The sequence below is a fragment of the Spirochaetales bacterium genome (assembly GCA_016930085.1).
Classification (GTDB): domain Bacteria; phylum Spirochaetota; class Spirochaetia; order SZUA-6; family JAFGRV01; genus JAFGHO01.
This window is the reverse complement of record JAFGHO010000066.1, coordinates 1-43,169: the sequence shown is the minus strand read 5'-3', so window position 1 is coordinate 43,169 and position 43,169 is coordinate 1. Positions and strand designations below refer to the sequence as shown.

Genomic DNA, 43,169 nt, shown 5'->3' with positions numbered 1-43,169 from the left:
CGTCGACAGCTAAGAAAAAGGCCGCCGGCAAGGCCGTCACCAAAAAAGAGTCGCTGAAAGCGGCAACGTCGACAGCTAAGAAAAAGGCCGCCGGCAAGGCCGTCACCAAAAAAGAGTCGCTGAAAGCCGCTGTTTCTACCGGCGAAAAAAAGGCCGTCAAGCGGAATGCCGCTATAAAAGAGTCTGCAAAAACCGCGACACCTTCCCGCGTCAAAAAGGCAGTCAAGCGGAATGCCACGGTCAAAAAGGTAAAAGCTGCCGAACCGGTTGTCAAAATAAAGAAACCGGTGACAAAGGTAAAAAAAGCGGACGCCGTAAAACGGTTGAAAAAGGAAGAGGTCGTAGAGGCCGAAGAATGATTGTATAATCGACATAATCAGGACCGTCCAACTGACGGTTATATATATCCCCCTATCAGGATAATGACAGAGACCCCGCAAGCCGGTTTCCGGCGGGCGGGGTTTTTTATATATTGACCGGTCGATTATTTGTTCAGCTGTTCCAGCAGGCATATTAAACTCGAAAACAACGCTTCCGGATATGCTTCTCCGTAGTATCCCGTAACATCTCCCAATATGATTCTCATCCCCGCCTTTTCGAAACGATGTACAAGCTCTTTACTCATAAGTTCCCTCATTTCAACAGCCTTTTCAAGGTGTGAAGATTCGAGAAATCCCGGTTCACAGAGGTTGAGTCAGATCATCTCCAGGGCCCTGAAAAGAGGCGGCCAGCAGATCCATTGAATACGTTCTTTTTTATTCTTGAGAAAAATTTCCAGCCATGGTTCTTTGTCTATATAATAGATCCTTCCTTTTTTGGCTGGGAAAAAACTCAATATGCCGGAATGCCCCATTTCGAAAAGCACATCCTGAATGGAACGCCATGCGTAATATGTCTGATCGGCGATTTCCTGAATGGCACCCTTCCCGTTTACCATCAGATAACAAAGTGTTTCACTTCGTGAAGATATTCCCATAAAAGAACGAAGCTGAAGCAGGAGGCTTGTCTTTTGTTTTACCGGGAAAACCCCGGACATCTCCCTGTTCTTAACCGGGTTTCGTATGAATCCGTATTTTCTGAAAACCGCATCATTTTCTCCGACAACAGGAACAGGATTCCCCGATTTCAGATAAAATAGATGGCCGGTTTTATCACCGCCTGTTTTCACACTACGGGCAAGCCCTTTCCATTTTATCTCCGGTTTGTTTTTCATAATAAGGGCGGCAATAGCGGCGAAAACTCCGGAAAAAACGAAACCTTCCAGTTTTAATATATTTCGAAGACGCTGGACGTTGATGAATCGTTCGTTTTTATCAAGCCAGTCGAGGATTTCATCGAAAAGACGTTGATCGTGACGGGTCGATGAGGTGTGAATCGGAACCCATCAGTGCGATTATATCAATGTCCTTTGTTGTTCTTGAAACGAGATTCGTCGCGATCAATGCCGAACCACCGCATACAACCAGGTTAATAGTAGAACTTTTTGCCGACTTAAACGTCGTTCGAGGAGAGTCAGTGCCTGTATTAGTATTTTATTGTCTAATTTTTCCATTATTACGCTATACCACTATTATATTACGTTACTAGGTAATAATAAAGCAGTTTCTTTACGTTCTTTTTCATAATTTTATTAAAACAAAAACACTCATACTCTTTCTCTTACAATCGCTTCGTGAGCATCGCGATCTTCGTGTTATAAAATTCTTATACGCGAAAAGGTTTCACTTTAAAAGGAGGCAGCCACGCACGCTGTCTCCTTTTTCTTTCGATCTCCCTACAGCGTCGAAAGCAGGCGTTCCACCTCGCTCTTTTTCGAATAATCCGGTTTTTTGGCCAGAAGGGTCTGAAGAAGGGTCTTCGCCCGCGGTTTGTCCCCTTCCTCGATGAGGATGAGGGCGTATTCGTAATACGCGTCCCAGTATGAGGGATCGATGCTGAGGCATTCGCTGAAGGCCTTCTTCGCTTCGGAAATTTTCCCCACACGCTTGTATGCCACGCCGAGATTGTAATGCGGCTCGATTTCGTTCGGTTCAAGCGAAACTGCTTTTTCCAGATACGGAATACTCTCCCTGAAGCTTTCCTTCGCGATATAGATACTTCCCAGATTGTTGTTCACCATGTAGCTGTCCGCATCGAGTTTGTAGGCGGCGCTAAACAGCGGGAGCGCCATGTCGTAAAGCCCCGAGGCTTTGTATATATTGCCGAGATTGACAAGGGGAAGGATATATCGCGGGTCGAGTTCGATCGCCAGTTTATAGTATTTCTGGGCGTTGTCCGTGTCTTTCAAGGCTTCATAGACTAAACCCAGCTGGTAGTTGTATTTCGGATTGTCCGGTAATGCCTTTACCGCCTCCTTTGCGTACGTGAGGGCTTCCTGCGGTTTGCCGATGTCGTATTTGACGACCGCCATTTTATAGTGCGCGTCGACGTAATCGGGTTCGAGGCGGAGCGCCTCTTTCAGAGCCTTTTCCGCACCCGTATAATCGCCCGTTTTTATCAGCGCATCGGCAAGATACCGCTGGTAGCGGGCGTCCGATGGTGAATAACGCACCGCGTTCCTGAAAGCCTCGGCCGCGGCCGCGTACTCCCCTTTCTCGTCGAGCAGCTGGCCGAGCTGTGAGTATGCCTTATCGTAATCCTTTTTATAGGAGATGGCCCGTTGAAAGGCCTTGATCGCCTCGTCACGGTCGCCGAGTTTTATATAACACAAACCCTTGTTAAAGTGGGCCTTTTCATGATTCGGTTTTATTTTGAGACACGATTCAAAGGATTTTCGCGCATCCGAATATTTCCTCATCCGGTACTGAACGACGCCGAGATTGTAATACGCTTCCCAATTTTCCTTGTCCAGAATAATGGCCTGTTTCCACTCGTTTTCAGCCTCATCGAGTTTTCCCCGTTGTTCATAGACTTCGGCGAGGACCTCGTGAGGGAGGGCCAGCGTCGGATCTTCCTGTACCGACTTTTTGGCGTTTTCCTCGGCAAGATCCTGGCTGTTTTCGTCCTCCGGATTTTCCCTGATATAACTCAGGCCGATGAGGGCGTGCGCCATGGCATTATCGTCGTCGAGTTCGAGTACGTCATCAAGGGTATCGCGGGCACCGTCGTAATCCCCGAGTTCTATCTGCTTTTCTCCCTTTTCAAGGAGATCCTTTACCGTCTCCTCTTTGCTTTTTTTCGGTGTCGGTGTGCCGCCTATCTTTTCTTCATAATATGTCGCTTGCGGCCCTTTTTGTTCAGTGTCCTTTATCGATTCGATGAGTTTATCCATCTGCCGCCGTTCCCTGTCGCGTTCCTTGTCGTCCGCAACATCCCTTTCCCGTTCGGCACGCTGTTTTTCATCCAGTATCCTGTCCTGAAGTTCGAGCACCTCCTCGTCATCGGGATTGTCGAGTAAAAGGTCTTCCAGAAGATTCAACGCGCGGTCATACTCCCCTTTCCCGGCATATCGCTCGATAAGTTTGATCGCGTTCTCTCTCTTGCCTTCTCCTCCTTCTCCCCCGCGAGGAAAAAAGAGGAAGAGGAGTACGATAATGATGATAAGGATAAGGGCAAATATAGCAAGTAAAATTTTTTTTCTGTCCACCGTATCCATTCCTTTCCGTTGATTATTGACATCCCCGTGCCGGATAACGTCCCGGGCAAAATGTATGGTATTTCACGATAAAAATATACCGACAAGAAGCCCCGGCTCGAACGAATCAGTCCTCGATATCTTCTTCTTCATAGTCCGATTCAAGGGTGTCGGTTCCCGCATGGATCACCTTGCTCGAATCTTCCGCCGAGTTGAGCAGTTTCAGGAGGTTCTCCAGATCCCGTTCCCTATCCTCCTTGTCCCGTATATAGTGGGAGAGGAGCGCTATCATTTTTTCGACTTCCGTCCGCTGGGGGGTCTTCGGGTATAACTCGAGATATTTTTCGTAATCCCTGATAATATCGCCGAAAGCCGCGATTTTCTCATCCCTGCTTTCGAGTCCAAGTGCAAGCTTGAGTTTCGTATTTGCCATATTGACATAGGTATCGGGTAATCCCGGATTCAAATCAAGCGCCTTCTTATACATTTCGAGAGCAATACTGTATTTTTTTAATGTATAATGGTTGTTTCCCAGATGGAAATAGAAAAGATATTTCGATTCATGGGCAATATTCAGCCCCCGTTTGAGAATTTCTATCGATTTATCGATATTTTTCATCATCTCATACACTAACGCAAGGTCTAAAAATATCCTCTCGTTTTCCGGATCCTCACTCAGGGCCATTTCGTAGAGGGGAAGCGCTTTTTCCGGTTTATTCTCCTGCAGCAGCTTGTCCGCTTCCTCCAGATAGGATGGAAAACAAAGCGTCTGAAATAGCAGCATAAAAACGATGCCTGAAACAAAGCTTTTCATCTCGCCGTCCTCCTTCATAAAAATATAGCACAATTCCTTATTTTTTTAAACGAGAATATTTGACAGAAGTAACGAAAAAAATTACCATTGTATCTGTAATACCAATACTTCCTTTATCGGGAAATATTGTTAATTGTCGGCCGTATTGAGGTAAAACGAGAGTTACAAGCGCACATTATCAATATGTAACGGCGAAAGCGAAGCGCGGTCATGGACGACACAATGTGAAAGGAATATGAAGGTATGATTCCTGCACTGATAGCCCTCATTATCATCATCGGCCTGGGATTGATTGTCTTTATCGTTATTATGATAAGGAGAATCCTTGGCCCAAGAAGGATCGAACAACTGGTCGAACTGCTGAACCAGAACAAGACCGGGTATGTCATCAGGTACGCAAAAAGGCTGATCGGCCGCGAACCCAGAAATACGGCAGCCCATTATATTCTCGGCAAGGCGTATTGTGCCGAGGAAAATTACGATATGGCACTCGTCGAGTTCCGGACGGTCAACAACATCGGCATATTCGATCATCAATATTGCCAGGAAATTCCTTTCAGGAAAGAAGTGGCCGAACTTTACAAGCAGTTCGAGCAGACGGAAGAAGCCCTGAAGGAATACCTCCTTCTCGCCCAACTCGAACCGTTCAATCCGGAGCATTATTATGAATGCGGCCTGCTTTTTGAAGAGCGCAACAACAACGAAGCCGCGGCCCAGTACTTTCAGAAAGCGATCGACGTCGATAAAAGCCATTCGAACGCGCACTACAAATTGGGGTATCTTAACTACCGCCAGAAAAAGACGATCGAGGCCAAAATCGAGCTCGAACTGGCATTGCGGCACAATCCGGAAAACAGATACGCCCACTTTTTCCTTGCCAAACTGCTCCAGGACGCGCACGATCTTTCGAACGCGATCGCGCATTTCGAGCAGGCGCAGAAAAGCCCCGAACTGAAAATGAAGGCGACGGTGGAGCGGGGTCATACCGCGATCATGATGGGCAAATACGAAAAGGCGATTCCCGAACTCCAGCGCGCGCTCACTTACTCGGCCGACGAAGGGGATAACGACACCCTCTACGGCCGCTACTACCTTGCCGAAGCGTATGAAAAAATCCGGGATATCGAACGGGCGGTCGAAAACTGGGAAAAAATATATGCGAAAAAACCGAACTTTCTGGACGTCTCGGGCAAGTTGAGCCAGTACCAGGAACTCAGAATCGACGACAGGGTGAAGGATTATCTGACATCGAAAAACGATGTCTTCATGTCGATGTGCAGGGAAGTCGTTGCCGCCATGAACCTCGAAATAAGGGAAACAACCGAACTCGCGAACGGCTGCCAGATCATTGCCGTCGAAGCGGAATCGAAATGGAGGAATGCACGAAAGCTTCCTCGGCTCATCCGCTTTTACCGTATTTCGGATGTGATCAAGGATGCGACGGTGCGCTCGATTCATGAAGAAATGAAGAAACTGAACGTCAACCGGGGGATTGTATTTACGACATCGGGATATTCGAAACCCGCCATGGATTTCGCGGAAACGCGGCCGATCGATCTTTTCGACAAAGACAAATTACAGGAATATCTCAACCAGACGACGAAATAAAAACGATCCGAATAGAGGCACGGGACGTCTTTACATCGACCGGGATTTATAATAAAAATATGTAACCGGTAACGGTTTTTTGGAAAGACACGGAAATACGGATATATGAACAAAGAAATCTCGCACCATAACACCGCACGACGAATCGCCGGGCGGAAAGCGGTGATGAAATGAAAATCCTCTGTATTGCCGATCACATCGATCCGAGGGTGTACAGCTGTAATATCAAAACCCGCTTTCCCGATATCGATTTTGTTCTGAGTGCGGGCGATCTCAGACTCAGCTACTATGATTTTATCACCACAAATTTGAACAAGCCGCTTTTTTTTGTATTTGGAAATCACCGGTTAAAAGGGATAGAATATTATAAAAAGGATTACGGTGTGGAATCATACATGCGGATGCATAAAAAAAGACAGGAACTCGCAGTAGGCGCCACCTACGTTGATTCAAAAATCGTCAAGGAAAAGGGCGTATTGATCGCGGGACTCGGGGGAAGCATCTGGTATAACGGCGGTAAAAACCAGTTTACCGAGTTTACCATGTTTCTTAAAATGCTTCACCTTCTGCCCCGGCTGCTGTGGAACAGGATATTTCATAACCGGTTTCTGGATATTCTCCTCACCCATTCACCCCCCTACGGTCTCCATGACAAAAAAGACAGATGTCACCGGGGTTTCAAGGTATTCCGGCTTTTTATGAAACTGTTCAAACCGGCGTATCTTGTTCACGGCCATGTGCATCTTTACAGCCTCGAAGACAAAAGAAAAGACGCCTTCTGTGACACGATGGTAGTGAACGCATACAACTACTGTATTATTGAATTATGAGGAAAAGAACAAATGATATATTCATACAACGAACAAGTACAGGTCGATTTTGACCGCGCTCGAACGCGTGAGGTTTTCGCGAAGATTTTCGCCCTGCTTAAAAATGAAAAGGATGAACTCCTCGCCTTCGATGACATAAAGTCCATTCTCAAACCGAAATCGACGACCTACAAGGGCACTTTTCCCGTCGAGATTTCACTGATCGTGGGAAGCGAAGGACGGTACAAGGATTTCAACAAGCGTTTCCTTCCGCGGTACCAGCACCTCCGGAGAAGATGGCAGCGAGTGGACATGGCCCATCATCAGAATAAAATACTTCCCGCCGTCAAACTCTATGAGATCGGCGGGGTCTATTTCGTGCGCGACGGAAATCACCGGGTTTCGGTGGCGAAGATGCAGGGCGCCGCGTTCATCGACGCCGAAGTGATCTCCCTCGATACCGAAATTACGATAACACCGGAGATGGGACGCAAAGACCTCAGCAATGCCGTCATCGCTTTTGAAAAGGAGCGGTTTTTCGAGGCCACCCACCTTGATGTATTGCGGCCCGAATGCTCCATCGAGTTTACCTCGATCGGACGGTACGACGACATCATAAAACATATCAACGGCCACAAGTATTTTATCAATATCGATCAGGAGGAAGAAATCCCGTTCGGAAAAGCGATGCTTTCCTGGTACGACAATGTGTTTATTCCGATAATCACCATTATCACCAAAGAAAATATATTGAACCGTTTCCCCGAACGGACACCGGCGGACCTCTATGTCTGGATCGTCCGGCACTGGCATGAACTGAAGGAACGATACGGGCACGATTTTTCCCTGAAACAGGCGGTACTGGATTTCTCGCAAAAATACGGAAAGAGTTTTTTTGACCAGATAAAAGAGATTCTGCGCCGCATCGGTTTTAAGATAATGAAGCGGAAACGATAACGGCATTTTTTTCATCACTGTTTCAACTGCGAAAAAGACCCGTATTCCCCGCCCCGGGAGGTAGCAATAAACTCCGGAATATATTACAATACGCACCGGACGCGACGGCGCATCGACAAGAAAGAAAGGCGATTGTATGATTCCATGCTGTTTCGACAATGAAAAATATCTCAAAGAACAGGAAGCAGCCATTCTCGATCGGGTACGCAGATTCAACAACAAACTCTACCTCGAGTTCGGCGGAAAGCTTTTGTTCGACTACCACGCATCCCGGGTTCTTCCGGGATTCGATCCGAATGTCAAAATGCGGCTTCTCAGAAAAATGAAGGACAATGTGGCGATTATCCTCTGTATCTATTCGGGCGACATCGAACGGAAAAAAGTAAGGGCCGATTTCGGGATCACCTATGATACCGACGCCCTCAAACTTATCGACGATCTACGGGAATGGGGTCTCGATATCGTCGGGGTCGTCATTACCAGATTCGAAGAACAGCCCGCGGCCATGGTTTTCAAGAACAAGCTGATGCGAAACGGCATCAAGGTCTACACGCACCGCTACACCAAGGGGTATCCCACCGATGTCGATCTCATCGTCAGTGATTCAGGCTACGGTGCGAACGAATATATCGAAACGAACCGGCCGCTCGTCGTCGTCACCGGTCCGGGTCCGGGAAGCGGCAAACTCGCCACATGCCTTTCACAGCTTTATCACGATTACAAACACGGCATTCATTCCGGATACGCGAAGTTCGAAACATTCCCCATCTGGAACCTCCCCATCAAGCATCCGGTCAATATCGCTTATGAAGCGGCAACCGCGGATCTCGCCGATGTCAACCTTATCGATCATTTTCATCTCGAGGCGTACGGGGAGAAGGTCGTCAATTACAACCGGGATCTCGAGATATTTCCGGTTCTAAAGCGTATCCTCGAAAAAATTACGGGCGGCGAGTCCGTTTACAAGTCCCCGACGGACATGGGGGTCAATCGCGCCGGCTATGGTATCACCGACGACGAGGCTGTCCGGGAGGCAGCAGGACAGGAAGTCATCAGACGGTATTTCCGTTACTCATGCGAATACAGAGCGGGACTTTCCGATTATCATACGGTCGAAAAGAACATCCTTCTCATGGAAGAACTCGGTCTGACTCCGGAATCGAGAAATACAGTCATTCCCGCGCGTAAGGCGGCGGAAGAGGCCCGACAAACGGGAAAGGGACACAATGGTATCTTCTGCGGCGCGGCAATCGAGCTTCCCGACGGAACGATCGTCACTGGGAAAAACTCGACGGTGATGCATTCGGCGTCCGCCATGGTATTGAACGCGATCAAATATCTCGCGCAGATTCCCGACACGATCCATCTCCTTCCCGAATCGATTATCGCCTCCGTGTGGAAACTGAAAAGCGACGTCTACGCTTCAAAACAATTGAGTCTCGATCTCGAGGAAACACTGATCGCCCTCAGTATCAGCGCGACGAGTAACCCGGTCGCCTCGATCGCCCTTGAAAAACTGAAAAGCTTCAAGGGGTGCGAGGTCCATATGACCCATATCCCTTCTCCCGGCGACGAGGCGGGCCTGAGAAAACTCGGTGTCAATCTGACCGGTGAACCGAATTTCGCGACCAAGGACCTTTTTCTGGGGTAACGTAGGGTACCCGTCTTCTTGACAATACCTTCCTGCCATGATAGTGTTATCCATATAATGTTTTCAGGAGAGCGGAATGCGGTGTGAATCCGCAGCGGTCCCGCCACTGTAACCGGGGACGAAAGCGGCATGAAAGCCATTGCCTGCCTCAAGATGTGACGAACATCATATGAGGGGGTGAGAAGGCGGCCGTGAATAGGATGAACCGGAAGCCAGGATACCCTCCGGAAAAAAAACCTCGAGGTAAGGGAAGATGAATAAAGCAGTATTCTGCCGTATCAGGTATTTCTCTCACAGAGATAAAAGCCGTATCAAAACGCACCGTCATTTCTCATCGACACCGTATTTCTTGAGTTTTTCTTCCGGAGTAAAGCGACCCGTAACGTAAAAAACAGGAGACCTTCATATGGCCAGATTGTTCATCATGATCCTCTGTATAATGACGGCGCCCGCTTTTTTTTCTGCGGCCGATAATCCGGATACCGGTACGGAAAAACAGGAGGAAGAAGAGGAATCGATCCGGATCGCCCTCGAAGAGGTCGTGGTCACCGCGACCCGCAGCGAAACATCATTAACCGGTGTTTCTCAACATGTGACCGTTTTGACCGAAACCGACATCGAAAACATAGGCGCAACCACCCTTTCACAGGTACTCGAAAAGCGGACGGGCGTCTCTATATCGGATTACGGACCGGAAGGGTCGGTTGAAGCCGTTACCATACGCGGTTCCACATCCACCCAGGTCCTCGTTCTGGTCAACGGCGTGCGGGTGATCGGTTCGCACGGCGGCGCCGATATCTCACTCATCCCCCTCGAAAATATCGAACGCATCGAAATAGTACGCGGGGGAACGAGCGCCCTCTACGGGGCGGACGCGATCGGCGGTGTGATCAATATCATCACCCGAAAAACGGGCAAAGCCTTTTTACGGGTGGGGCTCGAAAACGCAAGCTATCTCCCGCAAGGGGCGTTCAAAGGTTCGGGAAGCGACGAATACTTGGCGCCGCCCGATCTCATGAGTCTCGTCGATACGCAAAAACTCACCATCGGTTTCGGCATCCCGATCGGTCCGCTTTCATGTATCTGCGCGATTAATGGCATCAGGGCGGCAAACGAATACCCGTTCATCGATCTGACGGGTGAATCCAGAATCCGTGAAAACTCGGGCCTTCTGGGGTGCGACGGGTCGATCGATATGAGGTACACCGGAGAGTCCTGGTGTATCGATTTCTCCGGTATGGGGCTGTATCACGAACATGGCTCACCCGGAGAGCTGGGATCGACCACACCCGATGCTTCGCAACGGGAAGCCATGGCGGGATGCACACTCGGAATGACGAGTCAAAAGTTTTTCACCGACCTCATCACCCTCGATCTCAAGGGCTTTATGCAGTATCATTCACTCGATTATACCGACCCCCATGCCGGGGTCGATTCGACCCATACGACATTCTCTTTCGGTTGCGACCTCACGCAGGAGTTGATGCTATCCGACTATATTTCCCTCCTCTACGGAGGAACCTTCTCCGCCGACCGCCTTGACAGCACGGACATGGGAAAGCGTGAACGGAATAATGTGTCGGGATTCATTGAGGTTCCCCTCTTTCCCTCACCGGATCTCACGATCCGGCCGGCTTTCAGATACGATTATTTTTCCGATTTCGGAAACAGTCTCACCTTCCGCGCCGGGTTCAGCCTGCTTTTCTCCGATTCGCAATCGATAAAAGGGAGTTTCAGCCGTTCTTTCCGTGCACCGACCTTCAATGACCTTTACTGGCCTGCGGACGCTTTTGCGGAAGGAAATCCCGATCTCGCACCGGAACAAGGGTATGAAGGCGACCTTGGCATATGCGGCTCGGCCGAAAATATCGCATACACCTGTTTCTTTTTTTTCCGTTATATCGATGAGGTGATCCTCTGGCTGCCAGGCCCCGACACCATCTGGCGGCCGACAAACCACGGAAAGGGGATTTACCCGGGATTCGAAACATCATGGAAAATCGGGTTGCCGGATTCCTTCGAGGTAGCTTTAGACTATACATTCATCTACTCTTTCGCCCTCACCGGCGACATCGACATATCCGACGACAAACGCGTTCCCCTGGTCCCCCTTCATAATCTCGCCGCACAATTGACGTATCATGAAAAGCGGTTGATGTATTCCATCTCCGCCCGCTACGAAGGAAAACGATTTCTCTCCGTAGCCACTTCCTCGACACTCGATCCGTATCTCATCCTCGATCTCCACCTCAAACTTTTTCTCTCAAAATCAGCGACACTCTCTTTTTCCGTGGATAATCTCTTTGACGAATCACGGGAAAGTATTGGCAACTACCCCCTGCCGGGATTTACCTTTCGCACGGGGTTTGAATTGAATGTTCGATAACAAGGTTTTATGTAAGGAGTAATCATGAAAAAAAGACAATTGTCGTACTCAGGTTTTCTATGGCTTTCCGTCTGTATGATCATCATCACCTTCAGCGGATGCGGTCTGTTTGAAAAAGAAGAAAAGCCCTATGACGATGAGCCGCCTGTATTGATCGACCTCGGTTCGGGCGGTGCCACTCCCCTTCTGGCTCTCGACGGAAACATCCTGATCGGTTTCAACAGCTACGCGGGGACCGGTTCGCTCGCCTCATACGATCCTGAAACCGGTTTAGTTTCCTCTACGGGAGTCGTCGGCACCGATATCGCCGCGATGGCGTATCATGCCGGTTCGAAACGGATCTATGTCACCGGCAGCACGACGGGTACCGCGTATATCGATACGTCGCTTCCCGAAAACGGATGGAGCGCGGTCCCGGTGACCGGGGGCGGCGCTCCCGGCGCCGATCTGGCATTACACGGCGACAAGGTCTATGTCGTCAATACAACATGGATGGAACCTATCGAGAACACCCTCTTTATCATCGACGCAGTAACGGGCATAATAACATCGACGGTCGATCTCAATGACGGCGCGCCAACCGACCGGGACGGACTTTCAAAAATAGGTGTCGATCCTGCATCCGGCTTCCTCTACATTACCGATACCTCAGACGGCGACATCTTCACATGCGGCCCGGACGGATCGAACATCGTTTTTCTCACGACCACGGCCGCCGGTTCCACCGGCGACATCTACTTCGACGGCGGGTATGCGTATGTCCTCGTCGGGCTGACATCGAGCGGATCGATGGGCGTCCACCGGTTCGACCCGGAAAGCCCTGCCGCGGTGACTTCCCATTTTTCTCAGAGCGCGTCGATAAGCGCGCAGTATATGGCGTTCGCGGACGAGCACATGGCGTATGTCACTCATTACAACGGCGGTGTCTATTCATTCGATCCCTCGACACCGGATTCGGGATTCACCATCCTCAAAGGGACCGTTCCCTTGACAGCGACAGGCCTTCAGGATATCATTCTGGAAAACGGAATACTTTATGTGACGATCAATAATTACATGAAGAACAGCTACCTCATGCTCGCTGATCAATCACGATAAAAGGGGTTGTATGCCGGGAAAAAAAAGAAAAAAATGGCCGTGATAATCGATTTGTTTCACAAAGGGGGAATTCTTATGTACCCCCTTCTGATATGTTCCCTCATGACACTCGCGATCGTTATCGAACGCGCGTTTGTCTTTTTCCGTTCGGGAATAAAGCGGAAAGACCTTCCGTCGATCCCGGAGGTTTTCGGGTCGGGGAAGGCCGATGTGGTGCGTTCATCTTTGGCACGTAATAGCGCACCGGTACGGATCCTCGTCAGGGAAATATTCCTCAGGCGAAACGAACCGGAAGAGGCAATCGAACGCGACATCTCGCTTCTGGGCGACCGGCTGCTCAATTCTCTGAAAAACCGCCTTCATCTCCTCGCACTGATCGGGAAAATCGCGCCCATGATCGGCCTGCTCGGAACGGTCACCGGTATGGTCAGGGCGTTTCAGACGATCGCCTCCGTCGATGCGGTACCAGATGCCTCCCTGCTTGCGGGCGGCATCTGGGAGGCGCTCATCACTACCGTGTTCGGCCTTATTGTCGGCATACCGGCCCTGATCGCCTATCACCTTTACCTCGGCCGTCTCCGCCACATCGCCTTTCAGATGAAACACACGGGAGAGGAGTTGATTTCACTCATAAAACGATGATCGAGTTCAAAAATTTCGAACATGACGAGTATGACGACCACGGGCCCGAGATTACCCCGCTGATCGATATGGTTTTCCTCCTTTTGATTTTCTTCCTGCTTACCTCATATTACAGCAGGCCGCAGATTCCCGTCGAACTCCCCGAATCCGATCAGGGCCTGATCCTCCCCGAATCGCCGCTTCTCGTTACGATACAGAAAAACGGAACGATCCTGCTCGACGGCGCACCCGTCCCGCTTTCCGCACTTCTCGCCGCGCTCGGGGATCTTCTTTCGGACCGTGAAGAGAAGGAAGTGGGACTGCAGGTGGGACTCGATGTGCCCTTTCAGGATGTCATCGAGGTCATGGACATCGCTAAAGAATCGGGGGCGGAACACTTCCGTTTCATTGTGGAAAAGAAACCTGAAAAAGATTTATGAACGACAAACGGTACCGGGTATGGCTTTCATTCCTCTTTTCCGGCATGCTTCATGCCGCCGCCTTCTGTGTCCTCTCATATTCCCCCCCCGCGGATACAGCCGAAGGATCGGCGTCGCATGAAGGGGGCATGAAGGCGACGTTGACCTATATTCCCGCCCGGAATCATGAACGGAATGAACAAACGGCGTTGGTTAAAAAACATTCTCCATTGACGGTCGAGAAAGAATCGGGAAACACCCTGTCATCCGAACCTGTTAACCACGATACATCACCCGATAACGGTCTTCCAGAGACGGCCGGAAGAGAAGGACAGGAGACGACAATCAATACAACGGGAACGGGAAAAGATATCGAACCCGACCCGGCCGAGGTATTCAGGGGGCTTTACGAAAGAATACGAAAGAATACCGTCTATCCGCGCGCCGCGCGGCGAAGAAATCTCGAGGGAACGGTGGGGATTTCGTTTACCATCGACTCTGACGGTGACTATCTCGGATGCAGGATAACGTCAAAAGAGGGATCGTCGATCCTCGAGCGGGCGGCTGTTTCCGTCATCAAATCGGTATTGCCCTACCGGCACAACCTGGGTAAAACGGTGACGCTTGAGGTTACCATCACCTACAGCCTCGAGGAATAAGGGGGCGTCTTTCGTCCGATCGATGTATCGGGACGGAAAAAACGCTTTGACGGAAAGCGAAATGCCATTACATCGAGTAGTGAAACTCTTCGATTTTCAGGATAATTTCATATTCATTTCCGGTGGCTAATTCCCGCTTTTTGTTTATAAAATCGTTATAAGCTATTTCGATGACGATATTATTGTTCGCAGAATCGTTTGATGTGTTTGAGTCTTCGGCCATGACACCTCCGAATGTCTATTTCTTTTCCTCGCGAGAATCCCGATGAACCCCGCGAATTTCAATATTCAGAAAATATTCTTTGATGAAGCGGGCATTGAATATCCGGTCATCCAATTCCCGTTTCTCTTCATCCAAAAAAACGACCTTTGTATTGACGATGAGTGTATATGTCTGATCCCCGGTCACACCGTTTTTCAAGGACACCGTGCATTCGTACGGCCCGATCCTGCTTCCGCCCAGAAAAGGGAAATTGTTCCCGAGTCTGATCCCGGTAAAATCGGTTTCAAACTCAAACAATAAAACGATGAGTCGATAGACCGATTCATCCTGCCTGACGATCGCTGCAACATGTTCAAACGCTACACTTCCCTCGGAAAAACAAAATACGCCCTGTATAAAAAAGATGACGATAAACATCAACGTCCGCGAGATGTAAAAACCCGTTCTTCTATTGACCGAGGTATCTGACCCGTGCATTGGTGATATTTCCTCCTTGCTGGTTCCAGTTATTGATTGCCCGCCGGCCGCCCCCCATAAATACATCGATATGATAGTCATCGATCGCCCCGCCCGTATCGTCTGCCCTTCTTTCACCGACACGTTGAATATCGACCCGGTGATTCGGCGGAATCACCGCGGGATCGACGGCGATGGAGGTGCCTTCCTCGATCTCATTGTAGGCGCCGCCCGCGCCGTAAGCGAATACGGCGTCATCCTGATTGTCGATTTCATCGTAATGTCCCGTCCAGCTTAAGTTCTGCGGATTGGTAATATGTATGTATCCGTTCGATTCCGTCAGCCCCGTCCCCTGCATACAGACTCCCGTGCCGTCGTACAGAAAATCACTCCTGTGTTGTTCGTTCAGTCCTTCGGCATCGACAAGCGGACCGCTGAAATCGCTTTCATGACAAAAGTGATAGGCGGTAACGAGAAATCCGCTTTCGTACCAGGCTTCCGTGAAATCGACCGTGAAGTCTTCAGCCTGGATATCGTAATCGTCGCAATCGATGGAAAAGACGGCCTCCCCGGATTCCCTCGTTTCCACCCGGATAGAGGTCTTCCCGTTTTCATCCGTGGGCTGCGGCTGTTGGAATTGAAATGCGGAACCTCGGTCGACCGTCACGGTAAGACTGACGTCACTCAACGGCGTCTCACCCTGTTTGACTTCAATCTGTACATCGATACGCCTCTTGACTTTGCCGCCTTCCACCCGTGACTCCGTCGGAATGATCGGAATACCATCGGCATAAGTATCTGTGTCGACCGACATCACGGCCGTGGCCCGCTGTGTATAAATATCGAAATAGACCCTCTCGGATACGCCGTCTGAGCGGGTACTTCCTTTTTTTATGGTCGCCTCTTTTGAAACATTCATGCGAACCGCAAGTGTTTTCGCTTCATCGTCATGTGAGTATTGTATACTTTTTATAAAATCATTGTTCAGTTCGTCCCGCCGTCCCGCCCACTGGAGGAGCGGCGAATCGGATGAAAGCTCGATACGATCGAGTTCGAACGAGAAAACGTGATCGTCCGTCCCCTTCCCCTCTTCGGCGATATCGAAACGATTGACATCGATCGGTTCATTGAAAATACAGACGACCCTCCAGTACGGGGGAGCCTCATTGGAATGATCGCCGTCTATGATATTACTCAACTGTATCGGGGGCGGCTCGCCGATTTTGACATTGAGCCGGAACGCTTCATCGTTTCCCGTTTCATAATGGGTCGCTTCAAATTGTCCTTTGAGAAGGATTTCGACGCTGGAAAGGACATCGCCGTTTCCGGTATTACAGACGATTTTCTCCGTATACCGCATGCCGGTGAGTTCCCTCGTATAGCGATCGCCGTTTTTATCCCAGTTTTTGATATCGGAATCTTCAGCCAATGCCACACCCTCGAGGCCGACTACATAGCGATATCCGGTCTCTTCATCCCCCTCCATCCGAAACACGGTATTGCTTTCGGGAATTTCATCGTCGAATTCGAATTGTATTTTATCGATCGCCGCCCCGCTTTCATTCGTTTCCTGTGAACTCGTTGCGGATTGAAGTTTCACGTTGGTGCTTCTGCCGATATCGACGATAAATCCGGAGTTTCCCTCTCCTTCTGCGATGCGGGCCGTATAATCCGCTTGCTCCGTCACGTCGAATACCACCCGTACACGGTTTTCCGTGTTTTGGGAATAACGCACCCGTATCAATTCGCCTTTATTGACATTGAGGGGATTGGCCGAACCCGCCGGAACCGCAAGCAGGGCGTTCTCGAGATCGAAGAAAAGCCTGCGCGGTTTGCCGTCCGTTTTTTCAATTTCGGTAAACCTCGGTATTTCGACCGCGTGGCTTACCGCTATTTCGACCCGGATACAGGGCGGACTGTCGGCGAGACGATCAGTAAAGCCGATGCGCGTCACCCTGAGCGTGAAAGCGTTGGGATCGACATCGGCCTCGACAAAGGACTGCCATTTTTTAAAAATATTCGATTTGTCCGCCGGGTACCGTTCCACGAGGGGAAGAATGATATCGGGAAACGCGAGAATATCGACAAAGGCGTCATCCGGAATTTCTGCGCTGTGCGTGTCTCCCGTTCCCAATATGTCGGCCGTTTCGAGAGTGACGGAAAGGGAAGTATCGAAGGCGGCATAATAACGGTCGTACATGATCGAGAGTGCACTCGCGCGGGGCACCCCCGTTCCTTCCCCCTCGACCTCGTACCCATTGTCCTCTTCGAACGCCTTGACCGCCTCTTTCTGGCCGGGGCCGTTGGTATCATCGATCGCCCGCCCGGTATCGTTTGGGTAATCGTAGTAATAGGGACCGGAACCGTCGGGTTTTGTGAGAAAACTCAGTATCGTTTGTATTTCGAAATTCCCCCAGTTCGAATCATAGTCGAACCTGGCAATCCAGCGGAGTTTGCCGTCGCCATTGTTTAAAGCGAGAAAACCGATGGCTTCCGCCCGTTTTTCCGACAACGTCGTCTTGTTTCCGCAGGAATTATCCGCGCCGCCGGCATACCCCAGGCAGAGACATTTGACATGGGGATTTTCCCTTTTAATTGCGGCCAGAGAACTCAACAGACTGCAGACGCCCTGTTTGGGAAAACTTCTGTTCGCGTCGAACATTCCGGACGCGAATCGAAGGCGTTTGCACTTCAAGGTTGCCAATTCGATGAACGTGACGGGATTATAATGCCAGACTTTCGGGCTGTCCGGGAGTTCGACTCCCGCGCTTTTCGCTTCATCCCAGAAATTGTACGCCCGCAATCTGTCCGGAAGCCCGATATTCTTCCAGTTGAGAAATCCGCGGTTCTGTAGTTCATTCACGGCAGTGTCCCAGTCGATCGCGTTTTCGAGGATAAAATAACAGGCGTAGTAACGCAGTTGTTTCGCGGCTCCATTGTTGTACCGGTAGAACCGGATGATTTCTTCCGCGGTGAGGAGACCGTCGCCGTGTCTTGTGGTCAGGTCCTTTACATCGATCATCTCGATCATCGAATCGAGATCGATGATCGAATCGTTATCCCCGTCCACCGGGCTTCTCGTCCACATTTCCCCCATCAGACGGTGTTCGGAAAATATTTCCCAATGGATCATCGGGGTGCGGTAATCCGGCGAGCCGTAAAGCCCCGATGTCCAGATCTTTTCACCGGTCGATATCGATTTGTCGTCGAACGTGCACACCTCACCCTTTTTGAGGCGTGACAGTATATTCGAATCGGTGACGAGTATTTTCTGGTAATTGATCGTCCGCTCGGTCTGCAGCCAGGGAATCGTTATCAGGTTGGCATTCGAATCCATAAGCGGTTCCCAATGGAGATGCATATATAGTGAATAGTATTTCTCCTCGCCGAACGTGTGCTCGAGCAGTATGAAATTGTTGCTTCCGTAATGCCGGCAGGCCTTGTCTTCTTCGGCCAGGCGCGCGGCGACGAGTTTACCGCCGGCCATCGCGAGGACGGGTTCGCCCGTGGCCTGCGTGTGAATGTGCAGGCCGCCGTGCCAGATCGTGTTCGCGCCGACCGGGAAATACCCGCCCCTGTGCGCGATTTCCGTATGATGATAGTAGCGTTCAAGGGCTGCATGGGTGGGCTTTATCCCCGAACCGTTCTCGATTGCCGTGTCCGAGGTGTTGATGTCGATTGGCAGTGAATATCCCATGATTTCTTCCCAGCGGAATGCCGGCCCGACGTCCTGTTTGCCCGTCCTGAAGTTCGTATGGGTGAGAATGCCCCTGAAGTTTTTCATTTCATTTTCCGAAAGAAAATCGTTTATTCTTTTTTTGGGAAGGAATTTATGCCGGATATTGAACTTCATACAGAGGTAAGGAATCAGGCGCCGCAACGCTTTATATTGCTCCTGTGAATATGTCGCGTAATAATAATGGCCCCGGAACTCCTCATAATGCCGGTAATAATAGTCAGAGTCCGATATACGGCAGTAATTATACGGAGCGAGATCGTTTTTTAATATGTCACCGTCCCTGTCCAGCCAGCCTTTGTTGCATATTTCTATCGCGATCGTCTGTTTGCAGCAGAAATCATCATAATTTGCCGGAATTCCCAGGTGATTCGACCAGTACTTTGGATCGAACAATTCATAGACGGTGCCGTCGCGGGCGATCATGTAGGCGACACTCACGTCGTAATCCTGCCTTGTCAACCACGGCAGCGCCGAGGAGACCGGTCCGACCGTGTAATGAAGCACGATCTGGTGCTTTGTCGTTTCTTCACTGTGGTAATAACCGGTCCGCCAGTTGACCATTTTATACACCTTAAGTCCGCCGAGGTATTTTTCTTCGAGGTTGCTGCCCGTCTTGCGGGCATTGAAAAAATTCGTTTCCAGTGTCGCCCAGTCATCGATTAACATCGGTAATCCTTACTCCTTGAATAGTATCATATAGGACCCCAGCCGGGTTACCGGGTCTTTTTTTGCGTACAGGGTAATGCCGCCGGAGGCATAATGTCCGATCTCGCCCGGAGCCCCGAGTTCGACGGGCGCAAGCCCCCCGTTTCCGATACTCACGGGTTTTCGTTTGTATCGGGCGATGTCGCCGGTATACATGAGCTGTCCTTCTTGCTCGGAATAAAAATCAAATCCGATGTTACCCTGAAGCGATACGGAAAGCCGTTCGACATCACAGACGGCCAAAAGCGTTACCCGCGCGCTGGCGCCGTCATCGAAATAGAGAAGATGTTTTTTAATAACGTCTTCCTGAATGCCGTACGTCGATGCCGTTTTTTTTATCTCATCCGTTTTATCCCCGATATCGACGTAACCATATTCAAAAAAAACCTCAACCGATTTTCCGACCAGAAGAACATCTTCCTTTTCTTCAAACCCGGTAACATCCTCGAGGTAGAATTCCGTTTCAGAACCGCCTGCGAAAAGGATGAGATCGGAGGGTATCAGAGCCCCTTCGAAACCGCTTTTAACCCGGTATAAAAGCAGAAAGGGATGGTTCCTTCCGAAATAATAATAAACGGTGCCTGCGTCTGTTTCGGAAAGTTTTCTCACGATCTTATTCCGATAGACGGTACGGGTATCCCCTCCCGTTTGTTCCGCCTCCACAACATGCGCCGTATCGATTCCGAAATAACCGGCAAAGAGGGACGCGTTGACTTCTGTCTTGAATCCGCCAATCTCGAGTTCGTATGTTTTTTCACCGTTTCCGGAAACTTCACGTATTGAAACAGGACAACCTTTCGCTTCCCATATCGCTTTATTTTTTACGACTTCTGATTTTTCGGCGGCTTTTCCGAAGCGGATAATGAAACACGACTGCCGATCGGGCGTATCGGAATACACGGAAAGCGTCACGTAAAACAGGACGGCGGCTGTCAACAACAGGCGAAGCCCCTTATTAACGCGCCCATTTTTTTTCATTCTGCCTCCTTGAGGATCCCCATTGTGTGTGGTTCTCCGTTCCAATCCGCCATCGTGATATCCCGGCAGCTGTTACTTGTATAAACGATCTTTATACCCCGGTATATATCGAATGTATTTTTTATTCGGTCACTCGTTATGACATCCGCATAGTTTTCGACATGCAATACGGCGAGACCGGAAAGACGTCCGTTCCTGTCGAATTGCTCGAGATACAATATCTCTGTTTCATAAAACATGAGTCTGCCTGCGTCCGTGTAATTTCTGTATTCCGCTCTCAGCACATACACCTTGCTTCCGATGCATTCGAAATCGTCGTAATGATCGAGTATCGTGATATTGTCAGCCAGCATTCCGTTTTTTTCCGGGTAATAGAAACATAAAGCGTCGTTGTTCTCATAAACAAGCAATTGATTGCCGGGTGAATAGTGGAATTTTCCGGTGACACGGTCGAGTATTTTTTTCCGCTTTCCGGATTCGATATCCAGTCGATACAGCACATTCCTGTGCGTATAGAAGAGATTTTTTTCATCCAGAAACTGGAACCTGTTCGCGCTTATCACGACTTCGGACCTGCGCCGTGTTTTCATATCGAAAATCACGATCCCATTGTTTTTTTTATACGCGACCGACGTATTCGAAACAAACTCGGGTGACACGACCATTCCCGTATCGATGACAATGCTTTCCCGCTTCACGCGGTCAAAGAGGAACAACCCGTTATCCTCCGGGGAGTACGTATTCACCAGAATGGCGATGTATCTGCCGTCGTCCGCGACACGGTAACCGGCCGCGTTCATCAACAATATATAGCGCACGTCCGAGCCTTTTATATAAAAAAGACCGAAATCATCCGAGTCGATCGTTCTCCCGAGCCCGTCCGAAAAGGGAAGAATTACCGCGGTTCCGGCATCGTCCGACCCGCCGCGCCCGATCGCATATGTCCTCAAATGGAATGAAAAGCCGCCGCATTCATTTGAAAAACGGAGCGTTTCGTTCTTCATGTCGTATCGAATCCCCGCCTCCGCATCGATCGCGCATGTCAAAAACGTTTCAACACCGTCCTTGACACTAAGCAGCTGCGGAGGATATTCACCGTGATGAGGATCATCCACATAACGCTGGCAGAAATACCCGTTTTCGTCGACCGCCTTGGGATTTTTGTACTGTACCGTCTGAAGCAGCGTGTTTGCTTCTCCATACGATACTGCGCAAAACACGATAACGAACACGGCGGTGAGTATTTTTATTTGAAACAGCGGTTCAAGCCCGCGACAATTTTTGAACATATACTCTTCTGATTTTCTTCCTTTATCAAAAAATTCAATTCATCCGGATTGGTCATAAACCCGAGTTCCAGCAAAACACCGGGTATCTCTCTGGTATCGCGCAATACTTTGAAATTCGCTTCCTTTTTGACACAACCCGGCTTCAAGCCGCCGAGTTCGGAAGCGATATTTTCCTGCAGTATTATACTTTTCGGATGTGCCTTGTAAAGGATCGTATCTCCTTTCGTATTCTTTACGGTTTTCTGCATATAAATCAATCCGCCCGATTTTGTCGTATCGGGAACGGGAATCGTGGAGCTGGTTCCGTCTTCAAATGTATAATAATAGTATCCGTCTATCTTTTTGGCACGAACTTTTTTCAACTCATCTTTCGTCAGTGTTTTTTTAGCGGCCGAGTTCGTATGCAGGGAAATGAAAACGGCCACCTTCGATTTCACGCTGTTATCAGTCAATTTCTTGTTGACGAATTGACAGACGTTGTCCAGTGATTTGACTTCGGAGGAAGTCGTGCGGGTTATCTCAACCGAATAATTGTCGGCTTCCAGTTGACTTTTGAGTTTTAACGCGATCTGAAGCACGACGGACGCTTCCCGTTTTATTTTCGTATCATAAAAGCCGTCGCGTTCTTTCATGTTTTTTACCGCAAACGTCTTCCAGTCATCCGTGAATCCGACGCATCCGTAATCGAATTTCGTGTTTCTATGTCCGGGGTTAAGAAACACAATGACGTTTTTTATTTTTTTCTTCCCGCCGTCGAGAACGATGAAATTTTTTTTACTGTCGACTTTTTTCAAAAACCGGTCATAACACCACCCCTCAACACCTTTCGACACCCGTATATTTATCCACGTTCCGTTATGCCCCTGAATGACTTCCGCCTTTCCCGTTTTGATATATTCGACAATTACCCCCTTATTCAGCTTGAGGAAACTCTTTCCGCCCGAAGAATCGCTCATCCTCACATTGAGCCCGTCAATCGTCACGATATAATAATCGGTTCCATCAGTCGGGGTTCCTTCCGTCTTATTTTCTTCCGTTTTTACTTCCGCCGTTCCGCTTTCTTCTTTTTTTTCCTCCGTCTTTTTTTCTTTGGTCACGATTTTCTTGATTTCCGCGCCAGGAAGAAAATATTCGACCACCCCGCCTTTGTAATCTTCGGGGGCTACCCCGTACCTCACCATAAACAAATCCTTGACGACCGTCGCATAGTCGGCTAATGGAATACCTTGCGATATTTTTGATTCTTCCTTCGAGAGGTCCCTCGTCACTCTCCATGCCGATGGATAGGAGGTGTTTTCCCGATTCTTTTTTCTAACAATGTGATAATAACCCGGGATGCAGACGCAACATGATTCACCCGATTGCAGCAGGCCTTTATAAACGTCGCCCCAATTCCATTCGTCATGCTCCTCGGAAGCCTTGAGGCACTTGTCGCTGAACGCGCCTTTGTCGGATAAATGAGAAAAACCGGAGAAAAGCTTCTTTTTGACGTCTTGTGATTGTTTGGTGATAAAATCGTCGAAAAAATATGATGCGACGGAATAGACACCTATATCCGTTTTGTTTTTTGAAAAATCCGCCCACCGTTTATTGCCGTTTCCGAGTGTGAAAATGAAATAACTTCTGTAAAATAACATGTTTGCCAGCCTTATCAGTCTCTATTCATATATTATTTTTACATCGCCAAGAGGTATGTCTTCGACAAATACCCTGCCGTTATTGATGGAAACTTCTCTTTTGCTTCCGTCGCCAAGAATCAGGGTGAGTTTTCCGCTGTCGACCAATTCCCCGCTGGAATCGTAGACATACAGTTCAAAATCGGCACCCGTCTTTAAAACAGGACTTTCCTCACTCGTCACTTTTTTGTCGAGTGTTTCCAGCGTAAAGATATATTCAGGTGTATTAGTATGAGTTTCGGTTTCTTCATCGTCTTCTCTGTCTTCGTAATATATCACCTGCCACCCGAACTCAATCCTGTTTTCATCATTTACCGCTACGATATCGCTGCGGATAAAGTCGTTTTCCGTTTTGTAATTCTTTTCATATATCGTAATCCGTACCGGATGGTCTGGCTCGATATTTTTGACATCCGCGGCCAGTGTAATAATATCGTTTATTTTGGCCTTCTTTACTTCACTGTCATTTTTAAGCCACTTCAGACCGCTGAATTCAGGGGGTTCTGTTTTGGTCTTACTTTCTTCTGCCGCCGGTTTCTGAGGTTCTTCTTCAGCCGGACTGCTATTCGCTTTTTTCTCCCCGGATTTTTCTTCGGTCTCATAGAGGATCGTCACCATACCCGGCACAATATCGTCCAGCTCTATGATGCCGTTATCATCGGGTTTTTTAGACAATTCCTGTTTATCGGCAGTGACAACCTTCAGGGTTTTATCAAACGCTTCATTGCCATCTGTCGTGATCCTGATTTTTATGCTGTCGTACACCTCGATGCCGCCGCTTTCGACTTCTTCACACCGGTACGAAGCGGCGGTAAAGATAAATTTCGGTTTTTCGGTAATAGGATTTTCGGGATCGTGGACGTGAACATATCGCCACGCCGCTTCCGCCTTTCCGCCTTTGTTCGAGGCAATGATTTTCGTTACCGGCGGGTCTTTTTCACGATCCGCTCCTTCTTCCCACACAAAAAAATGGACCGCGGCATTCTCGTACTGGTTTTGGAGATGTACGGTCAACGTTACCTCTTCGCCCGCCTTTACCCTGGATGAACTCCACTCCGGATCGACCAGACTCCTTTTGATATCCTGCGGCAGCGGTCCCCCGGCGGGGGCGATAGGATCGCGGGTATTTATGATAAATCCTCCGTCTTTCTCGAATTGTTCCGAATCCATGCCCGGAATCATGATCGGAAGCGGTACGGCCGCACCAACCGCGACAATCGTACAGGTTTCCTGCGGCTGCGGGTCACCGCAGGTTTTTACCATGCTTCCCAACACCGCCGCCTCCCTGCCGTTGATCTTGACGGAAGACTCGGTGCCGGAAGAGACTTCCCCCTCATTGTTCGGATTTTTAGCGAACTTAACCCCCGGCGGCATGGGGATATGGCCAGGTGTCGAATATTTGGATTTGCTGCCCTTCATCGCGGCGGCCTTGTCATTGATTGTCACATCATCCGATAGTTTGTCCGCCAGTTTACCGACATAAGGGTGAGGGATCATCGGGACGGTTATAAGTCCCGAATTGGTGGGAACCTTGATATCGTGCATATCCACACCGATTACCTGATCGTCCTGTTTCGCCATCTGTTTGACGCCAGCCGTCACGCCGGAAGATCCGTTCAGCTTGACTTTCTTGCCGGACAATACCGCGTTGTTGCCTGAAGCGTATTCCATACCCTTCCTGGATTCAATAGCGAGGTTTTCCTGTTTGCAGGTGACTTCGAGTTGTTTATCGATCTTGAAATTGACTTCCTCTTCCACTTCCATGATGATTTTGCGACAGGAAACGGTAATATCACCGCTTTCATTGACGATTTCAAGCCCTTTCTCTTTGTCGAGGACAAGCCGCATTTTTCCGTCCTTTGTATGAATCGATATACATTCGCCGCCTTCGGTATCGTCCAGCGTGATAACGGATCCGCTTTTTGTCGTCATCGTCTTGAGATTATTGTCCTTGTTATCCGAGACAGGGGCTTTGGCCCTGGGTGTATACATACAGCCCAACACGACCGGCTTCGCCGGATTGTTGTTGAGAAAGGTACAGACGACCTGATCCCCGATCTCCGGCATCGTCCAGACCCCTCGTTCGGGTCCGGCATAGGGTCGGGCAAAAGGTACCCAGCAGCTGACGACACTGCTTCCCATATGAGGAAAATGCAGTTTCAGTCTTCCGTACCCGTCCGGATCCTCGTTGTCTTCGACGATGGCAAAAGAAAACCGAAGACAATACTCGGGTTTTTTTAAAAAAATTCCGGTATCGGAACCGACGGGATTGTAATATCCGGTCCTGATCCGGTTTAATTTCGCTGCATTGAATAGCGTCATCAGTCTACCTTTCGGTTTTACCTGCGCACGCGGGAACACACCTTTCAGGGCGTCCGGTGTATCCGGGTGAGCCAGGATACCGTCATGTTTTTTTATCAAAAAGCATACGACAATGTAATAGGGTATGGTATTGCATATTCCGATTTGAGTCAAGTATACCGTCATAGTGACACGACAACGCGGTTCCGTCGGAAACGATTATCGCCTTGAGTCGGGCTTTATGTAACGTTGACACTTGACAGATGAATTTTTGTTTCATACTATTCATGGAAACGTAAATATAAAAAGCGTTTTCCATACCGTGCATCGGTTTATCGTATTCGATAATTCACTTGAACAATGACAAAGGGGTCAGTATGAAAGATAAATTTCGGGTCGGCATCATCTGCGGCAAACTGGGCGGCGTTGACGGAGTTTCCCTCGAAGTGGAGAAATGGATACAGATCCTGACGGGGCTTGGACACGAGATATTCACGATTGCAGGCAAATATGTCGCCCCCCTTCCCCTTATCCCGAAGGAGAATCAATTCTGTCATATGAGGATCCGCTTCGACTCCCAGGAGCAGCAGGCGTATGAAAAACTGGTCTTTCCCTATATCAGCCCTTCACATATTCCCATCAACTCCAATAAACGGAAAAAGATCATCGAGGAACTCACCATCAAGGGAGAAGAGGTGGCACATGAAATTTACCGATTCATAAAGGAAAACTCGATCGATGTCATTATTGCTGAAAATACAAATGCCATGCCGATGACACTTCTCGGCGCCCTTGCGGTGTATCATCTATCGGTGACGCAGCGTGTGGCCACTATTTTTCACCACCACGACTTCTGGTGGGAACGAAGCAGATTCAGCCACAATCATATCGAAACACTCCTGAATAAAATCATGCCCCCCGCGGACCTTGGCGTCGAACACATCGTTATTTCTTCATACGCCGCCCGGATACTTCAATCGATCAAGCGAGTTCAACCGAAAATCATACCCAATTGCGAGGATTTTACCAACCCGCCCGTGATGGATGACTACAACGGTAATTTCAGAAGCGACCTCGGTTTCAAGGACGGCGATATCCTCATCGTCCAGCCCACGCGGATCGTGAGACGCAAACGTATCGAGGATGCAGTCGAACTCGTCTCGCGATTGCAGCACCAATTCCCTTCTCTTGAAAAGAAGGTTCATTTCATTATCTCCCTCTACCAGGGGGACGAACAGGATGACAGCTATGAAGAGGAAATAAAGCAGCTTGCGGAAAGAAAAAACGTACGCCTTCATCTGATCGCTGATCGTGTCGCTTCACGGCGCAGTTTGAACGACAAAAGGGAACGGATATACACGAACCGTGATGTTCTTATCAATGCCGATTTCATCACCTACCTTCCGTTATGGGAAGGATTCGGCAATGCATTGCTTGAAGCCATTGCCGCCAAAATTCCCGTTGCCGTCAACACATACCTTGTCTATAAAACCGATATAAAAGTGACCGGCGTGAGAAATGTCGAGATTCGCGATCAGTATGATGATAAAGGAAGACTTATCATCCCCGACAGCGCGGTCGACAGAATGAATTATCTCCTCATGCATCCGGAAGAAAAAAAGCGGATCGTCGAAAAAAATTTCAAAATATGCAAAAAGGAATTCGGTTTTGAAACTCTCAAGGATAAGATTGCCGATATGATCGATGAATACAAGAACGAGATTCTCGCTTCGCGCATACGGCTAAAAAAGAGCAAGTTCAACTTCAGCGTATAAAAGAAACAAAGCGTATTAAACGCACCTTATATCGGTATCGATTATATCGATAAAAGATATACCGTTTGCGCGATGCAGGGGTTATTCCTTTCTCACTTTTACATAAATGTACTCGATAAATCCCTTATTGTACAAATACCCCAGTAATCCGGAAATCACGGTGAATCCAATCGTCGTCATTAATCCGCGCATCTTGAAACAATACTTCAGGGCCTCCGTCCTGAACACATTTCTCGAATAGCCCGGGAAAACACTATTACCGATTCGCTTGATAAAAACGATCTTGAATCCGGCGGCATGAAGTTGTCTGCGGTATTCCTCTTCGTTTACCCAGTTTTCATCGGGAATATGCCAGTTCTCAACAATAAGTTTCATGATCTGTTTCTGAAACAGATTCCTTTTTCTGAAATTTTTACCAAGGATTATATCGGCAAGAATCATCTCCCCGTTTTTTTTCAATACACGGTGCGCCGCGGAAAAAAAACATTCCCGGGTTTTAAAGTTTGCCGGTCCCTCAATGCCCATAATATGCGAAAAATATGCTTCCGGGAAATTCAGCACACACGCATCACCATGGCAAAATTTGAGTCTGTCATCGAGACTCAGGGCTTTTGCCTTGTTGTTCGCGTAATCGGTGTGGACTTTGGTGACATCGATTCCGATAACTTCCTCCGGGGTCCATTTCCTGAAATATTCGAATGATTCCGTTCCATATCCGCACGCGACATTCAAAAGACGATCCACATGTTCAATGTCGCTGCTTGCGATAAAAAAATCGATCAGATTTTCCGCAGCCCTGACGTAATTACGCGTATTCCTGTACCAGTAGCCGAAAGAATTATATCGTTCATCATCCGGTTCCGGATAATCGTATTCCCCCCAGTCTTTTCTCAACCCGCTTGAATAAAATTGTTCCACTCTTTTTTCATGCATCGTATTATACTCCCTTCATGCAAAATCGGTATCATTGAAGAACTATAATTCATCCGGCGACATTATTAATCCACCCGTTTTTTTTATAATACCTTTATCGGTTTATGTCAACAAGCAACCAATGTTCATCAAAACGAACCGTGAAAGCCGGTATATCAGAAGTCGTCACCGTCCATTACGGACCTCACTTTCTTGACGATCACCGTTGGTTCGAATGGTTTTTGCAGAAAGTTTATACCCGGATTCTGCATTCCTTCGAGAACAAGCGGATTGTCGATATAACCCGACATATAGATAACGCGTACCTGTGGAATTCGTTTTATTATTTTTGCCGCCAGTTCATAACCGTTCAATTTGCCCGGCATAATGACATCGGTTATCAAAAGATCGATCGACTTATTATGTTTACGGACAATCTTCATCGCCTCCTCGGCATTAGCCGCCGGCAGCACCCGGTATCCGTTTTTTTCGAGGACATTATGAAGCAGGGAACTCACAAGCTGTTCGTCTTCGACAAGGAGAATTGTCTCGGACCCTGAAATCTTGCCGTCCCTGTGATGATGCTGAACCGATACATTTTTCACATCCGGAACCCGTGCGGGAAAATAAAGTTTGAACGTCGTGCCTTTATTCGGCTGACTGCTGACGGTAATATGGCCTTTACTCTGTTTGACAATGCCGTAAACGGTTGAAAGTCCGAGTCCTGTTCCCTTGCTTTTTTCTTTTGTCGTATAAAAGGGCTCGAATATATGACTCTGAACTTCGGGATCCATCCCGATCCCGTTATCACTGACCGAAAGCACGACATACTCCCCCGCGGGCACGTCGTTTATACCGTCACTCCATGGAGAAGAAAAATGAACATTCTCGGTTTTTATTGTCAGTCGGCCGCCCTGCATCATTGCATCCCGTGCGTTGATCGCCAGATTGAGAAGTACCTGTTTCAATTGTCCTTCATCCGCCTTGATGCAGTTGAGGTCTTTTTCATGATAAACGACAAGCCGTATTTGTTCTCCGATAAGGCTGCCGATCATGACCCGGATACTCTCGATGATTGTATTGAGGTTGATTTTCTGGGGATTCATCACCTGTTTTCTGCTGAACGCGAGAAGCTGGCTGGTCAATTCGACTGCCTGATCGGCGGCTTTTTTAATCCCCGACAATTCATCCAAATTCGGATCATCCGGGGGCAATTGTGAAATAATCAGGTGTGTGTAGCCGACAATGACGGTCAGCAGGTTGTTGAAATCATGGGCGATGCTTCCTGCGAGTTTACCGATCGCTTCCATTTTTCTCGTATGAATGAGTTGTTGCTGTGTTTGCTTCAATTCCAAAACCTTTGCCTTGAGATCGCAGAGTAGACTCGATTTACGCCAGGCGGCGGCAACCTGACAGGTAAAGGCGGATATCGCGGGAATATCTTCTTCCGACAAATCGTCGGAGCGGATAATAAGAAGACCGATGACGACATCCTCTGCGATCAACGGTACCGCGATGGCGTTTTCCAGAACAAAAAGAAATTCCATATATTCATAGACGCCCTCTTTTATAGGCTCACTCGGCGTGAGGATATCGGAATTGATGAAAATATTTTTACGTTTAAGGAGGGCTTCCTTGATCGTCTTCGATTCTTTCAATGAAAACCTGACCGGTATCAGCGTTTCATCGCGGTTGATTAAAAACTCTTTGCCCGATTTACGGTCGAAACAATATTCCACCAGCAGCATCTGTGTCGCCCGGTCATAGATAAAGAGGGCGCATGAACAATCGAGATTTTTTAATTTCATCCCCGCGATCGTAAAAACTTCATCGAGGGAATATGTCTGTTCCATTGCAAGCGCAGCCTCGTGCAGGGCATTGAGGATTCGCTCGGTCCGTTTTCGCTTTGTGATATCGGTAACGATACCCAGAATCGCATCCTCGCCATCGTAACGTATTAGGGTGGTCGTATTGATCGCTTCGATTTGCCTGCCGTCTTTTGTTACCAGTGTATATTCGTAGGCGGGAATATTCTCCCCTTTGATATGCCGGGCATACTTTTCCTTTATCATTTCGATATTGTCTTCGGCGATAAGGCGGTAGAAGAAAAAGTATGGATTATAAAGCTCTTCGCGGCTGTAACCCATAATCTCTTCACACTTTTTGTTTGCATAGACGATCTTGCCCTTGCGGTTGATGAAAATCATATTCGGCGACTGTTCCGCGAGGTTTCTGAATTTTGCTTCCGACTCCCGAAGAACCTCTTCCGTTTTTCGCCGTTCCGCCACCTCTTTCCTTAACTCCCTTGTCCGATCATCCACCCGTTTCTCGATTTCAGCATAGGCGGACTTCAATTCCCTTGTCCGCTCCTCGACCTCCTGCTCGAGTTCCTCCATGATATTTTTAAGGGGATTGAAAATCTGACGCTTGAATATTCCATATCCCAGAATCCCCATACTTACCGTATTGGTGATGGAAAGGATCGGTAAGGGTATTTCAAGAATTCCTCCCAGAAAATAGCCGCAGACAAAAATGATCAGGCTTATCGGAAAAAATATCTCCCTTTTCCGCTTTCCCCTTTTCCAGAAAAGGATATATGCCCAGAGAATATATCCGATGACGAGCATCCCGCCGATAAGTCCCCATGGATTGACATCCAGAAGGACCGTTCCGTTCGGGGCAAGTACGATATTTTCAATCACCTTGTTCTGAAAAAGAGGAATCGCGTAGACAGCCAGAATGATAAAACCGGCATACGCGCATATATCGATAATTACTGACTTGACGGAAAGATACCGTGTCGTAAAAAGAAGCAGCAGGGAGCCGGTCAGACAGATAAAGAAAATCCCAATATTGAGAAGGAGGTGCGGATTCCCTTTCCCGATCCAGAGGGAAAGACGGAGAAGAAGCCCGCAAATCGTCCACCCCGCGACGGAAAAAACAAATCCGGCAAAATACCGGTTATGGGATAATCGAGGATTACTGATGATGATTAAAAGAAAAATCGCACACGCAACGACCGTCGATACACTGAGTGCCGCAATATCGAGCCAAAAAAGAAAAGGCAACTCTTTACATCCTCCTTAATTATCTTATCGGCATCATATCATATTTTTAGCGTCTATCTCAATACTATTTTAACGAACGGGAATATCGGATGTTTCACGGTTTTTTCCTCAAAATATTTCCCCCGTCATTTGTTTTTTCCTCTGCGATGCTTTATAGTATGAAATAAAGGTAAACGATCATGAAAAAATATGTTATAACCGCCATATGCCTGCTTGTCATTGCCGTCACCTCCTGCGATTTTACCCCGCTTTCTCTGCTGCGGAAGTGGAACGGATCTTCGACGATAACGCTGGATAACGGCGGTGCGGTGTCATATTATACGGGAACAGTGCTTGAGTTCGCGCTATATTCGGACGAAAGCTGCCTGCTCGAGATCACCGACTCCTTTCTGACAGGGACGGAGAGTTCCACAACCAAAAGCTACAGCGGATGGTATGCCTATGACGAAGACAGCCGTATCCTCGATGCGTCACTGACCCTGTCCGCCATCGACGAAATGTCGGTTTCGCCGGCTATGGCTTACACGATGTCGATATCGGACGGCTTCGATATCGAAAGCCACAGCGGAACATTGGAAGGGGATATTTCAGACGGGGACATGGAAGGTGTGCCCGGCTTGTCCGTCACAATCACCCTCGACCTGAACAAGGTGGAATAATGGTCTTTCGAGAACTTTTTCCGGAGTAAAAATATAATGAGAAAACGAATAATATTTTTGGGGATAGCGATCATCCTCGTGCTGTTGTCGACGGGCTGCGAAGAATTGTTCAAAGCGCTTTTCGGCGGTATCGATATCACCGGCCCGGAAGACGGGACGCTCACCGCTTCGTCGAGAATCACGGTGAGTGTGAAGGCCTATTATGACGATATCGATTATATCGATCTCGAAGTCAACGGCAGCGTCGTCCACACGACGAGCGAAAGCGAATTCGACTGCACGGTGACCCTTTCACCGGGAAGTAACACGATTACCGCCGTCTGCTATACCGGGATCGACGATTACGCGGGAGAGGATTCGATCACCGTATACTATGACGCGTATCCGCCGGTCATCACGATAACCCAGCCCGTTTCGAACTGGAGTATTGTCGCGACGGCCGACCTCGATATCCAGGGAACCGTGACGGATGCATACGGGGTGGCCTCCTTTTCGTATCTGGACGGGACATCCTACCAATCACTCGATGTTACCGGCAACGACTGGAATCTTCCCCTTACCGGTCTCACTGAAGGAACATATTCATACATGTTCAGGGCACGGGATACGGTCGGCCACAGCGTTGTCAGAACGATCACGTTCACCGTCGATCTGCCGTAACCAGGCATCCCCGTCTTTCAGTCAAACGGCTAGAGACTACCACGGCACCGGATCGTCTTTCAATTCGGTATTCCATAATTCCTCGAAGCTTACGATGAGTTTTTTTGTCAGAGGCTGTTCGGCCGCGGAAAAACATGAGGTCACCTGTTTGAGGTTCTTGAAACCGGGGATAACGGTCGAGATTCCGGCGAAAGAGAGTACAAATCCCAGCGCCGTTTTGATATACGATTCCCCGGGACTGTCCGATATGCCGAACATTGCCATGAGATTTCCCACTTTCCGGACAAGGATTTCGCGGCGGGCCTTTATTTCAGGCGTCCATCTTCTTCTCAAATCGGTAAATATGGTGTTTCCGTCATACCTGCCGGAAAGCCACCCCGAATCGAACGGCACCTTCACAATAAGTCCCACCCCCTTTGCCTCCGCCCTGCCGAATGCCGTTTTCGGTTCCTGATGGAAGATATTGAAAAGGACCTCTATCACCCTGCTTTTGGTATTATCGATAAGGGCAAAAAGTTCATGACTCCAGTCGAGGGAGGCCCCATAGGCGCGAATTTTCCCTTCCTCTTTAAGCCGTTCGAACACCTCATAGTGGGGGGCGGATGCCGAAAGGAGTTCCCCGGGCGGATTATGCAGGATAAGGGAATCGATATAATCTGTTTTCAATCTGCCGAGACTCTTCTCGACGCTTTCCCGGATCAATGCAGGATCGAAGTTCCTGCCCGTTTCTCCCGGATAATGGCCGCACTTCGTGTTGATGATGACCTCCTCCCTCCTGCCGGAAAAAGCCACACCGAGAATTTCCTCACTTTTTCCCCCGCCATAGAGGGGTGCCGTGTCAAAAAAATTACACCCCGCATCACGGGCGGCATGAACAAGCGATACGGCTTCCTGTAATGACATCCGGCCGCGGGCATATTCATCCCCGATCTGAAACGCTCCGAATCCAATTTCCGAAACCATCAATCCGGTATTTCCCAATTGTCTTCTTTTCATGTCATCTTTTCCTTTTTTTCCTTATCCATAACATCAATGTCGGAAACAGCAAGACACAGAGTCCCGCGAGTAAAAACCACGGGAACCAGTCTCCCGTCATGGTATAAAAGGTGAGGTTTCCATCGGGAAGCGGAACATCGACGACATAATAGCCTTCCTCGTAATACGGCAGTCTCTTTTTTATCCTTCCGTTAATATCGATGTAACAGGTCAGCCCCGATGTGGTTGTCCGTAGCAGCGGCCGGGCGTTTTCCACCGCCCTGAACAAGGCATTGACCGCATGCTGTTTTCCTTCGACCGGTGAAAGCGACCAGAAATCATTGGAAAGATTCATGATCACATCCGCCCCGTCTCTCACGAACAACGCTATTTCAGCGGGAAAAACATCCTCATAGCAGATCGGTGTAAAAAAAGAAAATTTCGGGTGACGGAATATTACCCGTGTTTCTCCCTTCTCCCACCAGTTGATATCGAACTCTTTAAGCATCCTGTACAGCCATGGCAGTTCCTTTTCGTACGGAAAATATTCGGTAAATGGAACAAGGTGAATTTTATAATAACGCCGGACCACCTCACCGTCAGGCGAAAGCAACATGGCGGCGTTGTACGCATCGAGAAACTCCTCGGGCCCCGCGTTTCGGGCAAACTCTCTATCCTTGTATTCCACCGTCCCGGTGAGAAGCCAGGTACCGGTTGACTCCTGAAATTCACGGAGGTTTCTTGCGGCAATCGCTTCAGGGAATGCCAGATAATCGAGATCGAACGAGCCTTCGGGCCATACGATGAGATCGGGCTTTTGTTCCAGCGCTTTCTGAGTGATTTTTATAAGCGTTTCCATGACCTGGTACGTCGAGTGCTTTCGCGGGTCCATACTGTCCTGGATCTGGGCGATGCGGACCGTTCTTCCATTCCCCACCGTCGCATTCCGGTTCGTGACACCGAGATAGATGAAACCGGCCGAAAGCACGAGAATAAAGAGTCCACCGAACAGGCCCAGGGGGAAAAGCATGCCTTTTCGTTTATTATCCAGCAGTGAGTTGACAAGATGTGCCGCCGCCGAATTGGCTAAAACAACAATAAAGGTAATCCCCCACACCCCGGTTATCGCCGCTGTCTGTATCAGCGGGACAAATCCGTATTGCGAGGTGCCGAACATTCCCCACGGGTAGCCGGCGAATCCGATTGACTGGAGATAATCGAATACCACCCAGGCGGCCGGGAAGACCAGAAAACGAAGCGGCCCCGCACGGCGGTACAACCACACTGCCGGAATCATAAAGATGAGATATGAGATGAGAAAAATAATCATCACGATCTGGAGAGAGACAAGGTTGAAGGTTCCCAGCCAGTAGCTGTTGAATACCGTATGACAGGTGCCGAAGAGTGTCCCGTAGAAGACACATGATGCATAAGAGTTCTTTTCCATCACCATGAACAGCGGGATCAGACTGATATACCCAAGTATCGCCCATCCTGAGATATCGAGAAAATTCGGAAGGGAGAGGGAGGCGAGCAGCGCGGAGAAGACGGTTAGCGGAAAAGCCCATAATACTCTGAAGTCCCCGTTAATGATGTTCTCCATTCCCAATCGTTTCCGCTTTACTCTCATCCAGATGAAACAGTAACAACTCAAACCGAGAAGCGGCATATACCTGAAGACGGCGTTCAATCGTTCCTGTTCGGTACTTGTCGCCAGGTGTACTTTCCCGCCCGTTGCCATGAATTTCTGCACATAGTCCATATTTGCGTTTGAGGCATAAATATAGGAGAAAATAAAAAGCAGGAGTGAGTACATCAGCAGCAATTCCGGTATCCGCATCGATAACCTGTCAATTGTTCGGGCAAGACGATCCCTTTCACGGATGAACGGGATATGAAATCCTTGTACGAGAAGAAACATGCCGAAAAGTGCATGAAAAAACAGTGCGAAAAAGTAGAGTATTTCCGGCAGGGAATAGTTTTTTTCACTACCGTCAAGCTTTCCGATCAATACCGGTATTTTCGCGATCAACTCCTCCGCGCTTCCGGCCGTAACTTTTTCTTTCAGCACGCCTTCGGCCAGCTTTGTAATGTGGACATTGACGAACAACTCATATGAGTCTTCAAAGATATATATATAACCCATAATAAACTTGTCTGCGCCGATTATTTTTGCAGCTTCAGCATACCGCGCGCTCGAAGGGGTTTTCATGACTTCAGCGAGTGTCGTTCCGTTCCGCTCGAGTTCTCTTTCGGCGTATTCCCGTTCGATCACGATATACCTTCTCGATCCGTCAAGCCGGCGCGAAAATTGTGTTCGTATTAGGTCGATTTCCGGGCCTTCTTTGACGCAATACAGTGGATATATAAAAACAGTGGATTTCACATCAAGCACGATCGGCCCGTAAAAGCAGAGGATCAGAAGTATGAATGAGCAAAGAAGAAAGAGTATGCCTGTAATAATTAACGGTGATATAGCGTGTTTCATGAATAAACACATGTTTTTACGGCAGAATTTCGTTCATGCTACCCCTTGATTGCTCCTGCCACAACACCCTTTGATATCTGTTTGTTGAAGATAAAATATATTATCATCGCCGGGAGAACCGCGATCACAAGCGCGGCGATCTGCCAGCCGTACTGGGTACTCGTCTGACTGGAAAACGAGAAGACCCCGACGGGGAGCGATTTTGTCGACTCGGAACTCGCGAGGACCAGAACGAGGAGGAACTCGTTCCATATCCCGAGGGCCTGGATAATCCCGATCGTAACGGCGACAGGAATCGACATGGGCAGAATGATACTGATAAAGGTATGCATGGTCGACGCCCCGTCGATATGGGCCGATTCGATGAGACTGTCGGGGAGTCCGCCGAGAAACTGGGTGGAAAGCATGACGGACATCGGCAATCCGAACGCGATATAGACAAGGATAATACCGAAATGGGTATCGGTCAGGTTGACCGATGATAACATGAGAAACAACGGTATAATGACCGAATTGATACTCAAAAGATAACCGAGGCCGATAAGACCCCCGATAAAGAACGACATCCGGGGGAACTTCATCTTGCTCAACGCAAAACCGACCATCAATCCCAGGATGATGATGAAAAAAGTCGAAACGCCGGAATATAGAACACTATTGATAAACTTGAATCCAAGTCCCCCGCGGTTGAAGGATGAAATAAAATTAAACCATATCGTGTCCCAGCTGATCTTCAGCTGCATGTGAAACGGAAGCTGTGATACTGAAAGCCGTTCTCCGACTTTGAGATTCGCGATTTCGGGCGGCAGCTCCTCTTTTACCAGAAAAAATACCATCAAACGGCGCTGCGGGGCGATCGTCGTCGATTCGACAATAAGCCGCTCCCGCTTGTCGATATCGATGTCATAATCCGGAATGACATTCAACTGGGGAGGAATAACGACATATTCGTCATTATAATTGTCGAACAGGTCGTGGGGAAGAGAGAACGGATTCAGCGTTATCTCTTCATTTGATTTGAACGATGTATAGAGCATCCATATGAGGGGAATAACGGTGATGATAGTCCATGAAACAAATACGATATAGGAAATCACCTTTGTGGTAAACCTGTTTATTTTGAAAATATTGAAAATGATATCGATGACGGCCCCGGCTATCGTATAAACGACAACGGTGGCAATCCACACAAACATCATCTCGAAGATTGATTTGTCTTTTATACCGACGACGGTGATGATCCCCGCGATGATCCCGGCTGCAAAAAGAAGGATCGTACAGAGTCTGCTGCGTTTGTATATGCCCATGAACCACGTAAAAAATGTCTTGACGGCGTTCATGATTTTGTTTCCCGCTGAATGACCGTTAACCTTTTGATCACCCATATTTATGCTCCTCCCCGACACCCAATCGATTTGCAATAAAATTACTCAAGAGAATGAGCGTCACGCTTATCAAGACAATCGCGTTTGAAATCGCGCTTCCATAGGCAAACCGCATCGGATTTCTGTAATCTTCAAAAGCGGTTTGATACATAAAAATAGGGAGCACCATCGCGTTGCGTCGTGTAATACCGCGGGTGGTCATCCCGAAGATAAGTTCGAAACCGCGTAACGAACCGGCAATCGCGAGAATGACCGCGATCAAAATTGCGGTCGACAACACCGGTACCATGATTTTTACGAATATCTGGGGTTCCGAAGCCCCGTCGATCTGCGCCGCCTCGATCATCGAATCGTCGATCTTTTGAAGATTGGCCAGAAAAATCAGCATATAAAATCCCGTGTACATCCAGATGAGGGCGAACCCGATGGGAATCATGACCGTCTCCGGTTTGATCATCAGATCGAATTGGGCGGCCGGATTATGCGAAAGTGTCTGGATCAATACGGCGATAGGGCCGTCCGCCTGAAAGAGACGTTTAAAAAGTATCCCGATGACGATCGTCGAGAGAAACTGGGGAAGAAACACCATGGACTGGAAAAAGCTTCGTGACCGTATCTGTTTTCGGAAAAGGATATACGCAAGGATAAATCCGATCGGTATTTGTCCGAAAACGGATACCGCAACAACGATCATGTTGTTTTTGAAAGCATGCCAGAAAAGCGGATCGGTAAACATCGTATTATATTGAAGAAATCCGATAAAATTCCAGGCCCCCCCACGGACCGTCGGATTGAAATCCGTAAAACTGAGCCACACCGAATAGACGATCGGATAGGCGATGATGAATAGATAAATCAGAAGCGCAGGTCCGACAAATCCGATATATGTCAGAATCATTTTGTAATTACGCGTTTTCATCGATTAAGTCCCCCAAATAAAGGGGGAGCATTTTCCGCTCCCCCTTTTTCATTTCAAAAGAAACAGATTTATTAGTCAACTCTATTTAAGGAGTGACTGAACCTCATTAGCAACATCCTGTGCCGTTGCCGTACCGGAAGCGATTTTCTGCATACCGGCATTGAGTGCGTCGTTCGGAGCACCGCTTAAGAAAGCGTCGATAACGTCGGTGTTCTGTGCGTTCTGTGCGAGGCTGACTTTCTGCTTTACTATACTCGGAAGATCGTCGGGCACTTTGTAGTTTTTAAGAATAGGAGCAACGATGGCGCCGTCTCTCAGCCGCTGTGTCGTCTCCGGTTCGCTGTAGAAGTATTTGACGAACTTGAGGGCCGCGTCGCGAACGGCGGGATCGGCAGCGCCGGCCTTGGTAATGCCGTAACCGACCTGGATAGCCGCTGCAACAGAACCGGCCATATTTGCTTTTTCACCCGGGAACTTCGGCCATGCGAGCATGAGGGTATTGTCGGCAACGGTCGGATCGATACCGCCGGCAGCCCACTGTCCCTGAACCATGAAAAGGGCCTTTTCCGTGCTGAAATTGGAAATATTGGCGCCATAGTCAACGAGTACCGCTTTTTCGGAAATGACGCCGTCTTTTCTCATCCGTGTGATCATCGCGAGTGAGTCGACGAATACCTTGTCCGTGAACTTGTTCTGGCCGTCAACGGCTTTGGAAACCCAGTGCGCGTCGCCTGAAAGACGTGCGATAATACAAGACATAAGACATGAACCCCATGCCCATCCGTCCGCGCCGTCGATCGAGACAACATCGAGACCGGCTGCCTTGGCTTTGGGAACCATTGCAACGAGATCTTCGTAGGTCGTCGGTGTGGTGAAACCGAGTGATTCCACGAGTTTTTTGTTCATGTAAAGAACTGTACAGATGTTTGACGTTCCGAGAGGAATTTCATAAATCTCGCCGTTCGGACCCATATCGGGAATCAGACTCATGTCATAGTAATTTGTGTCCATGAACGGTCTGTGATCGACCTGCTGGCCGGCTTCTTTCCACGGAAGACCCCAGCGTGCATCAGCGCCCATGTAAGCCAGATGGGGGACATCGCCTGAAGCCAAACGGGCGGTTACTTTCTGGTGATATGCTTCATCATAAAGCATTTCATACTGGATATCGATATTCGGATTTTCTTTTTCAAATGCCTCAACGATACGAACCCAGTTTTGCCCTTCCTGATTGGAATTGTCACCATACGCCATCGCCTTCACAACGACTTTCTGGTCGCCTTTTGGCTGGGTTCCGGCAAACGCAGTGGCTCCCAGCACGACCAACACTAATAACATTATTAATGCTTTTTTCATAGGAAAACCTCCTTAGATTTTTTGTGGACAGTTGACACGAACTGCCCTTTGATACCGCTATAAACGTATCCGTCCGGATACGCCGTTATTACCCATTTACAGTATGGCTTGTTCATCTTATTATGAAACAAGCAGTATCCGGTCACACCCGTTCCTCCATAAAAGCCTTTCGGGTTTATCATCTTTTTTGCATAACTATTTACTGTAATCCGATTGGCGTAAATAAATATGCAAATAATAACGCCTGTTATGTATAATTACGCATAAAACAGGTAAACCCGACAGACGTTTAACCTGTATGCCTCCCTTTTCCCTTTCAGCGGCCTGAAAAGGGGCGATCATGTGTTTTTCCGGTACCGTTTTCCCGTGCGTGTACAGGTATTTCCCGTTTTATACCCCTTGTTATTTTATTGTTGCTGTTTATAAAGGAAAAAAAGCGGAGGAAGAAACTGTTTCTTAACTTTTTTCTTACGTGTTTCATATCTTTTATGTGTAAAAATTACCGTTGGCATTATTTCTACACGTCTTTATATAATCTGTCAATAGCTTTTAAACACAATTTTATTGAAAATCACTATAATCATCAACTATTTTTCTCAATATTCAGATATTATTCAATCGTTCCTGGTATATGAAAACTTTTTGATGAATATTATTTTTTATTACGTTACATATGTTCAGTATAAGATGATTCGATTATACTCAATTTAGGGGAAAAAAGGGATGACTTTTCCGATAGCGTCGATAAAAAAAGCGTACGGCCGGCATTCATAAGGCCATACGCTTTATATACGGTTATTATGAATCCCCTTATTCCTTTATAAAATATGCGGCCGTAAAAAAGGTTCCCGCCCAGTAATCGATACCGGTTTCGGTGGATGTATAGTCATCCCATTTGTCACTGAACGCCGTCGCTCCCGATGGTCCGCCGATCGTCGCACCGGTGAGTTCAGTAGCGGCATACGAGGAGAGTTCAGGCACATTTTTGCCGTCCGGATTGGCCGCCCTGTGGTGGGGATGCTGCGGATATTTCGTCAACCATCGGTCATCGGCATTTCCCACGACAAAACTCATACCGAACTGGTTTCGTCCGAACACCCAGTTCATCTGATCTTTCGCGATCTTAAGCATACTGTCGTCCGAAGGATCGAGATCGTGCGCCAGAGCCGCCGTCGCGGCGACACCCATCATGTACCGGCACGTTCCCCAGCCGTAATCCCATTTTCTGCCGTAAACGTCGGCTGCGGCTGCGGACTCGTTCACATCGAGTTTCAGCCATTCGATACATTCGTCTTTCGTGACGATGAGTGTATCGACTTCCGGTTCGCTATTATCGACGGTCGGCGCGTGTTGATGGTATGAGTGAAGTGCGAGGGCAAAGATATTGGGGAATGAAAGCACGTAATATGCGGCAAACTGCCACTTGTTCTCGACATGCATCCAGTACGCCGCACCGGTCGAATCGTTGATATAATAATCATCCCCGGTCGCCCGGTAGAGCATGATACCCGCGAAGGCCATGTCATCGTCCATCCGGCCGTCTGCCTGGTAGTACCCCTTACCGCCGGAATAACCGCTTTGACCGTACCTGGCAGCGCCGATTTTATAAATGTCCTCCGCCGCATCAAGGCATCGTGAGGCATATGACGCGTCGTGGCGGTCATAGACAATCGCCATCATGGCAAGGGAAGCGGCGAACCGGCCCGCAACGCCGGAAGTAATGTCGCTCCATACTTCACGGGGCGCCCCGCCCTTTGACTGTCCGAAGTCGTCCTGGTATTCCGGTTTATGCCACCACGAGTGGTCGTCGTCTCCGTCCCCGACCTGATAGTACATCCTGTTGGATGATATGAGACCGTCCTGCACAGAGGCATCGTAGAGGTTGAGTAGATAATCCGTTGCCACTTTCGCTTCATTGAGGACATCGGGAATTCCGTCCGGTTGTGGACTGTCGTACGTTCCGTTATAGCTCATGCCATACACATCGCCAAAGCTGTCGGGGAACGCGATATATGAATAGAGAAGCATTGCCGCGGCATAGCCCAAAGTCCCGCCGAACTTGACATGGTCGCCGCAGTCATGCCATCCTCCGGCGAGTTCCCCCGCCCTGCCGCTTCCGAGGATACTCCCGTCGAGGGTATGACAGTGATCATGGATCCAGGAATCATACGGTCCGCAGCGGTTGGCTCCGTAAACCCTGAGTGTATAGTAAAGGACTTTGCCGTACATATCGTCCCGTATCTCGAATTGGGGTGAGGGTTCGTTTCCCGCCGTCATATAATAAGTACCAGGTGTTGTCAGGTCTGAAAAGTCTGCGGCGTAGAGTGTTTCACCGGTTGCGCTGTCCGAACCGAGACTCGAACAGGAACCTGAAAAGACACTGCTTCCCGTCATCACATCGTATATGGTAAAGGTGCCGCCGGAACCGGCGACAACGGCGACCTTGTAATCATCATCCGACTCATACCCTGCCTGGTTCAGCCTGATTTTTGCCGCGCCGAGGGAATTCAGGCTTCCCGGCGTCGGAACGCTGCCGGCGGGGGTTTGAACCGGCGTTACCTGGGGCGGAGCGGTCGCCTGCGGGTTTGTCGGTTCAGGTGTTTCTCCGCACGGGAACTCGGAGATAAGCCCGACATAATACCGGGCGATCAGAAGTGCATCGACGATAGTGACGGCGCCGTCACAATTTGTATCAGCCGCCTGAAGTGAAAAATTCGAAGGGCCAAGGCCCACATAATACTGTGCAACCAGGAGGGCATCGACGATATTGACAGTACCGTCCCGGTTGACATCTCCAAGTTGTTGCGCCGAAAGCGAGAAAATACCTCCAGTTAAAAGAACAAGACAAAACAAAAACACCTTGTAATTCACGCTTTTTTGTATTGGATTACCTTTCATGAAATACCACCTTTCTTTTTTCTCATAGGAAACGGCATTTCGACGGGGAATGCCGCTTCTGCGGGGAATGCCGCTTCTGCGGGGAATGCCGCTTCTGCGGGGAATGCCGCT

General features: G+C 48.7%; 32 protein-coding genes and 1 riboswitch. Of the genes, 13 read left to right on the top strand and 19 right to left on the bottom strand.

Annotated elements, in window-relative coordinates:
• Positions 1–359: hypothetical protein (locus tag JW881_11870; GenBank protein MBN1698203.1), on the top strand; the 359-nt coding region annotated here is incomplete at its 5' end.
• Between the two features lie 125 nt (positions 360–484).
• Here the strand turns inward: JW881_11870 and JW881_11865 are convergent.
• The 4 genes from JW881_11865 to JW881_11850 form a co-directional block, all read right to left on the bottom strand.
• Complete coding sequence (locus JW881_11865; protein ID MBN1698202.1) at positions 485–625, bottom strand: hypothetical protein; 141 nt, start codon at positions 623–625, stop codon at positions 485–487.
• 69 nt (positions 626–694) lie between these two features.
• The gene (locus JW881_11860; GenBank protein ID MBN1698201.1) at positions 695–1,213 is read right to left on the bottom strand and encodes a hypothetical protein; all 519 of its coding nucleotides are present in this window, start codon (positions 1,211–1,213) and stop codon (positions 695–697) included.
• Positions 1,214–1,774: 561 nt separating this feature from the next.
• A complete protein-coding gene (locus JW881_11855; protein MBN1698200.1) occupies positions 1,775–3,586 on the bottom strand; it encodes a tetratricopeptide repeat protein in 1,812 nt (603 codons plus the stop codon).
• A 115-nt stretch (positions 3,587–3,701) separates the two neighbouring features.
• Positions 3,702–4,388 carry a tetratricopeptide repeat protein gene (locus JW881_11850; protein ID MBN1698199.1) on the bottom strand — a complete coding sequence of 229 codons (687 nt, stop codon included), beginning with the start codon at positions 4,386–4,388 and terminating at the stop codon, positions 3,702–3,704.
• A gap of 246 nt (positions 4,389–4,634) precedes the next feature.
• Between JW881_11850 and JW881_11845 the strand changes: the two genes are divergently transcribed.
• The 9 genes from JW881_11845 to JW881_11805 all read left to right on the top strand — a co-directional run bounded on the left by JW881_11845 (position 4,635) and on the right by JW881_11805 (position 14,596).
• Positions 4,635–5,996 (top strand): tetratricopeptide repeat protein, encoded by a 1,362-nt coding sequence (locus JW881_11845; protein MBN1698198.1) that lies wholly within the window; start codon positions 4,635–4,637, stop codon positions 5,994–5,996.
• A gap of 170 nt (positions 5,997–6,166) precedes the next feature.
• Entirely contained in the window at positions 6,167–6,826 is a 660-nt protein-coding gene (locus JW881_11840; GenBank protein ID MBN1698197.1) for a metallophosphoesterase, read from the top strand.
• A 12-nt stretch (positions 6,827–6,838) separates the two neighbouring features.
• Entirely contained in the window at positions 6,839–7,762 is a 924-nt protein-coding gene (locus JW881_11835) for a transcriptional regulator (GenBank protein ID MBN1698196.1), read from the top strand.
• A 136-nt stretch (positions 7,763–7,898) separates the two neighbouring features.
• On the top strand, positions 7,899–9,413 hold the full coding sequence (locus JW881_11830; GenBank protein MBN1698195.1) for a DUF1846 domain-containing protein: 1,515 nt from the start codon (positions 7,899–7,901) through the stop codon (positions 9,411–9,413).
• A 48-nt stretch (positions 9,414–9,461) separates the two neighbouring features.
• Positions 9,462–9,657: riboswitch (cobalamin riboswitch) on the top strand.
• 162 nt (positions 9,658–9,819) lie between these two features.
• A complete protein-coding gene (locus tag JW881_11825) occupies positions 9,820–11,799 on the top strand; it encodes a TonB-dependent receptor (GenBank protein MBN1698194.1) in 1,980 nt (659 codons plus the stop codon).
• Positions 11,800–11,823: 24 nt separating this feature from the next.
• Positions 11,824–12,897, top strand: a complete 1,074-nt coding sequence (locus JW881_11820) for a hypothetical protein (protein ID MBN1698193.1) — start codon at positions 11,824–11,826, stop codon at positions 12,895–12,897.
• Between the two features lie 75 nt (positions 12,898–12,972).
• Positions 12,973–13,539 (top strand): MotA/TolQ/ExbB proton channel family protein, encoded by a 567-nt coding sequence (locus tag JW881_11815; GenBank protein MBN1698192.1) that lies wholly within the window; start codon positions 12,973–12,975, stop codon positions 13,537–13,539.
• Positions 13,536–13,958, top strand: coding sequence for a biopolymer transporter ExbD (locus JW881_11810; protein MBN1698191.1), 423 nt, complete (start codon positions 13,536–13,538; stop codon positions 13,956–13,958). Before JW881_11815 ends, JW881_11810 begins: the two co-directional genes overlap by 4 nt.
• Entirely contained in the window at positions 13,955–14,596 is a 642-nt protein-coding gene (locus JW881_11805; GenBank protein MBN1698190.1) for an energy transducer TonB, read from the top strand. The genes JW881_11810 and JW881_11805 overlap by 4 nt, the downstream gene beginning before the upstream one ends.
• A gap of 67 nt (positions 14,597–14,663) precedes the next feature.
• Here the strand turns inward: JW881_11805 and JW881_11800 are convergent, their stop codons facing one another.
• From JW881_11800 to JW881_11770, 7 genes are read right to left on the bottom strand one after another with little or no spacing between them, the layout of a single operon-like run.
• The gene (locus JW881_11800) at positions 14,664–14,819 is read right to left on the bottom strand and encodes a hypothetical protein (protein MBN1698189.1); all 156 of its coding nucleotides are present in this window, start codon (positions 14,817–14,819) and stop codon (positions 14,664–14,666) included.
• A gap of 15 nt (positions 14,820–14,834) precedes the next feature.
• Positions 14,835–15,296, bottom strand: coding sequence for a hypothetical protein (locus tag JW881_11795; GenBank protein MBN1698188.1), 462 nt, complete (start codon positions 15,294–15,296; stop codon positions 14,835–14,837).
• On the bottom strand, positions 15,268–19,680 hold the full coding sequence (locus JW881_11790; protein ID MBN1698187.1) for an N-acetylmuramoyl-L-alanine amidase: 4,413 nt from the start codon (positions 19,678–19,680) through the stop codon (positions 15,268–15,270). The genes JW881_11795 and JW881_11790 overlap by 29 nt, the downstream gene beginning before the upstream one ends.
• 9 nt (positions 19,681–19,689) lie before the next feature.
• Complete coding sequence (locus JW881_11785; GenBank protein MBN1698186.1) at positions 19,690–20,697, bottom strand: hypothetical protein; 1,008 nt, start codon at positions 20,695–20,697, stop codon at positions 19,690–19,692.
• Positions 20,694–21,986 (bottom strand): hypothetical protein, encoded by a 1,293-nt coding sequence (locus JW881_11780; GenBank protein ID MBN1698185.1) that lies wholly within the window; start codon positions 21,984–21,986, stop codon positions 20,694–20,696. The genes JW881_11785 and JW881_11780 overlap by 4 nt, the downstream gene beginning before the upstream one ends.
• Positions 21,944–23,623 carry an N-acetylmuramoyl-L-alanine amidase gene (locus JW881_11775; protein MBN1698184.1) on the bottom strand — a complete coding sequence of 560 codons (1,680 nt, stop codon included), beginning with the start codon at positions 23,621–23,623 and terminating at the stop codon, positions 21,944–21,946. The genes JW881_11780 and JW881_11775 overlap by 43 nt, the downstream gene beginning before the upstream one ends.
• Positions 23,624–23,644: 21 nt before the next feature.
• A complete protein-coding gene (locus JW881_11770; GenBank protein MBN1698183.1) occupies positions 23,645–25,984 on the bottom strand; it encodes a hypothetical protein in 2,340 nt (779 codons plus the stop codon).
• Between the two features lie 356 nt (positions 25,985–26,340).
• Here JW881_11770 and JW881_11765 point away from each other — a divergent pair, with 356 nt between their 5' ends.
• The gene (locus tag JW881_11765; protein MBN1698182.1) at positions 26,341–27,738 is read left to right on the top strand and encodes a glycosyltransferase family 4 protein; all 1,398 of its coding nucleotides are present in this window, start codon (positions 26,341–26,343) and stop codon (positions 27,736–27,738) included.
• A gap of 81 nt (positions 27,739–27,819) precedes the next feature.
• Here JW881_11765 and JW881_11760 read toward each other — a convergent pair whose 3' ends face one another.
• Both JW881_11760 and JW881_11755 read right to left on the bottom strand, forming a co-directional pair.
• Complete coding sequence (locus JW881_11760; protein ID MBN1698181.1) at positions 27,820–28,671, bottom strand: methyltransferase domain-containing protein; 852 nt, start codon at positions 28,669–28,671, stop codon at positions 27,820–27,822.
• A 155-nt stretch (positions 28,672–28,826) separates the two neighbouring features.
• On the bottom strand, positions 28,827–31,718 hold the full coding sequence (locus JW881_11755) for a PAS domain S-box protein (protein MBN1698180.1): 2,892 nt from the start codon (positions 31,716–31,718) through the stop codon (positions 28,827–28,829).
• Between the two features lie 179 nt (positions 31,719–31,897).
• Between JW881_11755 and JW881_11750 the strand changes: the two genes are divergently transcribed.
• The gene (locus JW881_11750; protein ID MBN1698179.1) at positions 31,898–32,377 is read left to right on the top strand and encodes a hypothetical protein; all 480 of its coding nucleotides are present in this window, start codon (positions 31,898–31,900) and stop codon (positions 32,375–32,377) included.
• A 36-nt stretch (positions 32,378–32,413) separates the two neighbouring features.
• Entirely contained in the window at positions 32,414–33,037 is a 624-nt protein-coding gene (locus tag JW881_11745) for a hypothetical protein (protein ID MBN1698178.1), read from the top strand.
• A 36-nt stretch (positions 33,038–33,073) separates the two neighbouring features.
• Here the strand turns inward: JW881_11745 and JW881_11740 are convergent, their stop codons facing one another.
• From JW881_11740 to JW881_11715, 6 genes are all read right to left on the bottom strand, one after another.
• Positions 33,074–34,033 carry an aldo/keto reductase gene (locus tag JW881_11740; protein ID MBN1698177.1) on the bottom strand — a complete coding sequence of 320 codons (960 nt, stop codon included), beginning with the start codon at positions 34,031–34,033 and terminating at the stop codon, positions 33,074–33,076.
• A gap of 1 nt (position 34,034) precedes the next feature.
• Positions 34,035–36,500, bottom strand: a complete 2,466-nt coding sequence (gene lnt, locus JW881_11735) for an apolipoprotein N-acyltransferase (protein ID MBN1698176.1) — start codon at positions 36,498–36,500, stop codon at positions 34,035–34,037.
• A gap of 38 nt (positions 36,501–36,538) precedes the next feature.
• Positions 36,539–37,696 (bottom strand): carbohydrate ABC transporter permease, encoded by a 1,158-nt coding sequence (locus tag JW881_11730; protein ID MBN1698175.1) that lies wholly within the window; start codon positions 37,694–37,696, stop codon positions 36,539–36,541.
• A gap of 181 nt (positions 37,697–37,877) precedes the next feature.
• Positions 37,878–38,804, bottom strand: a complete 927-nt coding sequence (locus tag JW881_11725; GenBank protein MBN1698174.1) for a sugar ABC transporter permease — start codon at positions 38,802–38,804, stop codon at positions 37,878–37,880.
• An 81-nt stretch (positions 38,805–38,885) separates the two neighbouring features.
• Positions 38,886–40,160 carry an extracellular solute-binding protein gene (locus tag JW881_11720; protein MBN1698173.1) on the bottom strand — a complete coding sequence of 425 codons (1,275 nt, stop codon included), beginning with the start codon at positions 40,158–40,160 and terminating at the stop codon, positions 38,886–38,888.
• A gap of 810 nt (positions 40,161–40,970) precedes the next feature.
• Complete coding sequence (locus tag JW881_11715) at positions 40,971–43,058, bottom strand: glycoside hydrolase family 9 protein (protein ID MBN1698172.1); 2,088 nt, start codon at positions 43,056–43,058, stop codon at positions 40,971–40,973.
• Positions 43,059–43,169 lie beyond the last annotated feature (111 nt).

Excerpts from the sequence above, each read along its gene's own strand:
- JW881_11865 (MBN1698202.1), bottom strand. The coding sequence starts at position 625 with ATGAGTAAAGAGCTTGTACATCGTTTCGAAAAGGCGGGGATGAGAATC.
- JW881_11860 (MBN1698201.1), bottom strand. The coding sequence starts at position 1,213 with ATGAAAAACAAACCGGAGATAAAATGGAAAGGGCTTGCCCGTAGTGTG.
- JW881_11850 (MBN1698199.1), bottom strand. The coding sequence starts at position 4,388 with ATGAAAAGCTTTGTTTCAGGCATCGTTTTTATGCTGCTATTTCAGACG.
- JW881_11840 (MBN1698197.1), top strand. The coding sequence starts at position 6,167 with ATGAAAATCCTCTGTATTGCCGATCACATCGATCCGAGGGTGTACAGC.
- JW881_11835 (MBN1698196.1), top strand. The coding sequence starts at position 6,839 with ATGATATATTCATACAACGAACAAGTACAGGTCGATTTTGACCGCGCT.
- JW881_11830 (MBN1698195.1), top strand. The coding sequence starts at position 7,899 with ATGATTCCATGCTGTTTCGACAATGAAAAATATCTCAAAGAACAGGAA.
- JW881_11825 (MBN1698194.1), top strand. The coding sequence starts at position 9,820 with ATGGCCAGATTGTTCATCATGATCCTCTGTATAATGACGGCGCCCGCT.
- JW881_11820 (MBN1698193.1), top strand. The coding sequence starts at position 11,824 with ATGAAAAAAAGACAATTGTCGTACTCAGGTTTTCTATGGCTTTCCGTC.
- JW881_11815 (MBN1698192.1), top strand. The coding sequence starts at position 12,973 with ATGTACCCCCTTCTGATATGTTCCCTCATGACACTCGCGATCGTTATC.
- JW881_11810 (MBN1698191.1), top strand. The coding sequence starts at position 13,536 with ATGATCGAGTTCAAAAATTTCGAACATGACGAGTATGACGACCACGGG.
- JW881_11805 (MBN1698190.1), top strand. The coding sequence starts at position 13,955 with ATGAACGACAAACGGTACCGGGTATGGCTTTCATTCCTCTTTTCCGGC.
- JW881_11800 (MBN1698189.1), bottom strand. The coding sequence starts at position 14,819 with ATGGCCGAAGACTCAAACACATCAAACGATTCTGCGAACAATAATATC.
- JW881_11795 (MBN1698188.1), bottom strand. The coding sequence starts at position 15,296 with ATGCACGGGTCAGATACCTCGGTCAATAGAAGAACGGGTTTTTACATC.
- JW881_11790 (MBN1698187.1), bottom strand. The coding sequence starts at position 19,680 with ATGTTAATCGATGACTGGGCGACACTGGAAACGAATTTTTTCAATGCC.
- JW881_11785 (MBN1698186.1), bottom strand. The coding sequence starts at position 20,697 with ATGAAAAAAAATGGGCGCGTTAATAAGGGGCTTCGCCTGTTGTTGACA.
- JW881_11780 (MBN1698185.1), bottom strand. The coding sequence starts at position 21,986 with ATGTTCAAAAATTGTCGCGGGCTTGAACCGCTGTTTCAAATAAAAATA.
- JW881_11775 (MBN1698184.1), bottom strand. The coding sequence starts at position 23,623 with ATGTTATTTTACAGAAGTTATTTCATTTTCACACTCGGAAACGGCAAT.
- JW881_11770 (MBN1698183.1), bottom strand. The coding sequence starts at position 25,984 with ATGACGCTATTCAATGCAGCGAAATTAAACCGGATCAGGACCGGATAT.
- JW881_11765 (MBN1698182.1), top strand. The coding sequence starts at position 26,341 with ATGAAAGATAAATTTCGGGTCGGCATCATCTGCGGCAAACTGGGCGGC.
- JW881_11760 (MBN1698181.1), bottom strand. The coding sequence starts at position 28,671 with ATGCATGAAAAAAGAGTGGAACAATTTTATTCAAGCGGGTTGAGAAAA.
- JW881_11750 (MBN1698179.1), top strand. The coding sequence starts at position 31,898 with ATGAAAAAATATGTTATAACCGCCATATGCCTGCTTGTCATTGCCGTC.
- JW881_11745 (MBN1698178.1), top strand. The coding sequence starts at position 32,414 with ATGAGAAAACGAATAATATTTTTGGGGATAGCGATCATCCTCGTGCTG.
- JW881_11740 (MBN1698177.1), bottom strand. The coding sequence starts at position 34,033 with ATGAAAAGAAGACAATTGGGAAATACCGGATTGATGGTTTCGGAAATT.
- lnt (MBN1698176.1), bottom strand. The coding sequence starts at position 36,500 with ATGAAACACGCTATATCACCGTTAATTATTACAGGCATACTCTTTCTT.
- JW881_11730 (MBN1698175.1), bottom strand. The coding sequence starts at position 37,696 with ATGTTTGTGTGGATTGCCACCGTTGTCGTTTATACGATAGCCGGGGCC.
- JW881_11725 (MBN1698174.1), bottom strand. The coding sequence starts at position 38,804 with ATGAAAACGCGTAATTACAAAATGATTCTGACATATATCGGATTTGTC.
- JW881_11720 (MBN1698173.1), bottom strand. The coding sequence starts at position 40,160 with ATGAAAAAAGCATTAATAATGTTATTAGTGTTGGTCGTGCTGGGAGCC.
- JW881_11715 (MBN1698172.1), bottom strand. The coding sequence starts at position 43,058 with ATGAAAGGTAATCCAATACAAAAAAGCGTGAATTACAAGGTGTTTTTG.